Raw genomic sequence first — 56,305 nt, 5'->3', positions numbered from 1 at the left:
CTTGCAGCGACGGACCTCGGGACGCTCTTACACCACGTCTGCGCGCGCCACCTCGGATTGGATATAATCAACCCTCTAAACATGGCGATTCGGGACTTTATGACGCTCGGAATTGGCGGAAGATGGCAAATTCAGCCAGATTTCGCTGTTACTAAACTGGTAACAGTACTCATATTTGCCATTTTTTGCCCAGAGGGTATCGCAAGGGGGTTGGATAAAGCATCGATCGCCTGCAATGGCTCAATTGGGTAGTTGGGCGGCAATTGGGTTGCGGCGTAATGGGGAGCTATTCGCGGTCTTTCGACTAAAACGGCCCCTTTACCGCCGCCATTCCTAAAGAGATGCCGGCGCGTCTTGAGTTGGGGCGCGCCGGCGTGATGGCTTTACTGTGACTGGGTGCACCTCGGTTGTTCGACTGTCCCGGCATGTCCTACCTAGCCAGGCAGACCTTTCTTAGCGTTTAACGTTTGCCCAGATAAAACCTGCCAAAATAAACCTGTCCCTAATTGGCAGGTTGGTAGCGGGGGCAGTAGCTGATGGCGATGGCATCGACGCCTACGTGGGTGGCGATGGTGCAGCCGATGGGGCCAGTGCCGGCGTCTACGTAGTCCTGGCCTGCGAGTGCCTGGTTGACGAGCTCTTGCTCCTCGGCGGCGCCGGTCGTGAGCACGCGCACGCTTGAGCCCGGGTGCTCGTCCAAAAACGCGAGGCAATCTGCCATGGTGTTGGCGACGATGCGCTTGGCGCCGCGGCCCTTTTTGATTGCCTTGATCTCGCCCGATTTCCACTCCGGCGAAACGGCCAGGCGAATGTTGAGCATCTGCGTCAGCTGGCCGGCGAGCTTGGGGGCGCGGCCGTTTTTGACCAGGTTCTCGAGCGTGCGGGGAATCAGCAGCAGGTGGGCTTCGGGCAGCGTCGCGCGGATCTGCGCCTCGGTCTCGTCCAAGCTGCGGCCGTCCTCGCGCATGGCAAGCGCGTACTCCACCAGCAGGCCCTCGGCGCCCGAGCCGGTGCGCGAATCGATGCAGCGCACGTCGAGCTCGTGGGTCTCGGCGACCAGGCATGCGTTGGAATAGCAGGCGGACCACTCGCTGCACAGCGAGATAAAGATCGCGCTGTCGTGGCCATCGGCGCGTACGCGGTCAAACAGCGCCTTGAACTCGCCGGCGCTCGGCTGCGAGGTGTGCGGCAGCTGCTCGGAGCCGGCCATGCGGGCGACGTATTCCTCGGCGGTAATCTGCACCTGGTCGAGCAGGTCCTCGCCCTCGATAATCACATGCAGCGGAATCACGTAAATGCCGAGCTCTTGGGCACGGGCGGGGGAGATGTCCGACGTGGAGTCGGTTATGATGGCAAAAGACATAATTGCACCTTTCGTTGGGGCGCGGCAGCGCCGCCTTCTGAAAGCAAAGTGCGACAAGTATAGTGGAGTTGCTCTACATTGCTAGGTTCAATCGTTGAATAGTCAACAGTTTGAAGCGGTGGTGTGGAAATCATCAACTGGGGAAGAAGGGTGCCGATGGCGGCATTGCAACTTTGCGAGCGGCCGGTTGTGCTGTTCGATTTTGACGGCACGGTGGCCGATACGGGTCGGGCAGTGATGACCTCGACGCGCAAGACGCTGGCTGCGCGCGGGTTTTCGGAGACGCAGATGGGTGATCTGCGCCGCATGATCGGGCCGCCCCTGTGGAAGAGCTTTCACGACTTTTATGGCTTCTCCCGCGAGGAGTCGCTTGTGGTGGCCGACGAGTACCGTGCCTTTTTTGATGAGCTGGGACCGGAAGAGTATCCCGTGTTCGACGGAATCCCCGAGCTGCTCGATGGCCTTGTCGCGCAGGGGCATCGCTTGGCCGTGGCAACGTCACGCATGGAGGCAAAGTGCATTGACATGGTGGGCGAGCTGGGGCTTTCTCAGTTTGAGGCGGTGGTTGGCATGAATCCGCCGCAGGGGCGCGAGACCAAGGCCGATTCGGTCCGCGATGCCCTGGCAGAGCTCGGTGCGACGGCGGGCGATGCCGTGATGATCGGCGATCGCTTTAACGATGTGGAGGGCGCGCACGCGATGGGCGTGCCGTGCATTGGTATCTATTCGGGCGCGGCGGCGCCGGGCGAGCACGAGGCGGCGGGTGCCGATGCAGTGGTGCACTCGGTGGCCGAGCTTGCTAAACTTTTCGCTATATAAGTATGTGACGTGAGGGACGGGCGTACCCGTCGCTCATTGGTAAGGAGGCCGTCCATGAATCAGGTGGAGCAGAGCGTCGCTGAGTATGTCGACGAGGTCTGGGAAGATGTCGTCGCCGATATCGAGCAGCTGGTGAGTTATCCGTCCGTGGCAGTTTCTGCCGATGCGGAGCCCGGCGCGCCGTTTGGCCACCCGGTCCGTGACGCGCTCGATTGCGCGCTCGGCATTGCGCAAAAGCTCGGCTACCAGACGAGCGACGACGAGGGCTATGTGGGCATTGCCGATATCCCGGGCCGCGGCGACAAGCAGCTCGCGACCATTTGCCATGTGGACGTGGTTCCCGCCGGTCCCGGTTGGAACACCGATCCGTTTGCGATGGAGCGCCGCGAGGGCTGGCTGCTCGGTCGCGGCGTGATCGACGACAAGGGTCCGGCGGTGCTGTCGCTCTACGCCGGCGCCTATCTGCTCAAGCACGGCATCACCCCGCGCTACACCTTCCGCGCGCTGCTGGGCTGCGATGAGGAAGTGGGCATGTCCGACGTTCACCATTATCTGGAGAACCACGCGAACCCCGACTTTCTGTTTACGCCCGATGCCGAGTTCCCGGTCTGTAATGCCGAGAAGGGTCAGTTTGGGGCGACGTTTGTGAGCTCCAAGATCGACGGCGGGCGCATTGTGTCCTGGAGCGGTGCCGAGGCGAGCAACGCTATTCCGTCGCAGTCTATCTGCGAGCTTGCGATTGCCGTCGATGAGCTGCCGGCGCCCGTTGAGAACGCCGATCGCCTGGAGGTCACGGCACTCGATAACGGGCATGCGCAGATTTTCGCCCACGGCATTGGCGGTCATGCTTCGATGCCCGAGGGGACAATCAACGCCGTCGGCCTGATCGTGACGTACCTGCGCGAGGCCGAGGACGCGTTTGGTGCGCGCGACGAGCGCCTGCTGACGCCTGCCGAGCACGAGTTCGTCAAGTTCCTGGCCTTTGTGCATGCGGACGCCTATGGTCGCGGCCTGGGTATCGATGCGACGAGTCCGGCGTTTGGCCCGCTTACCTGCAACGCTGGCGTCATCCGCGTGGCGGATGGCCATATTGAGCAGGTCATCGACGTGCGCTTCCCCGACAGCACGAGTGCCGATACCATCCGCGAGCAGCTCGATCCGCTCGTGGGCCGTTTTGGCGTGACGTGCCGTGTGGGTCGTGCGAAGGTGCCGTTCTCGGTCTCTGCCGACGATCCGGCCGTGAAGGCGCTTATTGATACCTATAACGAGTTTACGGGCAAGCATGCTGAGCCCTTTGCCATGGGCGGCGGCACGTACGCGCGCAACTTTGCCCGCGCCGTCTCGTTTGGCCCCGAGGAGACCGGTCTGGAGCTGCCCGAGTGGGGCGGCCAGATGCACGGTCCCAACGAGTGCGCCAACGAGGAACAGCTCAAGCAGGCGCTCAAGATTTATATCGTGGCGATCTTACGTTTGAACGAGCTTGAGCTTTAAGGCTGCGGCGTTTTAACAACTTAGCACCCCTTTCGTCCGGGCTTTTTAAGTTGCGGTGGAATAGTTCCTAGAATGGGCCATTTGATGGCCAAGCAGGAACTATTTCACCGCAACTTTGTTTTTATTGGTGTAAAAGGCGGGTCATGCTTGGTGGCGGGTTTGTTATTCGTTTGTAAAGCCGAGCCGCGCTTGCGGTAAGGGTCTATCAGATGCCCGTAATAAAGCGCAGCTGACGCGGGCGCTGCCCGATCGAGACCGTATCTTTCCAAACAGCAAAGCGGGCAGGGTGCCCGCGAGTCGCTTGTATGAAAGGAAGATCATGCTCGATCAGGCTTATTCTCGTCGTCAGTTCCTCGGCCTCGCTGGTGGTCTTGCCAGCATCGTCGGTCTCGGTCTCGTTGGTTGCGGCGGCTCCAACGCCGCCAACACCGCTGCTGAGGGTAGCGCCGCTGCTGCCGAGTCCGTCTCCGGCGAGGTGACCTACGACGGCGCCTCCTCGTTCCAGGCTCTCGTCGAGGCTGCTGCCGAGAAGTTTATGGATGCCAATCCCGACGTCTCCGTCTCCGGTTCGGGCAACGGTTCGGGCAAGGGCCTGACCGCTGTTGCCGCCGGCACCGTTACTATCGGTAACTCCGACGTCTTCGCCGAGACCAAGCTCGAGGCCGACCAGGTCAAGAATCTCGCCGATCACGAGGTTGCCGTCGTGGGCATGGGCCCCGTCGTCTCCAAGAACGTGACGGTCGACGACCTGTCCCTCGAGCAGCTCAAGGGCATCTTCTCCGGTCAGATCACCAACTGGAAGGAGGTCGGCGGCGACGACGCCAAGATCGTCGTCCTCAACCGCAAGGCCGGCTCCGGTACCCGCGCCACCTTCGAGGCTGCCGTCTTTGGCGACGAGGCCGTCGACTTTAAGGGCGACGCCGAGCTTGACAAGTCCGGCGACGTCCAGACTCAGATGGGCAGCACCGACAATGCCATCTCCTACCTCGACTTCTCGCACTTCGACGACTCCAAGTTCAACGCCATCAAGGTCGAGGGCGTGGAGCCCAAGAGCGCAAACGTCACCGACGACTCCTTCAAGATCTGGGCTACCGAGCACATGTACTGCGCGAAGGACGCCGACGAGGCCACCAAGGCCTTCCTGGAGTTCATGCTTTCCGACGACGTCCAGGGCAAGCTCGTCGAGGAGCAGGGCTTTATCCCCGTCTCTGCCATGAAGGTCGTCAAGGACGCCAGCGGCAAGGTATCCGCTAAATAAGTAATCGCCCCGGAAAGGTTTGCAATGGCAAAACAGCTGCCAAAGCGCGACCTTGAGAACGTGGGCCTGGGCGTCACGGGCGCGTGCGTAGCGCTCGTGACGCTTGTCGTTGCCGCGCTCATCTTTATGGTCGCCCAAAAGGGCCTCTCGGCATTTGTTAAGGACGGCGTTTCGGTCGTCGAGTTCTTCACCGGCACCAAGTGGGACCTGGCCAACACGGCCGAAAACGGCCTGCCCTATACCGGCGCCCTGCCTCTGATCATCACCTCGTTTGCGGTCATGGTGCTCTCCACACTCATCGCGCTGCCCATCGCCATCGGCTCTGCCATCTTTGCGGTCGAGATTAGCCCTAAGTTTGGCTCCAAGGTCTTTCAGCCGCTTATTGAGCTTTTGACCGGCATTCCCTCGGTCGTCTTTGGCCTGATCGGCTTTCACGTGGTCGTCGGCCTTATGAAGAACGTTTTCCACGTGAGCACGGGCCTGGGTATCCTGCCCGGCGCCATCGTGCTGGCCGTCATGATTCTGCCGACGATGACTACGCTTTCGGTCGATGGCCTGCGCGCCGTGCCCGACAGCTACCGCCAGGGTTCGCTCGCGCTGGGCTACACCCGCTGGCAGACCATCTGGCACGTGGTGCTCAAGAGCGCTATGCCCTCGCTCATGACCGCGGTCATCCTGGGCATGACCCGCGCCTTTGGCGAAACGCTCGCCGTGCGCATGGTTATCGGCGGCATCGAGGCCATGCCGACGTCGCTGCTGTCGCCTGCGTCCACCATCACCACCACGCTTGCCACGTCCATGGCGGTCTATGCCGAGGGTTCGGCCCAGGACGACGTCTTGTGGGCGCTCGGCCTGCTGCTGATGGGCATGAGTCTCATCTTTATCCTGATCATCCATCTCATTGGCCGCAAGGGGGCGAAGGCTCGTGGCTAGCACGCGCATCCTTATCGACGAGGCGAGACTCGGGCGTGTCCAAAAGCAGGACCGCATCGCCACGGGCGTGCTGACGGCAATCGTCGCCATCGTCATGCTCATCGTCGTCTCCATGGTGGCCTATATTCTGTTCGAGGGCATCTCGACGCTGTTCCAGCCGGGATTTCTCACGCAGCCCGCACGCGCCAACGGAACGCAGGGCGGCGTGCTCTACCAGCTGTTCGACTCGTTCTACCTACTGCTGATCACCTTAGGTATCTCGGTGCCCATCAGCCTGGGCGGCGCGGTCTTCCTGGTCGAGTACGCGCCGGACGGCCCCATCCGCGACATCGCCTCCACCGCCATCGAGACGCTGTCCTCGCTGCCCTCCATTGTCGTAGGCATGTTCGGCTTTCTGGTGTTCTCGGTGCAGCTGGGCTGGAAGTACTCCATCATCTCCGGCGCCGTCGCGCTCACCATGTTCAACATCCCCATCCTGGTGCGCGTGATTCAGCAGGCGCTCGAGGACGTGCCGCATGCCCAGCGCGATGCGTGCCTGGCCATGGGCCTCACTCGCTGGGAGGCCACACTGCACATCCTGATTCCCGAGGCCATGCCCGCCATCGTGACCGGCATCGTGCTTTCGGCCGGCCGCGTGTTTGGCGAGGCCGCGGCGCTGCTCTTTACCTCGGGCATGAGCTCGCCGGTTCGCCTGAACTTCTTGAGCTTTAACCTGTCGAGCCCCACCTGCGCCTGGAACGTGTTCCGTCCCGGCGAGTCGCTGGCCGTGCACATCTACAAGATCTATGGCGAGGGCAGCCCCGAGGCCCAGCAGATCGTCTGGGGCACCGCGGCACTGCTGATGATTTGCGTGCTGCTGTTTAACGTAGTCGCCCGTATCGTAGGCAAGCAACTGGCAAGGAGGATGACGGCCGAATGAGCGAGATGAATGCGACGCCCGCAACCGAGGCGGCATCGTCCGACACCCAGGACTTTTTGTCGAGCGTGGGGGAGAGCGAGAAACGTGTTCGCGTGAGCGGCAAGGCCGTGAGCGACGAGGTCGTGGTCTCCACCAAGGACGTCAATGTGTACTATGGCGACCACCATGCGCTGCACAATACGTCGCTCGACTTCCACAAGGGTGAGATCACGGCGCTCATCGGGCCTTCGGGCTGTGGCAAGTCGACCTTTTTGCGTAGCCTCAACCTAATGAATCGCGAGATTCGCGGTTGCCGCGTGGAGGGTGAGATCAACTACCGCGGGCGCAACGTGAACACCAAGACCGAGAACACCTACGAGCTGCGTCGGTCTATTGGCATGGTGTTCCAGCAGCCCAATCCGTTCCGCAAGTCCATTCGCGACAACATCACGTTTGCGCCCAAGCGCCACGGCATCACCGACCGTGACGAGCTCGGCCGCATGGTCGAGGAGAGTCTGCGCGGCGCGGCGCTGTGGGACGAGGTCAAGGACAAGCTCGACAAGAGCGCCTACGCGCTTTCGGGCGGCCAGCAACAGCGTCTGTGCATTGCGCGCACGCTCGCGCTCAACCCCGATGTGATCCTGTTTGACGAGCCCTGCTCGGCGCTCGACCCCATCTCGACGCTGGCGATCGAGGACCTGATGTCGTCGATCGTGGCCGACCGCGCCATCGTCATCGTGACGCACAACATGGAGCAGGCGTCGCGTGTGTCCAACCGCACGGCGTTCTTCTACATGGGCGATATGGTCGAGTACGACGAGACCGACGAGATTTTCCAGCGGCCCAAGGATAAGCGGCTGAATGATTACCTCACCGGCATGTTCTCCTAGTCCGGAACATGCTTGAGGCCCGCGGCGGCCACGGTCGCCACGGGACTGATTGGAGAGGCGGGTCATCTCTTGCGGGAGATGGTCCGCCTTTTTGTGTCGTGTGCGCCCCGCCTTTTCGCTGCTATCATGGACAACGTTGAATTTCTACGAAGGAGCAGGGCATATGGCGATTCTTTTGGGATGCGATTCCATCAGCCTAGAGTTTCCCACCAAGCATATTTTCGATAGCGTGACGCTCGGCGTGGGCGAGGGCGACCGCATTGGCATTGTCGGTAAAAACGGCGACGGCAAGTCGACGCTGCTGAGCGTGCTCGCCGGCACGCTGGAGCCCGATGACGGACGCGTGACGCATCGCCGCGGCACGACGATCGGATTGCTCGGCCAAAAGGACCAGCTTGTCGACACCGATACTGTGCATCATGCCGTCGTGGGCGACGCGCCCGAGTATGAGTGGGCGTCGAGCCCGCGTACACGTCAGATCCTGGCCGGCCTTATTAGCGACGTGCCCTGGGAGGGCACGGTGGGCGAGCTTTCGGGCGGCCAGCGCCGTCGCGTGGACCTCGCGCGCCTGCTGATCGGCGACTACGACGTGCTCATGCTCGATGAGCCCACCAACCACCTGGACATGCGCACCATCAACTGGCTCGCGCGTCACTTAAAGGCCCGCTGGCAGCGCGGTCAGGGCGCGATGCTCGTGGTCACGCACGACCGCTGGTTCTTGGACGAGGTCTGCACCAGCATGTGGGAGGTCCACGACGGCCAGGTCGATCCCTTTGAGGGCGGCTACTCGGCATACATCCTGCAGCGCGTGGAGCGCGACCGCATGGCCGCTGTCACCGAGGAGCGCCGCCGCAACATGGCGCGCAAGGAGCTCGCGTGGCTGAGCCGCGGCGCCCAGGCCCGTTCCACCAAGCCCAAGTTTCGCGTTGAGGCTGCTCGCGAGCTGATCGCCGACGTGCCGCCCGTGCGTGACGAGCTGGAGCTCAAGCGCCTGGCCGTGAGCCGCCTGGGCAAGCAGGTTATCGATGTGGTCGACGTGGACGCCGGCTATGCGGATACCGATGGCGCGCCCAAGCAGGTGCTCAACGACGTGACCTGGCTCATTGGTGCGGGCGACCGCTATGGTCTTTTGGGCGAGAACGGCGCCGGCAAGTCGACTTTGCTCGACGTGATCCAGGGCAAGATCGCGCCCCTGCGCGGCCGCGTGAAGATCGGCCAGACGGTGCGCTTTGGCGTGCTGTCGCAGCAGCTCGAGGAGCTCGAACCCTACATGGGCGACACGATCCGCGAGGTGCTCAGCCACTATAAGAAGTACTACGTCATTGACGGCAAGGAGACTTCACCTGAGAAGCTCTGCGAGCGTCTGGGCTTTACGACGCAGCAGCTCTGGAGCCGCATCGGCGATCTTTCGGGCGGCCAGCGCCGTCGCCTGTCGCTGCTGCTGACGATCCTGGACGAGCCCAACGTGCTCATCCTGGACGAGCCCGGCAACGACCTGGATACCGACATGCTGGCGATTGTCGAGGACTTGCTGGACGGCTGGCCCGGCACGCTGATTCTGGTGACGCACGACCGCTTTTTGATGGAGCGCGTGACCGACCAGCAGTGGGCGCTGCTCGACGGCCACCTGACGCATATGCCCGGCGGCGTCGACCAGTACCTGCGCCTGTGCAACGCCACCGCCGAGGGCGAGCCCGTGGGTGCACCGAGCGCCAAGACCGGTACGTTCGACACCGGTGCCGCGGCGGCTGCGGCCGAAAAGCCCAAGTCGAGCGGTCAGCCCAACGGCCTTTCCAATGCCGAGCGCCAAAAGCTCCGTCGTGAGGTGAGCTCGCTCGAGCGCAAGATGGAAACGCAGCGCGCTCGCGTGGAGGAGGCCGAGGCCGCCATGGCCCAGGTCGATCCCACCAACTACACGGCGCTGGGCGAGCAGCAGGCAAAGATCGACGAGGCCCACGCCGCCATGGACGAGCTGGAGATGGCGTGGCTCGAGGCGAGTGAAAAGCTCGAGGGCGAGGAGTAGGCGAGGATGATCAAGGCCGCGTTTTTTGATATCGACGGCACGCTGCTGAGCTTTGAGACGCACCGGATTCCGGCGTCGGCGCAGCAGGTGCTCGACAGCTTTCACGAGCAGGGGATTGCGTGCGTCATTGCCACGGGTCGCCCGACCTACCAGATGCCCGATTGGCTGTTCGATCTTGGTTGGGATGCGTACATTACGCTTTCGGGCCAGCACTGTTTTGATGCCGAGGGCGTTTACCGTAGCTGCCCGATCGATCCGGACGACGTTGCGGTGATTGTGGACCAGGTGGCCGAGGGGCGCTACGACTCGCTGTGCATGCAGGGCGAGAACTCGTTTGTGAACCGCCTGTCCGAGCGCGTGGTGACGGCCGGCAGCAACGCGGGAATTGTCTACCACGAGGAGCCGTTTGAGCATGCCTTCGATGCGCCGGTCTACCAGTTCTGCGCCTTTGTGGACCCTGCCGACGAACATATCGTGACCGACGCGGTGTCGCATTCTCTCACTACGCGCTGGTGTGATTTGTTCTGCGACATTATCCCTGCCAACGGCGGTAAGGACCTGGGTGTCGCGGCGACGCTGGAACGCCTGGGTGTCGACGCGAGCGAGGCGATTGCCTTTGGCGACGGCGAGAACGACCTGTCGATGTTCTCGGCCGTGGGCACAAGTGTGGCCATGGGCAACGCGCAGGAGACCGTGAAAGCTGCAGCGACCTATGTGACGACCGCCGTGGATGACGACGGCATCTACAACGCCGCCAAGCACTTTGGCCTGCTATAGCTACGGATTCGGCACTTGGGGACGTTCCTTTTGCGCCGGCAGTCGGGGGCACTCCTTGCGGGGCGTGTCCCCGCTTTGTTTTCGTCCCGTGCGTTTTGTGAAACACGGTTAACTTTTTAGACAACGTAGTAAGACATAGGCAACTTTTGCGGTAAAGTAAATCAAGCAAAAGTATCCAAAGGCTAACTAGAAGCCATCGCGAAAGGCGGCCCATGGCCCTGCGTGAATCCGGAGAAGACTATCTCGAATCGATCTACGTTCTGTCGGAACGTCAGGGCACCGTGCGCTCGATCGACGTTGCGGAGTACCTCGGCGTAACCAAGGCGAGCGTTTCCAAGGCCATGGCGACGCTGGAAAGCAACGGCTATGTCGAAATGGGCAAACGCGACGTGCATCTGACGGAACGCGGTCTTGAGGTTGCCCGTCAAATGTGGGAGCGCCACTGCTTTTTTGTAGGTCTGCTAGAGGACGCAGGCGTAACGCCCGAGGTTGCCTCGCAAGAGGGCTGTCACATGGAGCACTGCCTGAGCGAGGAGAGTTTCGAGAAGCTAAGGTCGATGCTGAGGCGGGAAGATGTAGCGGGTCCAAAAACAGAAGCCTAACTGACCCACAGTAGCGCGGAGTTCACGCAAAGCGCGAACCAGCGACCGGGACCAGCGGCCCTTTCGGCCAAGTCCATTTCAGCAAAGGAACCCCGCCAGCAAGCGATGCCCAAGAACCGCCAGCTGTGTCAATGCAGGCCGGGGCCGGGCTTGGTTTTGAAAACACTCCGCAGCGCGAGGCCCGCCTTTCCGTTGCTCCGCAGGAGCAGGAAAGACGGGCCTCATGCGCGAGGACGTTTTCAAAACCAAGCCCGGCCCCGGCCGGAGGGACCACGAGCGCTACAGGTTCTTGACACCCATCGCGCGCATGGCGTTCAGGATGGCGATGATCGCCACGCCTACGTCGCCAAAGACGGCAAGCCACATATTGGCGATACCCAGCGCTGCCAGCACAAGGATCAGCAGCTTAATGCCCAGCGCAAAGATTATGTTCTGCCAAACAATCGACATGGTCTTGCGCGCCACGCGGATCGCGCGGGAAATGTTGGACGGCTTGTCGTCCATCAGCACCACGTCGGCGGCCTCGATCGCGGCGTCGGAGCCCATGGCGCCCATGGCAATGCCCACATCGGCGCGCGTAAGCACAGGCGCGTCGTTGATACCGTCGCCGACAAAGGCGAGCTTGCCCTTGCCACTTTCGGCCGCGAGTAGCGCCTCAACGCGCTCGACCTTGTCGCCCGGCAGGAGCTGCGCGTGGAACTCGTCGAGACCGAGTTGCTTGGCCACAGACGCTGCAACCTCCTCGCGGTCGCCCGTGAGCATGACGGTGCGGTTGATACCGGCGGCATGCAGGTCGCGAATCGTTTGCTCCGCATCGGCCTTAACGGTGTCTGCAATCACGATGTGGCCGGCGTACACGCCGTCAACGAGCACGTGGAGGATCGTGCCGACAACCTCACAGTCCGGTGCTTCAACGCCGGCCGCGGCGAGCATCTTGGCGTTGCCAACGACGACGTGCTTGCCGTCGATGGTTGCCGTCACGCCGTGGCCCGCGTCGTTGGCGGAGTCGCTCACGCGCTTGGGGTCGACCTCGCCCTGGTAGGCGTTGCGCACGGACTGCGCGATGGGGTGATCGGAGAACGATTCAGCAAGGGCTGCGACTTCAAGCAACGATTGTTCGGTATGGCCAGCCTCGGGGTGCACCGCGACGACTGAGAACGTGCCGTTGGTGAGGGTGCCCGTTTTGTCGAAGACGACGGTGTCCACGTCGGCGAGCGTCTCGAGGTAGTTGGAGCCCTTGATGAGAACGCCCAGCTTGGACGCGCCGCCGATGCCGCCAAAGAAACTCAACGGTACGCTGATCACGAGGGCGCATGGGCAGCTGACGACCAGGAAGGTCAGGCCGCGCAGGATCCAATCGGACCAAGCGCCAGTCACCAGGCCGCCGCCAAGCGCGAGCACCGCGGCAGCGCCAGTGACGGCGGGCGTGTAGACGCGGGCAAAGCGCGTGATGAAGTTCTCGGTGCGCGCCTTCTTTTCGCTGGCATTCTCCACGAGCTCCAGAACACGCGCGACGGTTGACTCGCCAAAGGGCTTGGTGGTGCGCACGTGGATGAGGCCCGTCATGTTGATGCAACCGCTGATGATATCGTCGCCGGTCTTGGCCGGGCGGGGGACCGACTCGCCCGTGAGTGCGGCGGTGTCGAGCTGGGTTTCGCCCTCGACGATGACGCCGTCGATAGGCACGCGCTCGCCGGGCTTGACCACGATCACGGTGCCGACGGCGATGTCATCGGGAAAGACCTGTTCGAGTGTGCCGTCGGCTTGCTCGACGTTAGCGTAGTCGGGCGCGATGTTCATCATGGCACTGATCGACTTGCGGCTCTTGCCCACGGCGTATGCCTGGAACAACTCGCCGACCTGGTAGAACAGCATGACAGCGGCGCCTTCGGCCATGTGCGGGTCGGTGTCGGGGAAGAGCACCATGGCAAACGCGCCGATGGTCGCGACGGCCATGAGGAAGCTCTCGTCGAAGGCCTTGCCGCGGCGGATGTTATTGAATGCCTTTTGCAGTACGTCGTAGCCGGCAATCAAAAACGGCACGAGGAACAGCACAAAGCTGGCGTAGATGTTGCCGGGCTCCCCAAATGCGATAGTGAGGGCGCCGAGCTCGTCGAGGGCATAAACAACGGCAAAAATGCCCAGTGCTACCAGGATGCGGTTGCGCTTATGCTCAAGGGACTCTTTCTTCTTGCGCTTCTTCTTTTTCTTTTTGGGATCGGCGGCTGTCATGATTCAAACCTCTCATTTGAGTTTATGAACACTCGCTCATATAATTTCGCGAGCAAAGGCCGCGGCAAGCGCGGCCTCGCAGGTCAACGTATGCGCGGGTTAGAGAATGATCTCGCAGTCCGGCTCGGCGTCGGCGGTGAACTCAACGACGCGGTCCAGGACCTCGTCGAACTTGGCGTCGTCGGCCTCGAGCGTCAGCTTCTGGGTCATAAAGTTGACCGAAACGGACTTGACGCCCTCGAGCTTGGCAAGTTCGTCCTGAAGCTCGCGCGCGCAGTTGGCGCAATCGATCTCGTCGAGCTTGAACTGCTTTTTCATGGTGGGTTCCTTTCCCTGTGTTAGCGGTCTGGGTGCCGGCCGCGCTGATACCGTGGTTGATTGCTATTCGCAGATATGGCTCATGCCCTGGTTAAGCATGGTGTAGACGTGATCGTCGGCGAGCGAGTAGAGAATGTTGCGGCCGTCGCGGCGGAACTTGACCAGGTGCGACTGCTTAAGCGTGCGCAGCTGGTGCGATACTGCCGACTGCGAGGTTGCGGTCGCTTCGGCGATGTCAGCCACGCAGAGCTCGCGGCCCATGAGGGCATAGAGGATCTTGATGCGTGTGGTGTCGCTGAAGACCTTGAACAGGTCGGCCAGGTCGTACAACAGCTCCTCGTCGGGAAGGTCCTCGGGCGAGCAGGTGGTGGGGACGATCGGCTCGGTGGCCTCGATGCCAGTCTTTGTTTCATCAGCGTGGCTGCTCATTGTAACATCCTTTCATATGAACATGCGCTCATATAACTTACTTCCGATTATATGAGCGCATGTTCATATGTCAATACAATTTACGTTAATTTCGATGACTGCTTGCCGCCTCTGCGATTTTCTGCGGGTTGGGAGACATCGACGCAATGCTCGCCAACATATTTCGAGATGTTCGGCCAGCATGCTAAGAAAGCCACCTTGAGAAGCATTAGAACTGTTCATATTTGTACTTTATCGTGTTAAATACCGCGAGAATCAGTTCTTCCTCTACGGGAGCTCCTGCAGAATCAGTTTTATCTAAAGTTATATTGAGCATTGCTGCAGCCAATCTGGCACATCGGTGGCCGAATAAGTCGAAAAATGTAGGTGGACATCCGCAGAGATCGCCTTTAGAAGAGCGAATTCTCAATTAGATCAATAATCGTGTCGTCTTCCGTGCGGTTTTCATCGATTTTTGCGAACATGTCGCATTCCCAAGGCCCATTGATTTCCTCAGCAAGGGCCCCGACGTGTTGCATGTCGTCGGGTTCTGGCACATCGTTGATGCTCGGGTCATCAGCTTGCGGATATTGGCTTGCAATTTCGCGCTTGGCGGCCTCTTCTTCTTTGAGTGTCTCCAGGACGCGGCGACCGTATTCGAAGTAGCGCCGCAAGACAAATTGACGAAGAGTTTCTTGCAGGATGGCGAAGTTATCCGGGAGTCGACCGGGCCATATCTTCTCGCGAATGCGAATCGCTTCCATGACCCGCCTAAAAGCGGACTGCTTGAAAAACGAATGACGACTAACTGTGATAACGGCATATCCCATGTTTCGCAGCGTGTTTCGGCGTTCCTCGTCAATTGATTGCTGTTCGGGCTCATCGTGGTAAAAGCCGTTGTATTCGATATCGGTCATCGAATTTTCGAGCAGCGCGTCGAGGTAGAAAACCGTCCGTCGCGTTAGGGCGGCGTATCTTTTGGGGACTGGGATCGGATAGTCTGTTTTGATAGCGCGTATGGCTAAGCCACCCATTGACTTGGGCATTGTCAGCATCATGACAAACGCCGTTTCGAGTGGGGAGCGACAGCCTTCGCGTACATAAGAAAGTGCCTTAAGTGCTTTATTAGATCCACGATACCCCGATGCCTCTGAAAAGAAGGCTCTGAGCTCTTCAACGCTGGTTAGGGCTGGGCGCTCGCGATATTGAGTTTCGTCGGACGTTCCAAGCGCGTAGGAGCCGCAGATTTCAAAGTAATACTCAACGAGCTCCGAAAGGTTGAGGTCGGCTGTTGCTTCTAACGCGCACAGCTTGATGTCGACGATGTAGACGTTCGGCTCGAGTTCTAGGTAGCTTTCTGCATCAAACGTATAGCGCGTGCAGTGGCAGATGCAGCCCTTGCGGTGCCTTTTGGCATTATTGGAAAACGTCAGCACATGGATGCTTTCAGAATCGACATTCTTTCTGTTGAGCCATGCTCGCGCCGCTTCCAGGTTGGACGTGGTCGGCGCAGACACCTTGATCTTTTCCATAGATATGGGATCGGTCGCGTGGCTTGCGAGCGAGTTGACTGTTTGGTATACAGCGCGTGCCGTGGTATGTGACAGAACGATTCCCATACGCGCATGATGGCATAGCGGACGCCATATACGCTCGAAACTTCGGGCAACGGTATTGGGGCGCGGCTTATCTTCTGCGAACGGTGGGTTTTTGAGCTGTCGTATTGAGGGGGGGCAGCTTCGGCTGGGGAGGTTTCTGTCGGCTGCCCCATTTTGGTGAACTTTAGTTGCGGATTCGTAGCTTCTAAGCGTTTTTGCCGACCGCTCAGATGCCTCACCAACATAATTTGAGTTATTCGGCCTTATCCTATACGAATGGTGTGATCGCAACGTCTTATTCGAATTGATTCAGGTAGATTTATAGGGCTTGGTTGCGAAATTGGGGCGACTATAGCGCTCGATTGCGGTTCAAGGGGCCTCGACTAGTGGTTCAGCTGGCCGAACAACTCGAAAAAAGTAGGTGGGCCAATCTGCCGACTATGTGAAGCATGCGTATTTGCTCGTTTTGATTAAAACTAGGGTGCAGCCATAAGACTGCGCCCTAGTTTACTGCGTGCCGGTGCGTCCAGACGGATTGCACTGTGCCTGGCAGGCGCTCCCGCAGATGGATTGGTTATTTCGCAAACAGGTTCTTGAGGTTGAACTCGGCCTGTACCGTGCGGAGCATGAGGTCGGTGTCGTCCAGACCCAGATGCTGCTCGTTGGCGTCGGGCGCGAGGGTGCCGCGACGGCGTGCCCAGTTCTCGAGCGCGGCGGGGGCGGACTCGCGGGGGAGCGAGCGGACGTCGGTATCCAGGCTGCGGCAAATCTGCCGCGAATCGATGACGATAATCTTGCCGGCACGGCGTGCCTCGGCATAACCGTCCAGGTGAATTTTGAACCAGCTGTCCTCGAAGGCGGCATTGTGCGCCATATAGGGGTACTTCTTCATGAGCTTGAGCAGCTGCTTCTGCAGCTCCTTGTTCTCGCGGAACGGCTTTTTGCCGTCGATGTCGTCCCAGGTGATGTGATGGATGTTCGATAGCGGCACATCCTCGCCGCGGTAGATGTCGGGCAGGCCGCAGTAGTGTGCCTCGGCGTCATGCGGCACGGCGTCGCTGGTGAGATCCATGATCTCCCAGCCCACGTTGATGATGTAGCCGCGCTCGGGCGCGCGACCGGTGGTCTCGATGTCGATACCGAGCACGGTGCCCTGGATGGGCTTGCGGGCGTAGGCCACGCCGAGCGCGTCGCGGTCGCCGCGGATTTCGCGCATAACGGACGCGGCGGTGCGCTTTTGCATCTTGCCGATGGCGGCGCAGGTGTCGGCATCGGACAGGCCGCGCGAGAGCGTCGCGGGCGTCACGTTGCGCAGACGCGCCTCGCCAATCTGGTCGCACAGGTCGCGGTTGCGGTCGGCTAGGTCGCGCACGGTGGCAAAGTCGAAGCCGGGGTCGCCCTCGGCGGTAAAGTACTCGGTCTCGAGCACCTTGAGGGCCTCCTCGCCCTTCTGGCGCTCGGACTCCATGGCGCCGTGGTCGCCGTAGATAAACATGGGGATAAACGGCTGGCGCTCGTATTCGAGTGCTTGCGATACGTTCATATGCTACTCCTTGGACGGGCCGCGTTGTGCGGCTCGAGGTTACTGAGTTATGGCGAGATGATAGTTTACCATAGGCAACTATTGGCACCGCGCCCGGGACAACTACAATACCCTAGTTGACCGCTAGGACTTTTACAATGCTGCCGAAAGACACGAAAGGTTCCATCCGTCATGGATTTACTGATTGATATTCTGCTCGACGCCGGCAAGGACACGCTGTCGCTGGTGCCGTTTTTGTTGGTGACGTATCTTGCTCTCGAGACACTTGAGCACGTTGCGGGCGACCGCGTCAACGGCGCTATCAAGCGCGCCGGCGCTGCGGGTCCCGTGGTTGGCTCGCTGCTGGGCATGGTGCCGCAGTGCGGATTTTCGGCCATGGCAGCAACGCTGTACGCCGGCCGTGTCGTGACCTTGGGCACGTTGGTGGCGGTGTTCCTTTCGACCTCCGATGAGATGCTGCCGCTGTTGCTTGCCGAGCAGGTTCCCGTGCAGACTATGGCGATGCTTTTGGCTTCGAAAGCGCTGATCGCACTGGTCACGGGTTTTATCGTGGACGCTGCCATTCGCGGCCTGCGCCGTAACGCCCGCGCGCACGCGGCGATTCGCCGTACCGTGCTGGGAACCGCGGCCAACCCGGCCCACGTGAACTGCGCGCACGACGACCACAGCGGCGGTGACATCATCGACGAGGTGGCCGAGGCAGGCGTGAGCGCCGACCACATCCACGAGCTGTGCGAGCGCGACCATTGCGGTTGTGATGAAGACGAGGACGAGCACGAACACGGACATGGCCACGATCACGGTCATGAGGGCGAACATGAACACCATGATGGTCACGGTCACTCTCACTCCCACGAAGGGACGCCTGTCCTGTCGATCATCCGCAGTGCGATCTCGCACACCGTGCAGGTCTCGGTATTCATTTTTCTGGTGACGCTGATTCTGGTCGCCGTGCTCGAGACGTTCGGCGAGTCCGCGATCGAGCAGTTCCTGCGCGGCAACGAGACACTCGCTGTCCTGGGTTCGGCGCTTGTCGGGCTGATTCCCAATTGCTCGGCGAGCGTGGTCATTACACAGCTGTATCTGGAAGGCGCGCTGCAACTGGCGCCGATGCTCGCCGGCACGCTCATTTCCGCCGGCGTGGGTTATCTGGTGCTGTTCCGCACCAACCGCAGCGCCCGCGAAAATGCCGTGTTCCTGATCATGATGTACGTCATCGGCGCTGGCTGGGGCCTCATCCTCTCCGCCGTTGGCCTCTAAGTAGGCCTAAAAAATGGGCTTCAAATAGCCATGCTCAGCGCCTGCGCAATGCGGCGACGCATGGCATTTTGAAGCCCGTTTTTTGTTGAGCCATGGATTCCGAGCGCTCACACCGCTCAAAACAAAAAGGTAGATTTTAGGCATGTCTCAAAAATCTACCTTGGTTAGTGCAGCAACTCGGTGAGGTTGCGTTTAAAGCGGGCGCGGTCTTCGCTGGTAAATGCTGCCGGACCGCGAGTGCGTCCGCCGGCGCGGCGTACCTTCTTTTCCTCGTGGCGAATAAACAGCTGCATGTCGATGGTTGCTTTGTCGTAGACGCGCCCGCGCACACCGATAGCGGCGGCATCGCGCCCGAGCACCATGCTCGCCAAGCCAATGTCCTGCGTCACGACCACGTCGCCCGCCTGCAGGCGTTCGACAATGGCAAAGTCGGCGCTGTCGGCGCCCACGCTCACGTCGAGCGTCGTGACCCAAAAGCCGCGTCGCGCGTGCTCGGCATCGCGCGGGTCGTCGCGGCGAATGTGCCGTTCCAGGTTTTGCGTGCTGTTGCCGGCGATAACAACGGCGACGCCCGCCCGCCGCGCGCAGTCAATCGACTCGCGCGTGACCGGGCAGGCGTCGGCATCAATAAAGAGCGTCTTTGGCATCTAGCGCACCAGTTTGCCAAACTGAATGGCGCGAACAATGAGCGTCACGCCAAACACCAGCAGCGCGGCACCGCTAAAGATGACGAGCATCTTGGCCGACCACAGCGGATAGATAAACACGAACATGCCCGCGATGATGGAGAGCGCGCCGCTCAGGATGGCGAGGGCGCGGTTGGCGGAAAGCTCGGATTCCAGAATCGTCATGACGCCCTCGACGATCCAGCCAAAGCCGGCGACGACCACCACGAGCGTGGTGAGCGTCGCGGTCGAGAAGGCCTGGTTGCGCAGGATTATGACGCCGCCCAGAATGATGAGCAGGTTGGAGATGATGCTCGTAACGCGCCAGCCGGTGGGCAGCAGCGGCTCGAAAACAGCGGTAAACAGCCTGATCGCGGCCGTGATCACAAAGTAGATGCCCAAGACGGTCGTCAGGAAGACGAGGGATTTGGCGGGCGCAAACAGCAGTGCGATGCCGGCGACGAGCGCCAAGACGCCCGTGATGGCGTAAATCCAGCGCACGGCCTTGACGGCCTTGCCTGCCATGCTTTTCTCGTCAAATCCAAACGCGCTCGATTGCTTGTCATCGTTCTTAAAGATGCCCATGATGTCTCCTTTCCGTGCGGCGTAAGCCGTAGCTCTTGCAACCAGTATCGCCCAAGGGCGCTGACGTATGGGTCGGGGAGGGCGAAACGTAACCCAAAGGCCCCGAATTGTTTCCGTTGTTCCCCACGTCGCGATTTTCTATTCAACAGGTGTAGAACATTGCAGCCCTGTTCGTTATTGCCTACGTTTTAGGTTAGATTTTCCTAAGGACAATTGGCTTGTATTGGGGGTCCCTATGAACGAAGCAGTTCCCGAGGCACCGTCGAGTGTCGAATCGATGGCAAAGCAAGGTTGCGAAAAGCTCGGTCTGGACACGTTTGACGCGCTGGTCCGCCGCGCCCGTACGTGCCGCCGTTTTGACGAGTCCATGCGCGTGCCGCGCGAGTTTTTGCTCGAGCTGGCGGAACTGGCGCACCTGGCTCCCTGCGGCGCCAATGCTCAGCGTCTGCGTTTTCATGTGGTGAGCGGTGCCGAGGATTGCGCGCGTGTATTTGATGAGCTTGCATGGGCCGGCGCGCTTAAGGATTGGTCGGGTCCTGCCGAGGGCGAGCGTCCGACCGGCTACATCGCGATTCTTGCCGAGCGCGCTGTTCCGGGTAAGCCCGCCGCGCCCATCACCGAGGTCGACACGGGCATTGCCGCGCAGACGATGATGCTCGCCGCTCGCAGCGCCACGCCCGAGGTGGCAGCCTGCATGTTCAAGGCCTTTACGCCCCACGCGATCGATGCTATGGGGCTCGATAACGACAAGTATGAGCTCAAGCTGATCATGGCTTTTGGCGTGCCGGCCGAGACGCAGATGATCGATGCGATCGATTCCAACCCCGACGGCTCAATTAATTACTGGCGTGACGATGCGCAGGTGCACCACGTACCCAAGCGCCCGCTCGCCGACGTGCTGGTGTAGCTGAGCGTCACCGCGGCGTGATCAGACGGTAAACCACCACAAAGGTGCCTGTCCCCTTTGTGGTGGTACGAGGGGAGGGCGTGTGGCAGATCTGTATTTGGTGCGGCATGGGCAGACTGAGCTCAATGTGCAGAGCATTTTGCAGGGCTGGCACGATTCGCCGCTTACGGCGCGCGGGCGCGAGCAGGCGCTGACGGCGCGTACGGCGTTTGCGGCGCGTGGCGTGGCCTTTGATCATGTGTATTCCTCGCCGTTGGGCCGGGCGCGGCATACGGCCGAGCTTATCGTTGGCGAGGGCCGTTCCATTGAGCTGGTCGATGACCTGCGTGAGTGGCATTTTGGCTCGCTGGAGGGCACATCAAATCGCGAGATGCCGCCGCAGCCCTGGGGCGATTATCCGGTGGCCTTTGGCGGCGAGTCGGAAGTGCAGCTTCAGTCGCGCATGGTCGCGGCGCTGTCCCGTATTATGGCCCGGCCGCAGCACGACTGCGTGCTGGCGGTTTCCCACGGCTCAGCCTGCCAGGAGTTTCTTGAGTATGTGACTGGCGGGGGAGAGCTACCCGACAACGGTGCCGTGCTTCATTTTGGCTATTGCGACGGGGCGTTTTCGCTCTTGGGTTGGTAACGAACGAAAGGACCCCTATGAATAAAGATCTGTATCTGGTCCGTCATGGACAGACGATATTCAACCTTAAGCGTATCATTCAGGGGTGGAGTGACTCGCCGCTTACGCAGTTGGGTTGCGACCAGGCGGCGCGCGCCGGCATGTTTTTACGTGCGCGCGGCATTGAGCCCGATCATGCCTACACCTCTACGCTTCATCGCACCGAGCAGACTATCGCCAACTTGTGGCCGGGCTTGGCGTACGAGCGCCTGGACGGCCTGCGTGAGTGGTTCTTTGGCGACTTTGAGGCCGAGCGCGTGATGCTTATGCCCGAGCGCCCGTGGCGCGACTTCTATCGGCAGTTTGGCGGCGAGGGCCAGATCCAGGTGCGCACGCGCATGGTGGCGACGCTGACCGATCTTATGCAGCGTCCGGACCATACGTGCGTGCTCGCGGTAAGTCATGGCTCAGCTATCAAGGAGTTTTTGGACCACGTGCGGGGCGCGGCGGCCGACGAGCGCGAACGCGTGCCGGGCAACTGCTCAGTGCTGCATTTTGCGTTTGACGATGCGGCCGATACGTTTGAACTGGTCGAAGTCTTTACGCAGGAAGACTACGCGCGCGAGCTGGGGCTAGAGCCGCTCGTGGCGGCGGCAGGTCCGCAGCGTGGATAACGCTGACGTTGCGGCCCGGTTTACCGGCGTAATTGTTTGATGCGAAAAGGGCGGAGGTGCATGCGTTTGCTGCATCTCCGCCCCTTGTTTGTTTGGATGCTGGGTTTTCCAGCTTAGCGTTTGAGTTCGCTAGAACCGTGAGACCTGGTGAGTGAGCAGACCCGTCGGAACCTGCGGCGCGCTGCCGCTGACCTGCGCGGCGGGGAACAGCACGGCTACAGCAAAGTTGAACGGCTCTTTGCCAGAGTAGGCGCCGGCAGCGCGGGCCTCGTCGGCCAGAATCTGCGATGCCCCAGCCAGTGCGGCGACATAGGCGGAGTCACCGGCGAACACCGGGTCGGGCGCCTGATCGAGCATGGCACGGATGGCGGCAACGGCGTCCTCGCGCTTGACCTCCCACACGCGATGTGTGACGCCCGCGGGATCGGTGACGGCGTAGAGCGATGCGCCCTCTTTGGCAGCGCTCAAAATGATATCCATGACGGGCGACGCCTCGTAGGCGAGCGACACGGGGCGCGGCTGCACCTTGAGCTCGGCGATCGCGCGCGCGGTGGCGAGTGCGTCGATGCTCTCGGCGGCAGCCTCGTCGCCGCCCGTCAGCACGTTAACCGGGCAAATCGCCACGACACCCGTCACGCGTCCCGGCTCACCCGAGCATTCGTACACGTAATACGCCGCGCCTGGATCCTTGAGCATCAGACCATCGGCAATGGCTCCGCGCAGAGCATCGTTGCCGCTCAGGATGCTGCCCATTGCAGGCAGTGCCTCGAGCACGCGGTCCTGAGCCGGGCGGATGCAGGGAAACGGAAGTGCTTTCATGGGGCGGTCCTAACGCACGAGTCGGTTTGTTCGCGGCTTATTATGCCCCAACTTGGCCGCTCGCGTCCCAGAGCACGTTATCGGCGAGCGCGATTAGCACCTGCTGACAACGAACGATGTCGGCGTGGGGCACATATTCGTTGGGCTTGTGGGCGAGCGCGAGCGAGCCTGGGCCATAGCTCATGCAGTTACGGTTACCCGTCTTGCCGGCAATGACGGCAGTGTCGGTGTAGCCGGTAAAGAAGCCGACGGTCGTATCCGTGCCCGTTACATCGTCTGCTGCGCACTTGAGTGCAGCTAGAAGGGGAGAGACCGGATCGCGCTCGATGGCGGGGCGGTCGCCCGTCACGGTGTAGCTGCCATGGCAACCGGGAACGGTGGCTTCGGCGACGGCGATGGCATGCTCGACCATATTGATTGCGGCGGCCGTATCGGTCGGCGGGGTCAGGCGCATGTCGACCCAAACTTTGGCGCGGTCGGGTACGACGTAGGGGCGATATCCGCCCTCGATTTGGCCAAACGTGATGGTCGAAGGCCCCAGCTCATCGTGCGCGGGCAGCGCCGCAAACGCGCGACGAAGCGAACACACGACCTCGGCCATGGCGGCGACGGCATCCGCGCCCTTCCAAGGCTGGCTCGCATGCGCCGTCACGCCAGCCATTTCAATCTCGAACCACGTGCGACCCTTGTGCGCCACCTGGATCTGTCCGTCGGTGGGTTCGGTGTCCAGCACCCATTCGCGCGAGCCGACCCAGCCAGCATCGATCGCGGCCTCTGAGCCGCGCATGAAGTCTTCCTCGTCGACCGAGCAGATGAGCGAAAAGCCGCGGCGTGGCAGCGCGCCATCCGCCGCCACGCGTTCGAGCGTATGGACCAGTGCGGCAATGGCGCAGGCCAGGCCACCCTTCATATCGCAGGCACCGCGGCCATAGAGTTTATCGTCGCGCACAACCGCCCCAAGCGGTGCGATGTCTGCGTCCCAGCCATCGCCCAAGGTGACGGTATCCATGTGGCAGATATAGATCAGCCGCGGCTCGTCGCTTTGGCCCGGCACGGTGACTTTAAGGTTGCGGCGCCCGGGCAGCACTTCGAGCTCCTCAATCTGCACGGCATCGAGCGCAGAACTATCAAGTTGTGCCAGCTGCTGCTCAATGAGCCTCTTAATGAAGCGCTCGATCTCGTCCTCATACGCGCCCGGGTCTGAGCTTTCGATCCGCACAAGCTCCTGCGCAAGCCGCCAGGCAAAGTCCTCATCAACCATATGCAACCTCACAATCAGTTTGCTTTCCAAACCGATTGTAAGCCTCCTGAGAGATCCGCGACGTGGGCGTGGCAGTATTTACCGTTCGCAGGCCGAGCCAGTGCGTTTGCCGTCCGAGCGGGTTCACAAGCGACGCAGCGGGTACGTACCCTTCATGGACGACATGCTGTGCGACATATCTGCCTTTCGGTATCACCGGATACCCCCACAGGTCTTGGCAATAATGCCGGACCTGCCCGATTCTGCGGACGATCCGCGCAGGGAGCACCTATGTGAGCATCCGCTCGTCACGCATTTCCTGGGCACCCCGTTACACGTGTTGGCGCAGGGCAGCTGCGGACGTAAGGGCGATCGCATTGTCAGGCATGTTTGGAACGGGGAGAGGCCGTTTGATTCCATGCGACAGACAGAGTTTGGCCTCGATGTCGCGTCCCCGCTCTTTACCCTGCTGACCCTGGCTTCCTCGGTCTCAAACGAGCGTTTAATCATGTGCATGTATGAGATGTGCGGCACCTTTGCCGTGTGCAAGATTGCGCCTCAGGTAAAGTCGGCACTTGTGCAGGCATATGGGGACCGGTGGGGTGACGCACGGTTGGGTTGGGAAAATGTAAAGGATGTCTCGGGGAATCCAACGGACCTGTGGAAACGACCGCCCTTGATCGAGTTCTCTGAACTTACAGAGTTCGCCGATAAGATCCGGGGGCTCCGCGGCGCTAAATCGTTCACACGTGCCGCGAAATGCATTACGGGGGTGGCGGCATCGCCGCTTGAGGTCCAGGCTTCGATGCTGTTTGGCCTTACGAGGTTGCGCGGCGGCGAAGGGCTGCGCCTTACCAATAACGTTGAGATTCGTATGACGCGCAGCGCCCGCCTGATTTCGGGGCTTGATAGGCGCTATGCCGATATCCTGCTGGCAAATAAGGACGGCAGTCGAGAGTGTCTGGTTGAATGCCAAGGTAAAGCCATTCACGGATCCATTGAATCCAAGATTTCGGACTCCGATCGAACGACGGCGCTGCAAGCGATGGGATATCCCGTCATTCTGATGACCTATGGTCAGCTGGCCGACTCCGATGCCTTCCGCGTGGTGATGGAGCTCATCATGTCCTATCTCGATGTGCCGCTGAAAGACAAGACGCCGCGACAGCAGGAGCTCGAACGGCGGCTTCGTGAGGAGATTTTTATCGATTGGGCAGGAATGTAGCCGCGCGGGTGGAAAACGGTCGCGCGGACTAGAGTTTTGGTCACAAAAAGACTTATATTTCGCCTTGGAGGGGCCTTAAAAATGCTATCTAGAATAAGTTGTTTCGGAAAATGGACAGTCAACTTACATTCGGCACATAGAGATCGATTTTTACCTACTAAAGTCCCTGATAAAGCTGTTTATCAAAGCGGGTGTGCTTAGCGACTTGAGCCTCACTATCGATTATCTGAAAAAACTTGTTCTGGGTATCATTTTAAAGTCGTCCGGAGCAACAAAATCGGCCCCCGTTTCGTGAAAACGGGGGCCGAATGGGCTTCGTGGTCTGTCTGGCAGGATTGGCGCCGGCGCTATTTAATCACGCGCACACGATACATCGACGGAATTTGCTTAAGTGCCTCGATCGTGCTGCCGTCCAGGTGCTCATCGGTGTCGAACATGGTGTAGGCGTTCTCGCCAGCGGACTCGTTGGTCATGCGCTGCACGTTGGCGTTGTCCTTGGCGAGAATGGCCGTGATCTGGCCGATCATGTTGGGCACGTTGGCATGCAGGCAGGCAATGCGGCTTGCGGCGCGCGCCTTGCCCATGCTGCAGGCGGGGTAGTTGACGCTGTGCGCGATGTTGCCGTTTTCCAGGTAATCCTTGAGCTCGCTGATGGCCATGTCGGCGCAGTTGGCCTCGGCCTCGCCGGTGCCGGCGCCCGAATGCGTGGTGATAAACGTGTTGGGCATCTTGACGGTCTTGGGCGTGGCAAAGTCGCAGCTAAACCAGCTGAGCTTTCCAGCGCGCAGGGCGGCGTCGACGGCGTCCTCGTCAATGATGGTCTCGCGCGCGTAGTTGATGAGCACGGCGTCCGGGGCCAGCAGGTCGATCTGCTCGGTGCTGATCATGCCGATGGTATCGGCCTTGCTGGGCACGTGCACGGTGAGGTAGTCGCAGCCGCGGCAGAGGTCCTCGAGCGTGCCCACGCGCTGCACCTCGCGACTCAGCACCCATGCGTGCTCGACGGAAATGAACGGGTCGTAGCCGTAGACGTCCATGCCCAGGTCGACACAGGCGTTGGCGACCTTGGAGCCTACGTTGCCCAGGCCGATGACGCCGATGCGCTTGCCCTTGAGCTCGCGGCCCACAAAGGCCTTCTTGGCCTTCTCGGCATCGACCTGGATCTCGGGGTCGTCGGCGTTGTTGCGCACCCAGTTCATCGACTGCACGACGCCGCGGCTCGAAAGCACCAGCATGCCCAGGACGAGCTCCTTGACGGCGTTGCTGTTGGCACCGGGGGAGTTAAAGACGACGACGCCCTTTCTGGCGTACTCCTCGACGGGGATGTTGTTGACGCCGGCGCCGCAGCGGGCGATGGCGCGGATGCCCTCGGGCAGCTCATAGCCGTGCAGGTCGGTCGAGCGCATCAGTATGGCGTCGGCCTCCTCGGCGGTGCCCACAAACTCGTAGCCCTCGCCAAACTCGACCTTGCCGTCCTTGGTGATGTCGTCGATGGTCTTAATCTTGCGCATGGAAAACTCCTTAGCAGGTTTTGATCTAAACAGGGTGGTTTGAAGTGGCTGGTCGGCCCGCGCGTTGCGGGCTAGTTAGATCGCGGGCTCAAACTATGCTGCGCTTCGAAGTCCTTCATGTACGTGGCCAGCGCCTGCACGTCCTCCATGGTGACGGCGTTGTACACGCTGGCGCGCATGCCGCCCACCAGGCGATGGCCCTTGACGTTTTGAATCTGGTGCTCGGCCGCGCCTGCGACAAAGGCGGCGTCGAGGTCGGCATCGCCGGTGCGGAACGTGACGTTGGCGATGGAGCGGCTGTCGGCCTGCGTGGTGCCATGGAACAGTTCGCTTTGCTCGAGCAAGTCATAGAGCAGGTTGGCTTTGGCCCAGTTGCGCTCGGCCATGGCGGCAAGTCCGCCGGTCTGCTCAACCCAACGGAACACCTTGCCGCACACGTAGATGCCAAAGGTGTTGGGCGTGTTGAGCATGGAGCCCTTGGCGGCCTCGGTCTTAAGGTCCATGTACTGCGGCGTCTGCGCAAAGGCGGGGCCTTTGGCGATGAGGTCGTCGCGCACGATGACCACGGTCACGCCCGCGGCACCGGCGTTTTTCTGCGCGCCGGCGTAGATGAGCCCGTAGCGCTCAACGTCGAGCGGCTGCGACAGAAAGCAGCTCGAGACATCGGCGACCAGCGGCACGTCGCCGCAATCGGGCAGCTCGTGGAACATGGTGCCGAAGATGGTGTTGTTCTGGCAGATGTAGACGTAGTCGAGCCCGTCGCCCGTGGCCTCGGCGGCAATGCGCGCGTTGACGTCGGCCATGGTGGGAATGCGGTCGAAATTGGTTTCCTCGGAGCTCGCGAGCAGCACCGCCTCGCCGTACTTGGCGGCCTCCTGGTACGCCTTGCTGGCGAAGTTGCCGGTCACGACGTAGCCGGCGCGGCCGCAGCGCATAAGGTTCATGGGGATGCCCGCAAACTGCAGCGTGGCGCCGCCCTGCAAAAACAGGACACGGTAGTTGTCGGGGATGCTCAGCAGGCGACGCAGGGTTGCCTCGGCGTCGTCGATGATCTGCTGGTACATACTAGATCGATGGCTCATCTCGAGCACGGACATGCCGCAGCCGCGGTAGTCCATCATCTCGTCGGCGATCTCGGCGAGCACGCTTGTGGGCAGTGCGGCCGGGCCAGCTGAGAAGTTGTGCACACGTGCCATCTTCTAGTTCCCCTCGTAGTCGTTTGAACGTTCGGGATACTTTAGCACAGTGGAGCGCCAGGCGCGACCGCATCACGGTAAAACTCGACTACGCCGCTATGATTTACAAGATGGTTACATGGGGGAGGGCTTATCTCGAGGCTCGCATCCGATCCGCCTCGGCCTTCGCTTGTTTCCAGGGACGCACACGACCGTTGGTGAGGTCGTCATAACCATGAGCGATGGTACGTTGAATGTGATCTTCGCGTTCCTGAATGGTAGTTAGCGCGCGCGTCTGATCAGAAATAGGCTTTATGACAGGCATATGAAACTCCTTATATAGAACCATGCGTAGAACTCTATGTTGAGTGTAGCGGAGGGTGGGGACAGATTCGCAAGGGCGGTTGTCTAGTAAGTGTGATTTGGGGCAATCTCGTCAAAGCTTCTGAGCTGCGAAAATAACCGTTAACCGGATTTAATTTTGTTGCTCAACATTTGACACTCTGGGCGTGGTAACTTTTTTACCAACAGGTATGATTATTGTCATGTGCGCCGCGCCTGCCTGCCGGGTTGCGGCGCACTTGTGACAGCCTTTGACACCCTTGGAGCGTGTACTGTGGATGTAACCACAAAAAGCGTTCGGGGGGGGTGCTCACCCGCGAGCAATTCCTCCCGCATGAGATGCGCATCGTCGCTGCCCTGCGTATACAGGGCGCAAGCGACGAGCAGGTCATTGTACGCGTAAAGAGCGAGAACCTCTTTCAATATCCCACGGAGCGCATGGTCGCCAACCGCGCAACCGTGTGCCTTCGCCGCCTCGACGCCATGGTGCCCACGGACGCCGCATGCGCCGCGCGCGGCATCGACCCCAATACCGCCGTCGAGGCCGCGTCATCCCTAACCAGCCTTATGGCATCTGGCACTCCCACGCAGGCGGACCAGGCCATCTTCTACAGCATGATCTGCCGCTACGACATCGTGCGCGAGCTCGTGCTCGTCGAGGTAGGGGAGCGCCTGCAAAACTTTGATTATGCCTTTACGGCGGTTGACCTCAACGCCTTTATGACGCGCTTTACCACGGAGTATCCGGACGCCGCCCGCTGGACCGAGTCCACGGTCACGCGCATCAAAGGCTCGCTGCGCCAGACGCTCCGCCATGCCGGTCTTATCGGCGAGGGTCAGGGCCCGGAGTCCGAGCGCCTGTCACCACTCTTCCTCGATTCCGATGTCGAGCGAGCCTTGATTCAGCTGGGTGAGCAGTCGCTTATCGCGGCCCTTACCGGCAGGGCGGTGATGTAGCGTGGCTCCCGTCAACAGCGCCATCGACCCTGCTATCACCCCGGCGACGGACATCACCACCAATATCGGCATCCATTCCCGCCAGAGCGTCGTGGCGGCGCATGCCCGCTCCGAGCGCGCCCGCCAAGAATTTGAGCGCCGCGCGCAGCTCCTGCGTGAGTGCCTGTGCAGCGAGGACTTTTTGGCCAACAAGGGCATAGGTAACGAGATCGGCTTCCATACCTTCTGCTACGACCCTGCGCTGGAGTTTGAGGCGCGCGCGTTGTTTGACACCCTTTCACGCGATGCCGAGGCCGGAAAGCTCCCGTGCACGCTCAAGGTCGTAAACCTCTACGACGCCGTGCTGGCGATCCTCGAAAAGCGCCGCGTCCTCAAGACCATCCCGCGCCAAGAGGAGCGTCGCGGTACCCAGCGCGTGCTCGAGGACGTGGCCAAGTTCGCCTCGCCCGAGAAAGTCGCCGCGTGCATCCTTGAACAAACCGAGCCGCACGTGCCCAGAGACGTCATCCTCCTCACCGGTGCAGGTGAGGTCTTCCCGTTCTTTCGCATGCACACGCTTCTCCACTGCATGCTCGCGGATTTTGATGATGTGCCGGTGATCGCCGCCTATCCGGGCAGCTTCAACGGCTCTTCCTTCCAGCTCTTTAACCGTCTGCCGGCCGATAACTACTACCGCGCCATCGATATCTCGTAAGCACGGCTCCCCGCAGGCAAGTCCCTGCCGCCGGTAACAACCCTTTGCCATAACGTTCCCAAACTCAAAGGAGCACCCATGGACAACACGATCATTCGCGACCTCTTTGCAAAAGACATCAACCGCTCCATCAACGGCGTGGTCAAGGTCCAGGATTCAAAAGATGGGTCCATCCGCCAAGAGCTTGACGAGTACGTGGTGACGCGCGAGTTGCAGAGGCACTTTGCCACGTTCTTCAAGGCCTACGGCGATGCCATCAATGTGCGCACCGACAAGATCGGCGTGTGGATCAGCGGTTTCTTCGGTTCCGGTAAATCGCACTTCCTCAAGATGCTGAGCTACCTGCTCGAGAATCGCCAGATCGGCGGTAAGAGCGCCATCCGCTACTTTGACGGCAAGATCGTCGACCCCATGGTCGCGGCTGCCATGGAGCGTGCCTGTTCGGTGCCCACGCAGGCCATCCTCTTTAACATCGATAGTAAGGCGGGCCAGTGGAAGCAGGGCGATACGGCTCCCACGGCGCTGCTTCGCGGCTTTGAGCGCATGTTCTACGAGGCGCGCGGCTTCTACGGCGAGGACCTCAAGCTTGCAAAGCTCGAGGACTACATCGATTCCCTGGGCAAGACCCAGGAGTTCCGCGAGGCCTTTGAGCGCGTCAACGGCGAGTCCTGGCTCCAGACCCGCGACACCTACAGCTACTTTGAGGACGACGTGGTCGAGGTGCTGCAGAGCGTGCTCGGCATGAGCGAAAAGGCCGCATGGAACTGGCTCGAGGGTTCTGAGGACGAGGTTTTGGCCCCCGATGTTTTTGCCAAAAAGGTCAAGGACTACGTAGACGCTCGGGCAGCGGCCCACGGCGGCAACTTCCGTTTGCTCTTTATGGTCGACGAGGTGGGTCAGTTTATTACAAACGACAAGGACCCAAGCCTTATGCTGAGCCTTCAGACAATCGTCGAGGAGCTGGGTGCCGCCTGCGGTGGCCGCGTGTGGGTGATGGTCACGAGCCAGGAGGCCATCGACAACCTGAGCCTGCCCGTGGGCAACGACTTTTCAAAGATCCAGGGCCGCTTCAATACCCGCCTTTCGCTCTCCAGCTCCAGCGTGGACGAGGTCATCCAGCGCCGTGTGCTCGAGAAGACCGCGCCGGTGGCCGATATGCTTGCACGGGTCTACGAGCAAGACGCCGCCGTGCTCAAAAACAACTTTACCTTTGAGGGTGGCTCGCGCTCCGACCTTGCCGGCTACGCCAACTCCAAGGATTTTGTGGCTAGCTACCCGTTTGTGGGCTACCAGTTTAAGCTCTTGCCCGACGTCATGACCGAGGTGCGCAAGCACGGTGTCAAGGCCAAGCACATGTCAACGGGCGAGCGCTCCATGCTGAGCGCGTTCCAGGAGAGCGCTCAGGCCATCCAGCATGACCAGGCCGGTGCGCTCGTGCCGTTCTGGCGCTTCTTCGATACCATCTCCAAGGACCTGGAGCACGGCATCAACCAGGTGGTCGACCGCGCGATCCGTGCGGCCGAGGACGCAAAGGGCCTTGAGGCCTATGACGTACAGGTGCTCAAGCTCCTGTACCTGATTCGTTACATCGGCTACGTCAAGGCCACGGTCGAGAACATCTCCATCCTTATGATCGACGGCCTCGATGTGGATAAGCGTGCCCTCAAGGACCGCGTCAAGGAGTCCCTTGCCCGCCTGGAGCGCGAGAACTACGTGGCGCGCCAGGGCGATACCTATAGCTTCCTCACCGACGAGGAGCAGGAGATTGCGCAGGAAATCGCGCACACCCCGATTGACAACGCGCAGGTGATCGAGTCCATCAAGAAGCGCCTGTTCGACAGCATCTACACCGCGCGCAAGCTCAACCGCGGGGCCAACGACTTCCCGTTTGACCGCTATGTGGACGGCTCAATCCACGGTACCAGCATGGGCGGCATGGAGCTTTACGTGGCGACTATGGCGAGCGACCTGGGCCGTGCGGACGATACCGAGCTGGCCTTGGCTTCTTCGGGCAAAGCCATCGTGGCCTTGAGTGACGAGGCGGATTATTGGGAGACGCTCGTCAGCGCCGCCAAGATCCGCAAGTACGCCAAGACGCGAAATCTCCAGGAGCTTCAGCTGAGTACCCGCCAGATCGTCGAGGCCAAAATGCGCGAGAAGGACTTTAACGAGAAAGAGGCTGACGCCCTTTTGGCTGAGGCGGTGCTCCATGCACGATGCGCCGTCAACGGGCGCATGATTGAGATCCGTGCTGCCAAGCCCGCCCAGGTCTTTGAGCAGGTGCTGGCGCAGCTGTGCGATGTGGTCTTTGAAAAGGCCGGCTATATCGGCGCGCCGGTCACGAGCGATTCCGATATCCGCTCCACTCTGGCGGGCAACGTTCAAGCGGGGCTCGCTGACATGAACGCGGGTAACACGCGTGCGCTCAAGGAGGTCGAGGACTACCTCAAAGTGCAGCACCAGCGCCATCTGGATACCGCTATGGGCGATATCCAGCGCCAGTACCAGCAAAGGCCCTTTGGCTGGCGCGAGGTCGACATCGCAAATGTGGTGGCGCAGCTTGTGGTGGAGCAGCGCGCGCAGGTGCTGTTTGGCGGCCAGACGGTTCAAGCTAACGATAGCCGCATGGTAGCGCTCCTGCGCAAGGATGCCGATAAGGCCCAGGTGCGCTTGCGCGTGCGCATGAGCGACCGGTTGCTGCGCGCCACGGGCGAGCTCATGCGTGATCTGTTTGATCTCAAGACCGTGCCCTCCAACGAGGATAAGCTCGTGGCCGAGCTCAAAGAGCGCCTTGAGGGCTTGCGCGAGGCGTGCCTCGCCATGGCACGCGACTACTACACGGGCATCAAGCCGGCCTACCCGTATCCCGGTGAGGACGAGTGCGAGAAGATGCGCTCGGAGGTGGTCGACGTCCTTAAGGACCAGAACGAGGCCGAGGCGTTCTTGACCACGTTCACCAAGCATGAGGAGCGTTTGCTCGATGCCAAGGAAGACTTTGATAAGGTGGTTGAGTTCTTCGGGTCCAACCAACGAACAGCGTTTGACCACGCCAAGGATTTCTTGAGTCGCACCGAGGGTATCGAGTATGCCTCCGATGACATTCCCGGCGCGGTGAAGAGCGTGGCAAAGGTGCGCGAGATCCTCAAAGATCCCAAGCCCTACGGCCATATTAAAGACCTGCAGCCGCTTATGGATCCCGTCGAGGACGACATGAAAAAGCTGTTGGGCATCCGCCGCAATGAGTTTTTGTGTCGCATCGAGAGCGATCTGCAAGACCTGCGGGCGCAGGCCGAGAGCCAAAAGGGCTTTGTCAATCAGGCTAAGGATGCCATAGCAGGCGCCGGCACCAAATACGAGTCGTTCAAAAACCGTGCCCACAGCGCTCAAAGTCTCAACGAACTGAGCGTTGTTGCAACTAACTGGGGCGACTGGCTCAGTGCGGCGGCCAACGAGATGTACGACGCTGTGGATGAGGCCCGCGTGCGTATGGACAACGAGCGCCGCGCCACTGAGGTCACGAGTACGGGTGAGGTGGTCAAGATGGTCTCCAACAAGGGCGCCGCATCGTCTGCTCCCGTGCCTGCACCCGTGCCCCAGCGCAAGATCAAGACCGTGCGCCGCGCCGATCTGGCCAAGCCGAGCCGCCTCACAACCGCAGAGGACGTGGAGCGCTATGTGGATGACTTGCGCTCCCGCCTTATGCAGACACTCGCTGCAAACGACGAGATTCGTATCAACTAACCCGCGGAGCAACCGGCGCCAAAGCGTGCGCCGGTTGCTTATGGCGTTTAGAAAGGCTCATCAACCATGAACGATTCTGCTCTTAAGAGCTTCTGCACCTGGGCCCGTACGGAGCTCATCAAAGGCGTGGAGGCGCAGATGGTGCGCTACGGCATCACCGAACCTGCACCCGTGCCCGTTGGGTCCGAGACCGTCAACGGCCTGCCTCTAAGTCCGGCTGAGATTGAGCAGCGCGACGAACTGCTGCGCATGCAGGCAGAGGTGGGTCACGAGGCGCTGCGCGACCGTGCGGCCTACACCTGGTTCAACCGCATCGTGGCCATTCGCTTTATGGATGCACGTGGATGGCTCCCCAGCCGTATGCGCTTGCTAAGTCGTGCGGACGGCAGCCATGGCAGCGAGGCCGTGGAGAACGCACTGGACGTGGAGATAGCGACGGTCGATACCGATCACATAGCCGAGCTCAAGATGGCGGGCTTGGATGAACCGCTGTGGCGCTACCTGTTTGTGGCTCAGTGCGAGGAGCTTGCCGATTGCCTGCCGGGCGTCTTTGAACGCGTAGGCGGAGCCATGGAGCTGCTGTTGCCCCAGGGTCTCATGATGGCCGACAGTGTGGTGGGCAAACTCAATGCCGTCCTCACTGACGAGGACTGGCGCGAGGGCGTGACCGTTCTGGGCTGGATGTATCAGTACTACAACGCTGACGTTAAAGACGAGTTCTTCAAATCCAAGCGCAAGGCAGCGGCGGCGGACATCGCTCCCGCCACGCAGCTCTTCACGCCCGAGTGGATTGTGCGCTATATGGTCGAGAACTCGCTCGGCCGTCTGTGGATGCTCAACAACCCGGGGAGTTCTCTACGCGAGCACATGAAATATTACATCGAGCCCGATGCTGAGCACGAGGACTTCATCCGCATCTCGAGCCCCGAGGAGATTTCGCTCTGCGACCCAGCGTGCGGCTCGGGCCATATCCTGGTTTATGCGTTTGAGCTGCTCTTTGCCATGTACGAGGAGCGCGGCTACCGCGAGCGCGAGATCCCGGAGCTCATCCTGACCAAAAACCTCGCTGGCATGGAGATCGATTCCCGTGCGGCTCAGATCGCCGAGCTGGCGCTTGCCATGTGCGCCCGCGAGCACGATCGTCGCTTTTTCAAGCGCGCCGTGCGCGCCGACGTTACCGTGCTCTCGAGCATCCCGCTGGGAGAGGACGAGCTCCCGGGCAACAAGAAGCTCGCCGAGGAGCTGAGCCATTTGGGCGAGATCGGTTCGCTGCTCAATCCTTCAGAGGACGAGATCGACGAGCTCAAGGCTGCCGCCGCGAGTTGTTCCGATGACCTTTTTGCCGCTACGGCCAAAACTAAGCTCGAAAGCGCTGCCGCCATCTGCGAGAAGCTGCCCCGTCGTTTTACCTGCACCGTTGCGAATCCTCCGTATATGGGCAGCAGCAGCTTTAATCCATTCATGAGCAAGTGGGTCAAGAGAAATTATCCCGACGTGAAGAGTGACCTGTTCTCTTCGTTCATCGTGCGCATTATGGACTTTGCTGGCGAGCACGGCGAAGTCGGAATGATGACTCCATTTGTTTGGATGTTTATCGGTAGCTACGAGAAGCTTCGAAATAGGCTTATCGATGACAAGACCCTAACCACGCTCATTCAGCTCGAGTATTCTGGCTTTGCAGGGGCAACCGTGCCCATCTGCACGTTTACCTATCACAATTCGCATATCGATGGTTATAAAGGCGGATACGTTCGTCTTGCCGATTTTACTGGCCCCGCGGTTCAGGCTCCCAAGGCGCTGGAGGCCATCCAAAACCCCGACTGTGGCTGGTTCTACCGCCGCAACGCCGACACCTTCAAACAAATCCCCGGCACCCCCATAGCCTACTGGGCCAGCGATGCTCTTGTTGAATCGTTCACAAAAGGAAAGAGGCTCGATGCCATTGCTACTCCGCGACAGGGCTTGGCGACGAGCGATAATGGCCGCTTTTTGAGGAAATGGTGGGAAGTGGTGCCTTCCAACACATCGCGAGATTGCAGTGGCAGGCCCGAGGCAAAGCAAAGTGGTTCCCGTTGGTTTCCGATTATTCGGGGCGGCTCCTATCGAAAGTGGTGGGGTGACTACGATGAGGTGGTTAATTGGTTTGATGACGGTCGGGAGATGAAGGAAGCAATTCTGTCCAAGTATACCTATCTCTCTACACCTGATTTTGTGATCAAGAACCAGAACGACTATTTCAAGCCCGCAGTTTCCTGGTCTAAAATTTCTTCCAGCCTCGCCTCCTTTAGGTTTGCACCTCGAGGGATGCTTTTTGAGGTAGCTGGAGCATGTCTTTTTGCGGAGCCGAACGAGCTTCGATTCATCCAGGCTTTCTGCAACTGTTCCATTGCCGAAATTGATTTGGCGTTTATGTCGCCGACTCTAAACTTTGAGGTGGGCCAAATCGGCCAGTTGCCGATTATCCAAGATGAGGATGCCGAACCGACTGTCTGTTCACTCGTCGAAGACTCTCGCTCAATTTCCAAGGCGGACTGCGATTCGTTTGAAACCTCCTGGGATTTTAAACGTAATCCTCTTGTCTAGGTGATCGTCATGGCTGAAAAGAAGAGGCGCAAGCCTGTTGATAAGACTAAAATCGAATATGTCGAACCTAAGCCAAGCTGGATAAAGGCTGTTAAGGTTGATGACCATAACGACGTTATGGATTCTATTATTCAGTTTTTTCTGGTTGAATCCCCTTGTAAAGGTGTGAGTAGCAGAGGGCTATCGCTTCTTGATTATGGATGGGCCGATAGCACTCCTCCTAAATCCGGGTATCTTCACCGAAGATTATTGGAAGTGGCCAATCTCTGCGATGGGTCGACGCTATTTACGGCCACACGAAAAGAAGAGATGAAAAATAGGTTTGTTGATGCTGGTATGCCTGGAAATTTTGCTTCAACTTGTACCTCAAATCGCGTTGCGGCGCTCATCAGCAGCAATTTTGTGCTTGATTTATTTCGGATTATTAGAAATTCGTTGGCACATTGTCGCTTTCAAATGGTCGATAAGAACGGTGTAGATTTCATTGCTTTTGAAAACGGTATGCCAGGAAAAGATCTCATTGGAGTGGATTCATTTGAGGTGAGTTCTCGTTTATTTCTTAAATGCAGCACTCTAATTGATTGGATTGCTGTGGTTAAGTCCGAGGCTATATACGAGGCGGAAGAAATTGCCCACAAGAAAGAGGCCACAGAACGGGAGTGGGAAAACAAACGCCAATTGGTTTTGTCTCGAATATCGAAGGGGTCTTACTCAAATAAAGATGATCTCGGGAAGGACTGTGAGCTATCTAAGCGTAATTTAGATAAATTACTTGGTGAGCTGAAGGCCCAAGGGCTTATTGCTTATTCACGTTCTAATCGAAAATGGGAACTTACTGGTGACGCAAATCAGTGAGTAAGAGATGTTTCATCTTTGATTGCGAAGAACGGTGTGTCGAATGAGCTTCCAACGTTTTTTATCGCAAAGAGGCTCGCTGTCTCTCGAAAGTGACCTTTTTAATGAAATTAGTCGGCGTTTTTAAATGAGAGGGCGGTCAAATATGGCCACTTTACTTCAAGATAAATACGAGGCCCGCAAGGCCGAGGTCAATGCTCGCTTTGAGCAGCTTCGCGCTAACGAGGAAGAGCTCAACCGAATCTTTGCCAAGATTTACAACATGGAGGGGGAGGTGCCCATCGAGGTCGAGGATAAGTACGTTTCGGTGGCACGCGTCTTCGACACCGCCGACGAGATTCCCGAGAGCTATAAGGGCAACAAATACGTGCGTACCAAGCGCGACGAGGTCACCTCGCTCATAAGCTATGCCGTCGGCTGCATGTTTGGCCGCTATTCGCTGGATGTGGACGGGCTGGTTCTGGCCGATCAAGGCGCCATGGTCGACGACTATCTGGCCAAGATGCCCGATCCCGATCACGTGACCTTTATGCCAGATGGCGACAACGTGCTGCCCATTACCGACGACGAGTACTTTGACGACGACATCGTGCGCTATTTTATTGACTTTGTGCGCACCGTGTACGGCGAGGAGACGCTCGAGCAGAACCTGGCCTTTATTGCCGAGGCGCTCGGCGGCAAGGGCACCTCGCGCGAGGTCATCCGCACCTACTTTTTGAAGGACTTCTTTAAGGACCACTGCCAGACCTACAAGAAGCGTCCCATCTACTGGCTGTTCGACAGCGGCAAGAAGAATGGCTTCAAGTGTCTTGTTTACATGCATCGCTACCAGCCCGACCTGTTGGCTCGCATTCGCACCGACTATGTGCATGAGCAACAGGAGCGCTATCGTTCCCAGATCGGCTATGCCAACGATGCCCTTGCCGGTGCCGAGCGCGGCGAGCGCGTGCGTTTGGATAAGCGCGTCAAAAAGCTCAACGACCAGCTCAAAGAGACTATTGCCTTCGAGGAGAAGCTGCACCACTTGGCAGACCAGATGATTAAGATCGACCTGGATGACGGCGTCAAGGCCAACTACGCCAAGTTTCAGGATGTGCTGGCAAAGATCAAGTAACTGCAGATACGGTAAGGATATTCATGCCCAAGATCGATGTAGAAGAACAGCTCAAGCTGCGGTTTTTGCAACCGTTGCCCGCATGCGTGCCGCGTCGTGTGGTGGTTTGGCACGATGCGGACGGCGAGTTTGCCTCTGAGTTTGAGCGATTGGCTGCCGAGGGTTTCGACGGCGTGGGGGCCGATGCCGGCGTAATGCCTGCTCACGGTGACTTTGAGCGTCCGGTGCGCTTTGTTGAGGCCTGCGAGGGCCGCATGTTTGCCGTCAAGAAGCTCATCAACCGCGATGACCTTGCGAACGATATCTTGCTGTATCGCCGTTGCCCGCGCGGCAGGCTTGTGGGTGATTGGCTTGCCGATGTTGAGCTGTATGCCGATCAGTTCCAGGCTGACTATCTTTCGCTTTTGGCCGATCAGCTGGGCATCGAGAATATCGACGCCGTGCGCGAGAGCCTGCGCGAGCACAAGACCTTCTTTGATGCCAAGACCCGCTGTGCTAAGTTTGCCGCGTGCGTTCCGCACGCCGCGGGCGCATCCGATATCGAGCTTGGAATCCTTACGGTGATATTTGGCGGTAAAGAGCTTGGCGACGCGCGACCCGCGTTTGTGCTGCGCGGCTGTATGACCACGCTGCTGCACGAGGGTCCCGAGGCGCTGGCCGAGTTGATGGACAAGTACTGCGTGCGCGATGTGCTCTCTGCCTTTATGCTTCGCTGCTATGGGTTTGAGGTGCCGCTGTATGAGCGCGACTCATTGCTTATGCTTTCATCCCATGTGCTCCTTACAGCGGCGTCTACCGCGCTTCCCGAGGGAGCGCTCAAGGGACTCGAAAGCTATGTGGCTCCCGCCTACGGCCCCTATTGCCTTGAGGCGGTGCGCACGTGGGACCAGGCCGCCGATGCCCAGGCATCGAGCGAGGACCTATTTGAGATCTGCCGTTTGGTAGAGGATGCCCGTGGACTCTTTGCGCGGTTCGAGACCTTGCCGATCGATGTGCTGACCTCGCTTGATGTGTTTCCGTGCGTCAATGAGGCCGTGCTCTCGCAGCTGTTCTGCTCGTTTGCCCAGGGCGCGGACCGTGTTGAGGATGCGCGCACATTTGCTGCGCGCCGTTGCGACCTAAGCTGGTACCGTCGTGTCGAGAGCTACTTTGACTTGCTTGCTGCCGTGGCCGATATGTGCGCGTTTAGGCAGGCACACGCGGGCGGGTTCCATCTGGCGCAGCCCCAGCAGGTGTGGGATGCCTACACGTCCGATTGGTATGCCATGGATGCCGCCTATCGTCATATGTGCAACGCGTATCTGCGGGCGCGCTCCGTCGAGTGCGATGTACTCGAGGAGCCTGCCCGAGCCGTGGTGGACTGGGCGGAGAATCTCTACAGCAACTGGTTTTTGGCCGATGCCAATGCCTGCTGGACATCAGCTGCGCAAGGGGAGTGGGCCGATTGCGGCTACATCGATGGCCCTGCACGGCAGGATGAATTCTACTGGCATGTGCTGCCCACCTTTGTGGGGTCTGCCAAAACGACGGTCGTTATCGTAAGCGACGCGCTGCGCTATGAGGTGGCCCGTGATGTCGCGGCGCTTCTCGAGCGCGAGCGCGGCGGCAACGTCAGGGTTTCTAGCATGCAGGCGGTCTTTCCCTCCATCACCGAGGTGGGCATGCCCGCGCTGCTGCCGCACCAAGCGCTTGAACTTGCAGCGGATGGCTCGCTTGTGTTGGCTGACGGCATGCCCACTGCGACGACTCCGCAGCGCGAGGCCGTACTTACCCACGTTGAGCCCACGGCCCGCGCTTTGCGCTCGAGCGCATACCTCAACATGGCGGGAACCGAGCGCAAGGCGCTGCTCAAGGACTCTAAGCTCGTTTATCTCTACCACAACAAGATCGATGTTACGGGCGAGAAGGCCGCTACGCAGGATGACGTCTTCGATGCCTGTGCGGACACCGTGGAGGAACTTGCTGCGTTGGCGCGTCGCGTGTGCACCGACGCCCTGGGTGCGCGTGTTGTTATAACGGCGGACCACGGCTTTATCTACACGCGTCGGGAGCTCAGCGAGTGCCAGATGCTCGGCAAGCCGGACCTTCCCGTCCTTGACGCTCCCGTCATGTACGGCAAGCGTCATCTGGTGGTGCCCAACGAGGCCGTGGGCGAGCTTTCGGACGAGGTGCGTGGGGTGTTTGTTAATGTTAACATGGGACGTTTGTGCGCCGGCTTTGAGGGGTTTGCCCCGCGCGAGAACGTGCACTTTAGGCGTCCCGGCGGTACTAACAACTACGTCCATGGCGGCATGAGCCTGCAGGAGCTTTGCGTGCCCGTTATCGGATTTTGGCGTGCGCGCTCGGGTTCCAAGGACTTTGTCGATACGCGCGCAGCGACGCTGCGCGTACTGAGCGAGGGACGTCGAGTGACCAACTCGATCTTCTCGGTCAACTTGATCCAGGAAGAACCTGCCCAAGGCAAGGTCTTGCCGTGCGAGTACGAGCTGGTGTTTACCGATGCAAGCGGCAACGAGGTGAGTGATACGGTCAAGGCGCATGCCAACAAGACTTCTGTTAACTCGCAGGAGCGCGTGGTGCATGCCAAGTTTGCGTTGCATGCAGCGGATGGATTCTCGGCCAAGGGTCCGTACTATCTGGTCTGCCGCGAGCGCGAGACGGGCAAGATCGTTTGGCGCGAGACGTACACCATTGCTGTTTCGTTTGCCCCTGTTGCTGACTTTGGTTTTTAGGAGTGTGCCCTATGTTTGATAGCCATGACGACGATCTGTGGGAAGTTCCCTCGATTGATGTGAATGCGCCGGTGCAGGCTGCGGTGCCTGTAGGGGAGGTTGTGCCTGCCCCGGAGGCTGAGACTGCCGAGCCTGCTCCGGAGGCCGTGCCTGTCCCGGAGCCGACGGAGACCGCTGCGCCCGCCGAGGCCGAGGTGCCCGCTGAGGCCGAGGCGCCCGCCGAGGACGAGTCCTCGACCGATGGCTATGCCCAAGCCGTGGCCGAGGCTCCCGAGGACGACGGCTACGACATGGATGGACTGGACGGCAAGCTGCTCGAGCACTTTGGCGGCAAGATCGTGCGAAAGGACCTGACGGCCCTTATGAAGCGCGGCGCCAACGTGCCCACCTTTGTGCTGGAGTACCTGCTGGGCATGTACTGCTCAACCGACGACGAGGACGCCGTGGCGGAGGGCCTGGGGCGCATCCGCAAGATCCTCACCGATAACTACGTGCGTCCCGACGAGTCCGAGCGCATTAAGTCCAAGATTCGCGAGCTGGGTCGCTTTACCATCATCGATAAGGTGACGGCCAAGCTCGACGAGTACAAAGACATCTACGTGGCGTCGTTTGCCAACCTGACCATTGAGCCGTTTGTGATGCCGGCCGAGTACGTGCGCGACTATTCCAAGATTCTCCAGGGTGGTATTTGGTGCATTATGAGCATCGAGTATCGTCGTCCCATGGAAGAGGAAGACGAGTTTGGCATGGAAGTCTTTGGCGACGATGCGCCGCGCCGCTCCAAGGCCAAGCGCAAAAAGCGCGGACCCGAGGACTCTCCGTTTAGTGTGGCGTCGCTCACGCCCATCCAGATGCCCAACCTGGACCTGGACGCCATGATCGAGGAGCGTCAGTATTTCTCGCGCGACGAGTGGCTCAACATGCTGCTGCGCTCTGCCGGCTATGAGCCCAGCGAGCTTTCGGAGAAGGAGCGCCTGCACTTTATCGAGCGTATGGTGCCGCTCATCGAGCGCAACTACAATCTGTGCGAGCTTGGTCCCCGCGGCACCGGCAAGAGCCACATCTACAAAGAGGTTTCGCCCTACGCCATTTTGCTTTCGGGCGGGCAGACCACCACGGCCAACCTGTTCGGCCGCATGAACTCCATGCGCGCCGATCGCGTGGGCTTGGTGGGCCATTGGGATTGCGTGACGTTCGACGAGGTCGCCGGCATGCGCTTTAAGGACACCAACGCCGTACAGATCATGAAGGACTATATGGCGAGTGGCAGCTACGCGCGCGGCCGCGACCAGATTAACGCCGATGCCTCCATGGTCTTTGAGGGCAACATCAACGACACCGTGCAAAACGTCCTTAAGACCACGCACCTGTTTGATCCGTTCCCGCCGGAGTTTAACAACGACTCGGCCTTCTTCGACCGTATCCACTATTACCTGCCGGGCTGGGAGATTCCCAAGATGCGCTCGAGCCTGCTGACCGGGCATTACGGCTTAATCACCGACTGTCTATCGGAGTTTTGCAAGGAGATGCGCCGCAAGGACTTTACGCATCATATCGACCGCTACTTCCGCTTTAACAGCGACTTTAACAAGCGTGACGAGATTGCCGTGCGCAAGTCCTTTAGCGGCCTGGCCAAGCTGTTGTTCCCCGACGAGGCTATGGACAAGGACGACGTTCGTTGGCTGCTGGACTACGCTATCGAGGGCCGTCGCCGCGTAAAGGAGCAGCTCAAGATTATGGCGGGCGTCGAGTTTATCGATGTCAACCTGGGCTATATGGATGCCGACAATCCGCAGGACGTGCACGTGGTGCGCGTGCCCGAGCAGTCCGAGGATACGTTGATTCCCGATGGCCCGCTGCTGTCCGGTCACGTGTTTGGCGTGGGCAGGTCGCAGGGCGGCGAGGTTGCCGTGTACAAGCTGGAGAACAAGGCTGTCGCCGGAGAGTGCAAGTTTAAGCACGAGGGCGTTGCCTTTAACAAGCCGGTGCGCGATACGCTGGAGGCCGCGTTCGACAACTTTGTGAACCTGGCGAACCGTGTGGCGCCGGGCATGCACATTGGCTCAAAGGACTACCTGCTGTTCTATAACGACCTGCAGAGCAAGGGCCTGTCCGAAGAAGTCTCGCTTGCCGAGTTTGTGGGCCTGTGCTCCGCGGCGTGCAACCGCTCGGTGATGTCCGCGCTGGCGGTTCCGGGAATCTTGCGCATGTCGGGCTCTATGGATGAGATCCGCGGGCTCGAGGACATCATGCGCGTGGCCAAAAACGCCGGCGCCAAGCGCGTGATATTGCCGCTGAGCGCCATCGCGGGCCTGCAGAGCGTTTCGTCCGAGATTATCTCGGGGTTGAGCCCGGTGTTCTACATGGATGGCGACCCGGTCGATGCTGCGAAGAAGGCGCTGGATCTATAGGGATGCGAGCGCGCGGGCTTGCGTGCGCGAGGCGTTTGATGCGCACGTGAGCCCGCGAGCATGTTGGCGTGCTGCGCGTGAGGAGGCCTTGCCATGGCGGAAGAACGTTCTGTTGGCGAGCTGCTCGATGAGCTCTTTGGCTTTGAGTCGGTAGCCAAGCGTCAGACGGCGCTTGAGCAGTACGATCGCGGGGAGTTATTGCGCAAGGCGCGCTCCCGCGAGCTGCTGGCCGTGATCGGGGGTGTCGAGGCTGCCGAGCGTGTTGCGCGTGAGTCTGCCGTGCGGGCCGTTGACGGGTATGTGCGCCGCGTTGAATCTGAATCGCTTGCGCGCGCTCGCAAGCAGGTAGGCGTTGTGGGCACGTTGCAGATGGAGCGGCGCTACGCTGCCTTTTTGCGTATGGAGGACAAGGCCGAGCTGTTGGCCCGCTTGGAGCAGACGCTTGCGTTTATCGAGGTAAAGCTGCGTGCCAATACGGCGGACAGGGTTCGTGCGGCATACGATGCTGCGGGGGCTTTGGTGTTGCAGGGCGCGGCGCGTCTGAGTGACGTGCGCGTTGTGGATGCCGCACCCTTGGATGCCGATCTGCTATGCACGCAGCTGGAGCAGCTGCGTTGCGCCGCCGATACAACGGACCTTGCCGGCATGATCACAGCGACGTTTGAGTCCGAGCTGAGTGCGACCGGCCCGCAGGGTGCTGACGCGTTTGCGAGCGATGTGGCTGGCGATGTGGCGCTGGAGTGCGAGCTTACTAATGTGCGCGGCGCTGCGCAGCGAGCGCGCTTGGCAGCCCAAGCGTATCGGGCCGAGCGCGCTGCCCGTGTTGCAGGGAGCACGGTGAAGCCGGTATCGTTGCCGGAGTCTGCTCGCGTTGCGTGCGGGACGGGGTACGATGCCGGGGAGCTTTCCGAGTTGCTCGCTCAGGTAAAGAAGTCGTTTGAGACCTATAGGCGCGTTGTTGCCGGCGGCGGGTTGTTCTGTGCCTTTGGTGCCGGTTCGCTGCATGGGATTTGCTGCGGCAGTAGTTATTTCGACTACGATGATCGACTTGACGAAGACGTATTGGTGGGCGAGTACGACGGTGCTACCAGGCACAATGTTCGGCGCGAAGTTGCGATTCCCGAGCTTGTGGACGAGGCTTCGGCCGACGGCGGCGACTCGCTCGAGGTTGCCGTGGCGCGCATGCGTGAGTTTAACGGACGGCGCTACGATGGTGTGCTGGACGAGGATCCTGCGCGCCATGTGAATGCGTTTTGGTATGGACTCAAAAAGCTCAGCCAATATTGCGAGGCCGCTGTGCGTGTGGATGAGCGTGCCTGGGATTGCTTTATCGATAAAGTACAGTTTGCCTACGATGAGCCCGTGGGCCGTTTGGCCATGCAGATGGACGACAAGCAGGTGGCGGCTTTTGTTGCTGCTGTGGAAGTGCTTGACGCTGGTGAGTAGGGGTCTGATCCGGTAGGGGGTTTCACCATGAAGATCGATGTTGATGTTGACCAGCTGCGCGAGGGTTTGCTCGACCGTGCGGGGAGTGCAGCCGGCGTGGGCTTTCCGGCCGCCATGCTCGACGTAGTGGATATCGAGGACGAGTCGCCCCAAGAGCTGCTAGCCCGAGCCGAGCGCGAAGGCCTCGACCTCCGCGACTTTGCCGTCGACGATGACTAGGGTAGCTAATTTGAGACGAGGCGTCTGCACCCGCGGCTGCGCGAAGATGAACGATAAACCGTCGCAATGGAGTCTAATGAGCTCGCGACCGTTCTATTTTGACTGCCTGCTGGCTAAGTGAGTAGGCTTTATTGGAAATCCTGAGCACACGACAAATTTGCTTTAACAAACTCGCAGGTCACAGACTTGTGCTTTGGTGACGTGGTCGGCGATTCGGTAAAAGTCTACTCACTTAGTTTTGCGAGACGCAAATTGCCCGCAATGTAGCTAATTTGGGACGGGGGTCTTTTAGCTACCTGTACCTCCCCTAGAGGCTAGGTAGGAATTGCGGCAACGTTACGCATAAAAAATGCCGGGGGGATCCCCCGGCCCTTGACTGCCCTCCATAAAGGAACGCAATCCATTTATACCATGGTTGCGATAAGAACGGCTGGCTCACTCGATTCTCTTTTTCCTCAGCTTCTTGACGAAGTTCTTTTTGAATGGGGCAATCGAGCCGAAGAATTCCGTGTCTGTTTTGGTCGCTGTCCCATTCTGGAATTTAAGGAGCGTGAGCTCAATTCCGCAAATATAGTCGGCGACCTGGGAGAGTCGGTATGTCTTGGGCGAAGCGTCGCGATATACCGTGGCCTTTTGGGAAATGGCCTTCTCGATGGCACCATGAAGTGCTCGCGTTACAACGCTTTGGCCTCCGTCGTAGTAGATCTTAACGTGGTCAAAGCTCTGTATATACGCCAAGTGATCTCTGAGAAATATTGTTACGTCGCGCTCGATCTTTGCGGAGAGCTTTTGCGGTTCGTAAAGGCCCTGTTTCTTATCGTAGATGAAGGGCTGATAGGTGATGGGGGAGCGGTCTACAAACTGGCGGAATAGGCTGAGCCGTTTCTTTCTGTTGCGAATGTTGACCCATTGATAATCATCGTGACCAGTGAGAAGAGGCCCAAAATGAAATGGCATAATATCGAGCTCGCAGTCTTTAACGTTGCGCTCGTATGCGGCGATATTTGCATTTAGCTCTATTGCCTGCTCATGAAAAACAAGGGTAACGATGTAGTAGCGAGATACGGGACCCGCGTCACCAGATTCGTCGATAAAGATCGACAGTTCCGTCATGAGGTGACCTCCAATTACGCAAAAAAAATGCCGGGGGGAAGCCCCCGGCTCTTGGAGGTCCCTCTATTCGAGGGTACCAACCCTTTTATACCACGAGACGAGGAGTCTATTCAAGTAGAAATTGTAATAAGCAAACACATGTTCGTCAATCTACCTGCGGGTATAGGAATACAAGGAGGGGCTGGGGTAGCTGTGCCTCTGGCCCCTATGACGCCAGCGTGGCGATGACGGCTTCGTCGCCGGCGTATATTAGGGTGTTGCCATCGGGAATGATCGTTTGGCCGTCGCGCTTGAGCATCACTACAATAAACGGATGCTTGCCTTGCGGCACATCGCGCAGGCGCTGACCGGCCAGGCGACCGTGGGGCGTCACGGTGACCTCGCGCAGCGTAACCTCGGCACGCTCTTCGAACGTTGGGGCGGCCATCACCAGCAGATCGCCTTCCTGGATCACGGTGTCGCCATTGGGCAGTACCGGATGCGCCCCGTCGCGCAGCACCAGGACCACGAGCATGTCCGTCGCGCTGCCAATGTCCGCGAGCGAGCGTCCGGCAAACGGATGGCCAGCGCCCACCTTGAGCTTTACAAACGACATGCCGTCCTCGTCGCGGTGGTCGTTAAAGGTGCGGCGCACGTCGCCGGTCGCATCGATCATATCGAGCTTCTTCGCCACCGCCGGCAGCAGCGAGCCCTGCACCACGATGCTCGACGCGGCAATCACAAACACCAGGTCAAATAGGTCGTGTCCGCCGGGAACGCCGGCCACCACGGCAAAGAGACTAAAGACGACCGAAGCTGCTCCGCGCAGGCCCGCCCAGCTTACGAGCGCGACCTGGCTGGGATTCGTCTTAAAGGGCGCTAGGAGCACGCCGACGGCGATGGGGCGGCTCACGAAGAGCATGAACGCCATGAGCGCCAGGCCCGGCAGCAGCATCTGCGGCAGGCGTGCGGGCGTTACGAGCAGGCCGAGCAAGAAGAAGATGGTCATCTCTGCCATCTCGGTGAGGGTGTCGAAGAAGTGCGCCATCTCGACCTTACCGGTGATGTCGCTTGCGCCCAGCACAATGCCTGCAAGGTATACGGCCAAAAAGCCGTTGCCGCCCAGGTAGCTCGGCAGCGCGTAGGCGACGATGGCCACGGCGAACAAGAAGATGGTCTGCGCGCCTTCGGCCGTTGCGTGTGCGCGCTCAATCAGACGGCTGGATGTCCAGCCGATGGCAAGGCCCAACCCCACGCCCAGGATGATCTGCTTGGTCAGCAGCACGGGAATGTCGATATTGCCGCCCGCCGCGAGGGTCGCGAGCACGGCGGTGAGCATGTAGGCGACGGGGTCGTTGGAGCCCGATTCGACCTCGAGCAGCGAGTCGGTGCCGCCCCTCAGCGAAAGGCTGTGCTCGCGCAGAACGCTAAAGACGCTGGCCGCGTCGGTGGACGCCACGACCGATCCCAGCAGCAGGCCGCCGATCCAGTCGAAGCCCAGCACAAAGTGGGCGAACACGCCGGTGATGCCTGCGGTGATGACGACGCCGAGCGTGCTCAGCAGCACCGCCGGCGCGGCGACGGGCTTGGCGCGGTCTATGTTGGTGTTAAAGCCGCCGTAGAACATGATGAACAATAGCGCCGTGCTACAGACGGTTTCGGTGAGTGCGTAGTCGCTAAAGTCGATATGCGCCGGGCCGTTGACGCCCAACAGCATGCCGAGCGCGATAAAGATAAGCAGGGTGGGGAAGGGGAGCTTTTTGCCGACGGGTTTGATGGTCAGGCACAAAATGATGACGAGGCCGATAAAAAGAAGGATCTGGTTCATGGATGGTGTCCGCTCCTGGGTGGTTGGCGTGGCACGGTTAGTTGTCTGCGGTTATTTGTACCCAAAGGTGGTGGGTTTATGGGGTTGGATTGCGGGCGTGCGCGATATCGTCATAGACGGCTGCCGTCTTTGCCTCTGCTCGGAAACCCTTTCCAGCTTTATTGCAACGGAGTACAATGGGTAACGTTTAAGTTCAACTTGAAGTTTTAGTTGCGGTTCCGGGCTTCGGTCGCAAGGTAGGGAAAGGCGTTCCATGGCGATCTATGTGACATCTGATGCTCACGGACACGTGCATGCGCTTGACGAGGCCCTGTCTAAGATCTCGTTGACGTCCGACGACACGCTGTACGTGCTGGGCGACATGATCGATCGCGGGCCCGATCCGGTCGGCGTTATTAAGCTCGTGCGCTCGCTGCCTAACGCCCGCGTTCTCAAGGGCAATCACGAGCAGATCATGCTCGATGCCATCATTGGCCAGGATCCGCTCGATGCCGAGACCTGGGATATCAACGGTGGCTGGACGACGCGCGAGCAGCTCAACGACATGGAATTTGAGGCATACGAGGAGCTCGTGCGATGGATGGCCGCGCTGCCGCTCTACGCGGTGGCCGAGACCGAGGAGCGCCCGTATCTGCTGGTACATGCTGGAATCGAGATGAAGGCGGCGCGCGCGTTTTTGCTTGAGCATGGCGTCGATTGTGCCGATGGCGTTGGAGCGGTGGGTGCCGATCGCGAGCTGCTGCAGCAGATGCTCGCGGTGCAGTCGGCCGATGACCTGCTGTGGATTCGTCACGGCTATTGGGATGCGCCGACCGGGCTGCTTTCTGCCGAGGGCAAGGGTCCGGTCGTGGTGAGCGGTCACACGCCAACGGTGTCGCTCGGGCGTTATTGCGAGGTCGGTGGTCTTGCGGGGCTCGATGAGGAGTCGGGCCGCGGGCAGATCGTGCGCCTGGGCGGCGAGGATGCCGCCGGTGTGCCCGATCGCATCGACATCGACTGCGCTGCCGCCACCGGCTCCGAGTTCGGTCGCGTGGGCATCCTGCGGCTCGATGATGGGGCGGAGTTCTACGCGAATATTCGCCCCGGGGAATAACGGCGCAAGAGGTTGGCGCCAAAACATCGACGTTTCTTTCCCCAATGTACCAAGGTGGGCGTTATACGCCGTACGGGTTGCGGTCGCGTTCTATGCGCTGGCGAATGTGGGCGTATTCGACAATCAACAGCACCAGGAGTAGGGCCATGATGGCTAGGTAGCTCACCACAGCGCCCATCAGACCCAGTAGCTTAATCAGGATCACCGGCAGCACCACGCTTACGGCGAAGCAGATCAGGTAGATTTTGGTGACGTCGCCGGCATGGCGCAGCACCGTGATAATGGCGTAGATAAAATCGATGGCCGCGGTTACGCCGCCGGCGACGACCATCAGCAGCGCCAGCGTACGGTAGCGTTCAAAGCTTAGGCCGTACATAAAGCTCATGAGGGGAATACCGGGACCTGCCATAAATGCGGCGCACACGCCGGTGATGACCACGATCAGCGCCATAACGGCAACAATAATCAGGTCAAAGCGACGACGCTTGCGAGGATTAGCCCAAATGCTCGACAAGCGCAGGAGCTGCGGTTTATAGATAAATCCAATGCTCAGCAAAATAGCCTGCGCCGGAAAGAACAGGGCATTAAAGTACAGCTGATATTTGTATGCCAGCGTGCCTTCCATCACAAACTTGGGCATGCTCTCAATAAGGTTGAACAGGAACAGTGCACCAAAGAGCGGGGCGCACTGGACAAACAGGTGGCCGACCTCGCGCAGGCTCACGTGGCGCGATTTTTCGGTCTCGAGCAGGGCAAGCGGCGCGGTGACCAGCACGAGCGAGGCGATGGCGGTGACACCCATGGCCATGGCCGCGATGGGCATGCTGCGCGTGAGGAACAGTGCCACGCTAAAGACCGCGATGACGCCGGCGGAACGCAGCGTTTGGCTCATGCCGGCCAAATAGAGCTTGTCGGCCTGCTGCAGGCGGCCCTCGTACACGTCGGCGATGCCGTCGATCACCTTATAGAGGTAGACGCCCAGGCCGATCGTGGCCATCTGCGCATCGTAGCCGCGGGCGCTGCTGTATACCAGGCCGCATGCCAGCGCGAGCGCTCCGCAGAGCCAGCGGTTGAGCTGGTAAGAGGCAAAGGACGTCTTTTCGTCGATGTCCGAGACCTGGAAATTGCGCACGCCGTAGTTGCACGCGATCATGATGAGCGTGCCGGTGACAAAGGCGATGGAGAATTTGCCAGCCTCCTCGGCGCCCGCGAGCTGTGTGGACACGATGGTGAGCAACGGAAACGCCATGCCCCACACGGCGGTGCCCAGGGTATTCCAAAGGTAGTCGCGACGGGTGGCGTGATCTTCGTACTCGGCTTCTTGCGTGGAGAAGCCGCCGCCGTAGACGGCTCCGAGCAGGCGGTTCCACCAGGCATTGACCATGCGGTGGATGGGGCCGGGCTGGCGATTGCGCTCGCGGCGACGGCGTGTGACCTGGCTGCTGTCGGGACCGCCGGCGTTACGCTGGCTTAGCTCTTGGATTCGTGCGAGCTCCTCGGCGGTGTGCGATGCGGGGAACAGGCCGTTCTCGATGCGTCCGCCCTGCCCGTGCGCCCCGTCCGATACGGTGGGGTCGGCGACGCCATTGCGGCGGGCGATGGCGCGGCGAATGCTATCGATGGGCGTGATGCTCAAAGCGGAGTCCTTTCTATTGCTGCGCTCTAGTATAGACGCGACGGTGTTCGTTCGTGTTTTTGAACAGGTTGTTCGATAATTTCGGCGGCGCCATTCAGTAGACGGCATTTGGGGACGTTCCTTATGTGCCGGCACTTTGGGAACGTCCCTAAGTGCCGGCATCCGGGGTCGCTCCTTGGTTGTTGCCTGTTCAAGAGTGTCCCTAACGACTAGGCCGCTTGCGTGCGATTTTTGACCGTTGGGCGGGCGCTTCGCCGTTGCCGCAAAAACGTTTTTGCATATCGGGTACAACGGGCTTTACGTGAGTAAAGTGCGCGCCTCGTCCACGTGTCGCGCTTTTAAAGGAGGCCCCATGCCAGGTATTACCCCTGCAGAAGTTCTGTCCAACTTTGGCATTACGCTGGTCGAAGATCCTGCCGAGAACCAGCCCCGCCTGCTGGTCGACCTGCCGGCAGCCGAGCTCGTCGAGCACGCCATCCGTCGCAACGAAGGTCGTATGGCCTCCAACGGCGCGCTGGTGATCGAGACGGGGGAGCGCACTGGCCGCTCGCCTAATGACCGCTTTATCGTTGACACCCCCGATGTTCACGACAAGATTGCCTGGGGTGCCGTCAACCGCCCGCTGTCTGTCGAGAGCTACGAGGCCATCAAGGCCGGCATCGTCGACTATCTCAACGAGCGCGACGTGTTCGTCACTCGCGGTATGGCCGGTGCCGACCGCAACCATACGCGTCGTCTGCTTGTCGCCTGCGAGCGTGCCAGCCAGGCGCTCTTTATTAAGCAGATGCTCGCCCGCCCGCTTGCCCGTGAAATCGCACGCACCGGCGAGCCGGACTTCTGCGTGCTCGCCGCTCCCGGCTACCAGTGCGATCCCGCCATCAAGGGCCTCAACTCCAGCGCCGCCGTGGTCATCAACTTCCAGGAGCGCGTGATTTTGGTTGCCGGCACCGGTTACTCCGGCGAAATCAAAAAGTCCATCTTCAGCGTCATGAATTACCTGCTGCCCGTCGAGGACGACGTGCTACCCATGCACTGCTCGGCCAGCATGGATCCCGTCACGCACGAGACCGCCGTGTTCTTTGGCCTTTCGGGCACGGGCAAGACCACGCTTTCGGCCAACCCCACGCGGCTGCTGATCGGCGACGACGAGCACGGTTGGTCCGACATGGGCATCTTCAACATCGAAGGTGGCTGCTACGCCAAATGCGAGGGCCTGGACGCGTTCCACGAGCCCGAGATCTTCAACGCTGTCCGCTTTGGCGCGATCTGCGAAAACGTGGTGCTCGACGAGAACCGCAAGCCCAACTACGACGACATCTCGATCACGCACAACACGCGCGTGGCATACCCTGTGGAGCACATTCCCAACGCGTGGACCAAGGGCATGGGCACCACTCCAAGCGTCGTGCTCTTCCTGACCTGCGATGCCTTTGGCGTGCTGCCGCCCATCTCGCGCCTGACGGCCGACTCCGCCATGTATCACTTTGTGACGGGCTTTACGGCCAAGATCCCCGGCACCGAGGTCGGCGTCACCGAGCCCACGCCCACGTTCTCTTCGCTGTTTGGCGAGCCGTTTATGCCGCTCGACCCCATGGTCTATGCCAAGATGCTCGGTGAGCGCATCGCCGACGGCCGCACGCGTGTGTACCTGGTCAACACCGGCTGGATCGGCGGCGGCTACGGCGTGGGTCATCGCATCGAGCTTGCCTACACGCGCGCCCTGGTGGCCCGCGCCCTCGACGGTACCATCGAGGACAGCGAGTTCGTGCACGACGACATCTTTAACGTCGACATTCCCACCACGTGCCACGGCGTACCCGACGGCATCCTGGTGCCGCGCCAGTATTGGCAGAGCACCGCTCGCTACGACGAGGCCGCGCACAACTTGGCCGTGATGTTCGAGGAGAACTTCGAGAAGAAGTACTCGCACCTGCCCGAATCCGTCAAGGCCGCCGGTCCGCACGCTCAGGTGCACGCCGACGCCCGTCATCGCGGCCACGGCCTGCTGGGACTTCGCCACTAGCGTCGCCTCAGACCCAAAACCACCATAAAGGGGACAGGCGCCTTTGTGGTGGTTTTACTCGCGCGGATGACTCGGGTTACAATACGCCTAACATATCGCTCCCTTCTCCGGATGGGGGCAGCGTAAGCGCTCTTGTGGCGGCACCGTAGGACTTTGAAGGTGGCCGTCGTAAGGGCACTTTTTGTTTAGGCACCCGGGCTCGGGCGCATGCTATGAAGGGAGAGCACATGAAGAGTTTCGTTGCCGAGGATTCGTTTTGGGAGCTATTTCCGCAGGCGGCTGTCGGTGTTGTGGTCGTAAAGGGCATGAAGCCCGCGGCTCAGATTCCTCAAGAGGACGTGGACGCGATTGCGGCGTTGCTCGACCGCGCCAATATCGACGCGGAGCGTCATCTGACCAGCGATACTATCAGCGAGAATGCGCCGGTTAAGGCATGGCGCGAGGCATATCGCCTATTCAAGACCAAGAAGGGCGCGCGTTGCTCAATTGAGAACCTGCTCAAGCGCGTGCTCAAGGGCAAACCGGTGGGCCACATTACGCCCGCGGTGGACATCTACAACACGGTGTCGCTGACCTACGCGCTGCCCGTTGGCGGCGAGGATCTACATGCTATCGAGGGCGATCTGCGGTTGGCGGTGACCGACGGTGGCGATTCATTTCTGCCGCTTGGCGAGGAGACAGATGACCCGACGCTTCCCGGCGAGCTCGCCTACATCGATGATGCGGGCGCCGTGTGCCGCTGCTGGAACTGGCGCGACGGCGTTCGCACGGCGCTGTCCGACGATTCGGCCGATGCGTTCCTGGCGATTGAGTGTGTGGAGCCCGAGCGGATGGGGGATTGCCAGGCCGCGATCGATCGCTTGGCTGAGTTGCTCGAGCGCTATCTGGGAGCGACGGTTGTCGTTAAGACGCTTGTGACCCGCGACAATCCTTGCGTGGAGCTGTAGCGAAGTCTGCGGATCAAACTCGATGCCCCAAACCACCACAAAGGTGCCTGTCCCCTTTGTGGTGGTTTTTATGTTGATGGGTTAACAAATGGGATATTTGGGTATGGGTGTTGCCTTGTGCGGCTAAGATGTTTACCCGTAAGCATTATGCAAGCGAAAGGCGGTCGTCTCCCATGCAGCAGAACGACGAGACACGTTTCGAGGACTTTGTCGGACTGATCAGCGGGCTCTACAAGGAGATCCAGCGCATTAAGACATCCGAGGGCGCAAGGCTGGGCCTCAAGGGCTCCGACGTTATGTGCCTGTACTATCTTGAGCGCAGCAAGGACGGCCTGACTGGTGCTGACCTGGCTCGCATGGCAGGCGTGACCCGTGCCGCCGTCTCGCGCACGCTCGCGCATCTGGAGGAGGGCGGTTACGTTGAGGTCGATGATTCGGGCGATGCCGCCGTTAAGTATCGTGCTCCGGTGCGCCTGACCGCTCTAGGCGGCGAGAGCATGAGCGAGGCGGACCGCATCATTCGCGAGGTGCTCGATACCACCGGTAAGGCTATGGGTGTGGAGCAGCGCGAGCAGATGTATGCGTCGCTGCGCACGATTCTCAACACCTTGCGCGAGATCTAGAGCCGCGCTGGAGCTAGCTTTCAGCCAAGAACTGCATCGTCCCGTTTGAGCGCGTACGCCGTGCCGGGACATTGCTGTCAAAATTCCCTGCGCGAGACCTGCGCAAGAAAGGATTCGTTATGTCCGTCCGCATTATTACCGATTCCGCAAGCGATATGTCGCCGGCGGAGCACCCCGCTCTGCGCGTTCTGCCGCTGTCCGTCACCTTTGGCACCGATGTGTATATGGATGGCGTCGACATCGATCACCAGCGCTTTTACGAGATGCTCGTGGAGCGCGATGAGCTGCCCAAGACCGGCCAGGTCAACCCGTACGCGTTTTCGCAGGCGATTGCCGAGGCGCGTGAGGCCGGCGATGAGGCTGTGATTATTACCGTGGGCGCTAAGCTTTCGGGCACCAATCAGAGTGCCCGCACCGCACTTGCCGAGGCGCCGGGCGGCGACATGTTCGTCGTGGACAGCAATAACGTGACCTTGGGCGAGCGCGTGCTGGTCGAGTATGCGCTGCGCCTGGTGGACGAGGGCCAGGGCGCGGCTCAGGTTGCGGCGGCTGTCGAGGCCGTGCGCGACCGCGTGGTCGTCATCGGCCTGCTCGAGACGTTGGAGTACCTGGTGCGCGGCGGTCGCCTGTCTGCTGCGGCCGGTGCCGTGGGTACGCTGCTCAACGTAAAGCCCGTGGTGGCTGCCGAGGACGGTCTGATCGTGCAGCTGGGCAAGGCGCGCGGTTCCAAGAACGGACGTAACCTGCTCAACCAGAAGGTCGAAAAGGCGGGCGGCATCGACTTTTCCATGCCGCTGGCGCTCGGCTATACGGGCCTTTCGGATGCGGTGCTCAAGAAGTATATCGAGGACAGCGCGGCACTGTGGGCTGGCCACACCGAGGGCGAACTGCCCGTTCACACCATCGGCGCCACCATCGGCACCCATGTAGGCCCCGGCGCCGTAGCCGTAGCCTTCTTCCAGCCCGTTAACTAGCCCACCTGCCAAAACCACCACAAAGGGCGGGCACCTTTGTGGTGGTTTATGCTATTCCGGGTGGAAGGGAGCGAGCAATGGCGTCTGAGGGCTTTTTTGATCGGGTGTACGAGGTGGTCGAGCAGATTCCCGAGGGGATGGTCGCCACGTATGGTCAGGTGGCGCTGCTTGCTGGACGTCCACGAAGTGCGCGGTACGTGGGGTATGCCCTGCATGGCAATCCGCGCCCCGGCGAGATTCCCTGTCACCGCGTGGTGTTTGCCGATGGCCGCATATGCGATGGTTTTGCTTTTGGCGGTCCCGATGCTCAACGTGAGCTTTTGCTAGGGGAGGGTGTGGCGTTTAAGGACGACATGCACGTCGACTTGGCCGCCTGTCGCTGGGCTGCAGGGCTCTAGCGGCTCTGCCGTGGCTTAAACCACCACAAAGGTGCCTATCCCCTTTGTGGTGGTTTTGGCAGGTTTACCGAGGTTAACTTATGGAGAAGGTATGTCGGCGCGGTTTGTCGCAGCAAAGTAAACCACGGTGAACTATATTGTTTTCAGCAACGGAGCAGGCAATAGGCGATGAAAAAGCCTGCCCTGTTGAGTTTGATTCGCATTCCTCCCCTCTGTGCGATTCAACGGTGTACTTCGGGAACAGGCCCGCTGGCAACTATCTGCCAGCGGGCCTGTTCCTGTTTCGGTGAGGATTCAGCCTCACCGTCTATGTTGTGCGAAGGCGCTTTGCCTAGTACACCATGCCCATGGCGTCCTGAACCTCGGCAAGGGTCTGCTCGGCGATCTCATTGGCGCGACGGTTGCCCTCGTGCAGCACGTCCTTCACGTAATCCAGATCGTTCTCATAGCGCTGGCGACGCTCGCGGATCGGCGCGAAGTACTCGTTGACGGCCTCGGTCACGTACTTCTTGAGCTGGCCGGAGCCACCCATGCCAATCTCCTCGGCAATCTCGACTTCGGAACGGCCGGTGCAGATGGCGGCCGTCGAAAGCAGACCGGACACGCCGGGGCGGTTCTCGGGATCGAACGTGATCATGCGCTCGGAGTCGGTCTGGCTCTTCTTGATGCGCTTGGCCGTCTCCTCGGCGGTCATCGAGATGTTGATGGCGTTACCGTAGCTCTTGCTCATCTTGCGACCGTCCAGGCCCGGCAGCAGCGGGGTCTCGGACAGCAGTGCG

Annotated in this window: 48 protein-coding genes; 31 read left to right on the top strand and 17 right to left on the bottom strand. The window is 60.0% G+C overall.

The genetic code is table 11. The annotated features are described in order from the left end of the window. Positions 1-252, top strand: a 252-nt coding sequence (locus tag DW796_RS10645; protein ID WP_222847476.1) for a hypothetical protein, incomplete at its 5' end; no start/stop codon positions are given. Positions 253-502: 250 nt separating this feature from the next. Here DW796_RS10645 and DW796_RS06775 read toward each other — a convergent pair. Beyond that, a complete protein-coding gene (locus tag DW796_RS06775) occupies positions 503-1,363 on the bottom strand; it encodes a DegV family protein (protein ID WP_118094656.1) in 861 nt (286 codons plus the stop codon). Between the two features lie 156 nt (positions 1,364-1,519). Between DW796_RS06775 and DW796_RS06770 the strand changes: the two genes are divergently transcribed. The 9 genes from DW796_RS06770 to DW796_RS06730 all read left to right on the top strand — a co-directional run bounded on the left by DW796_RS06770 (position 1,520) and on the right by DW796_RS06730 (position 11,054). Further along, the gene (locus tag DW796_RS06770) at positions 1,520-2,182 is read left to right on the top strand and encodes an HAD hydrolase-like protein (RefSeq protein ID WP_118094655.1); all 663 of its coding nucleotides are present in this window, start codon (positions 1,520-1,522) and stop codon (positions 2,180-2,182) included. Positions 2,183-2,236: 54 nt separating this feature from the next. Next, positions 2,237-3,673: a M20 family metallopeptidase gene (locus tag DW796_RS06765; RefSeq protein WP_118094654.1), complete on the top strand. Its 1,437-nt coding sequence runs from the start codon at positions 2,237-2,239 to the stop codon at positions 3,671-3,673. Positions 3,674-3,992: 319 nt separating this feature from the next. Further along, entirely contained in the window at positions 3,993-4,931 is a 939-nt protein-coding gene (locus tag DW796_RS06760) for a phosphate ABC transporter substrate-binding protein (protein ID WP_118094653.1), read from the top strand. Between the two features lie 24 nt (positions 4,932-4,955). Then, complete coding sequence (pstC, locus tag DW796_RS06755; protein WP_118094652.1) at positions 4,956-5,864, top strand: phosphate ABC transporter permease subunit PstC; 909 nt, start codon at positions 4,956-4,958, stop codon at positions 5,862-5,864. Continuing rightward, positions 5,857-6,783: a phosphate ABC transporter permease PstA gene (gene pstA / locus DW796_RS06750; protein WP_187362384.1), complete on the top strand. Its 927-nt coding sequence runs from the start codon at positions 5,857-5,859 to the stop codon at positions 6,781-6,783. Before pstC ends, pstA begins: the two co-directional genes overlap by 8 nt. Further along, complete coding sequence (pstB, locus tag DW796_RS06745; RefSeq protein ID WP_118094650.1) at positions 6,780-7,652, top strand: phosphate ABC transporter ATP-binding protein PstB; 873 nt, start codon at positions 6,780-6,782, stop codon at positions 7,650-7,652. The genes pstA and pstB overlap by 4 nt, the downstream gene beginning before the upstream one ends. A 163-nt stretch (positions 7,653-7,815) precedes the next feature. Then, positions 7,816-9,675 (top strand): ABC-F family ATP-binding cassette domain-containing protein, encoded by a 1,860-nt coding sequence (locus tag DW796_RS06740; protein ID WP_118094649.1) that lies wholly within the window; start codon positions 7,816-7,818, stop codon positions 9,673-9,675. A 6-nt stretch (positions 9,676-9,681) separates the two neighbouring features. After that, the gene (locus tag DW796_RS06735) at positions 9,682-10,452 is read left to right on the top strand and encodes a Cof-type HAD-IIB family hydrolase (protein WP_118094648.1); all 771 of its coding nucleotides are present in this window, start codon (positions 9,682-9,684) and stop codon (positions 10,450-10,452) included. 212 nt (positions 10,453-10,664) lie between these two features. Then, complete coding sequence (locus DW796_RS06730; RefSeq protein ID WP_117637290.1) at positions 10,665-11,054, top strand: metal-dependent transcriptional regulator; 390 nt, start codon at positions 10,665-10,667, stop codon at positions 11,052-11,054. A 279-nt stretch (positions 11,055-11,333) separates the two neighbouring features. On the opposite strand, the gene DW796_RS06725 is transcribed toward DW796_RS06730, so the two are convergent. The 5 genes from DW796_RS06725 to DW796_RS06705 all read right to left on the bottom strand — a co-directional run bounded on the left by DW796_RS06725 (position 11,334) and on the right by DW796_RS06705 (position 17,153). Then, positions 11,334-13,286: a heavy metal translocating P-type ATPase gene (locus DW796_RS06725; protein WP_187362383.1), complete on the bottom strand. Its 1,953-nt coding sequence runs from the start codon at positions 13,284-13,286 to the stop codon at positions 11,334-11,336. A 99-nt stretch (positions 13,287-13,385) separates the two neighbouring features. After that, positions 13,386-13,604, bottom strand: coding sequence for a cation transporter (locus tag DW796_RS06720; protein WP_089572082.1), 219 nt, complete (start codon positions 13,602-13,604; stop codon positions 13,386-13,388). 63 nt (positions 13,605-13,667) lie between these two features. Next, positions 13,668-14,033: a helix-turn-helix transcriptional regulator gene (locus DW796_RS06715; RefSeq protein ID WP_055252065.1), complete on the bottom strand. Its 366-nt coding sequence runs from the start codon at positions 14,031-14,033 to the stop codon at positions 13,668-13,670. Positions 14,034-14,422: 389 nt separating this feature from the next. Then, positions 14,423-15,544, bottom strand: coding sequence for a hypothetical protein (locus DW796_RS06710; protein ID WP_118094647.1), 1,122 nt, complete (start codon positions 15,542-15,544; stop codon positions 14,423-14,425). Positions 15,545-16,184: 640 nt separating this feature from the next. Continuing rightward, complete coding sequence (locus DW796_RS06705; RefSeq protein ID WP_118094646.1) at positions 16,185-17,153, bottom strand: 3'-5' exonuclease; 969 nt, start codon at positions 17,151-17,153, stop codon at positions 16,185-16,187. 171 nt (positions 17,154-17,324) lie between these two features. On the opposite strand from DW796_RS06705, the gene DW796_RS06700 reads away from it, so the two are divergent. Beyond that, positions 17,325-18,413, top strand: coding sequence for a putative manganese transporter (locus tag DW796_RS06700; protein WP_055252059.1), 1,089 nt, complete (start codon positions 17,325-17,327; stop codon positions 18,411-18,413). Positions 18,414-18,577: 164 nt separating this feature from the next. Here the strand turns inward: DW796_RS06700 and DW796_RS06695 are convergent, their stop codons facing one another. Both DW796_RS06695 and DW796_RS06690 read right to left on the bottom strand, forming a co-directional pair. After that, positions 18,578-19,060 carry a DUF188 domain-containing protein gene (locus tag DW796_RS06695; RefSeq protein ID WP_117563982.1) on the bottom strand — a complete coding sequence of 161 codons (483 nt, stop codon included), beginning with the start codon at positions 19,058-19,060 and terminating at the stop codon, positions 18,578-18,580. Further along, a complete protein-coding gene (locus tag DW796_RS06690) occupies positions 19,061-19,663 on the bottom strand; it encodes an HdeD family acid-resistance protein (protein WP_118094645.1) in 603 nt (200 codons plus the stop codon). A gap of 235 nt (positions 19,664-19,898) precedes the next feature. On the opposite strand from DW796_RS06690, the gene DW796_RS06685 reads away from it, so the two are divergent. The 3 genes from DW796_RS06685 to DW796_RS06675 all read left to right on the top strand — a co-directional run bounded on the left by DW796_RS06685 (position 19,899) and on the right by DW796_RS06675 (position 21,848). Then, complete coding sequence (locus DW796_RS06685; RefSeq protein WP_158563751.1) at positions 19,899-20,570, top strand: nitroreductase family protein; 672 nt, start codon at positions 19,899-19,901, stop codon at positions 20,568-20,570. 82 nt (positions 20,571-20,652) lie between these two features. Further along, positions 20,653-21,195: a histidine phosphatase family protein gene (locus tag DW796_RS06680; protein ID WP_055252053.1), complete on the top strand. Its 543-nt coding sequence runs from the start codon at positions 20,653-20,655 to the stop codon at positions 21,193-21,195. A 17-nt stretch (positions 21,196-21,212) separates the two neighbouring features. Then, positions 21,213-21,848: a histidine phosphatase family protein gene (locus DW796_RS06675; protein WP_117563979.1), complete on the top strand. Its 636-nt coding sequence runs from the start codon at positions 21,213-21,215 to the stop codon at positions 21,846-21,848. A gap of 129 nt (positions 21,849-21,977) precedes the next feature. Here DW796_RS06675 and DW796_RS06670 read toward each other — a convergent pair whose 3' ends face one another. Together DW796_RS06670 and DW796_RS06665 are read right to left on the bottom strand one after the other, a co-directional pair. Further along, positions 21,978-22,667, bottom strand: a complete 690-nt coding sequence (locus tag DW796_RS06670) for a DUF1015 family protein (RefSeq protein ID WP_117637782.1) — start codon at positions 22,665-22,667, stop codon at positions 21,978-21,980. 40 nt (positions 22,668-22,707) lie between these two features. Continuing rightward, positions 22,708-23,928, bottom strand: coding sequence for a M20 family metallopeptidase (locus tag DW796_RS06665; RefSeq protein WP_117854916.1), 1,221 nt, complete (start codon positions 23,926-23,928; stop codon positions 22,708-22,710). A gap of 154 nt (positions 23,929-24,082) precedes the next feature. Here DW796_RS06665 and DW796_RS06660 point away from each other — a divergent pair, with 154 nt between their 5' ends. Beyond that, positions 24,083-25,132, top strand: a complete 1,050-nt coding sequence (locus DW796_RS06660) for a hypothetical protein (RefSeq protein ID WP_118094644.1) — start codon at positions 24,083-24,085, stop codon at positions 25,130-25,132. Between the two features lie 347 nt (positions 25,133-25,479). Here DW796_RS06660 and DW796_RS06655 read toward each other — a convergent pair whose 3' ends face one another. The 3 genes from DW796_RS06655 to DW796_RS10425 all read right to left on the bottom strand — a co-directional run bounded on the left by DW796_RS06655 (position 25,480) and on the right by DW796_RS10425 (position 28,143). Beyond that, positions 25,480-26,643 carry a phosphoglycerate dehydrogenase gene (locus DW796_RS06655; RefSeq protein ID WP_117634994.1) on the bottom strand — a complete coding sequence of 388 codons (1,164 nt, stop codon included), beginning with the start codon at positions 26,641-26,643 and terminating at the stop codon, positions 25,480-25,482. A gap of 71 nt (positions 26,644-26,714) precedes the next feature. Continuing rightward, positions 26,715-27,839 carry a 3-phosphoserine/phosphohydroxythreonine transaminase gene (gene serC / locus DW796_RS06650; RefSeq protein ID WP_118094643.1) on the bottom strand — a complete coding sequence of 375 codons (1,125 nt, stop codon included), beginning with the start codon at positions 27,837-27,839 and terminating at the stop codon, positions 26,715-26,717. Between the two features lie 130 nt (positions 27,840-27,969). Beyond that, positions 27,970-28,143, bottom strand: a complete 174-nt coding sequence (locus DW796_RS10425) for a hypothetical protein (RefSeq protein ID WP_158567706.1) — start codon at positions 28,141-28,143, stop codon at positions 27,970-27,972. A gap of 323 nt (positions 28,144-28,466) precedes the next feature. Between DW796_RS10425 and DW796_RS06645 the strand changes: the two genes are divergently transcribed. The 10 genes from DW796_RS06645 to DW796_RS06600 all read left to right on the top strand — a co-directional run bounded on the left by DW796_RS06645 (position 28,467) and on the right by DW796_RS06600 (position 44,912). Further along, complete coding sequence (locus DW796_RS06645) at positions 28,467-29,117, top strand: DUF1819 family protein (protein ID WP_117763121.1); 651 nt, start codon at positions 28,467-28,469, stop codon at positions 29,115-29,117. Position 29,118: 1 nt separating this feature from the next. Continuing rightward, positions 29,119-29,811, top strand: coding sequence for a DUF1788 domain-containing protein (locus tag DW796_RS06640; RefSeq protein ID WP_118094642.1), 693 nt, complete (start codon positions 29,119-29,121; stop codon positions 29,809-29,811). A gap of 78 nt (positions 29,812-29,889) precedes the next feature. Further along, entirely contained in the window at positions 29,890-33,552 is a 3,663-nt protein-coding gene (gene brxC, locus DW796_RS06635) for a BREX system P-loop protein BrxC (RefSeq protein ID WP_118094641.1), read from the top strand. Positions 33,553-33,618: 66 nt separating this feature from the next. After that, a complete protein-coding gene (gene pglX, locus DW796_RS06630; RefSeq protein ID WP_118094640.1) occupies positions 33,619-36,135 on the top strand; it encodes a BREX-1 system adenine-specific DNA-methyltransferase PglX in 2,517 nt (838 codons plus the stop codon). A 9-nt stretch (positions 36,136-36,144) separates the two neighbouring features. Further along, a complete protein-coding gene (locus DW796_RS06625) occupies positions 36,145-36,990 on the top strand; it encodes a hypothetical protein (RefSeq protein WP_118094639.1) in 846 nt (281 codons plus the stop codon). Positions 36,991-37,135: 145 nt separating this feature from the next. Continuing rightward, positions 37,136-38,104: a hypothetical protein gene (locus DW796_RS06620; RefSeq protein ID WP_118094638.1), complete on the top strand. Its 969-nt coding sequence runs from the start codon at positions 37,136-37,138 to the stop codon at positions 38,102-38,104. Between the two features lie 23 nt (positions 38,105-38,127). Further along, the gene (gene pglZ / locus DW796_RS06615) at positions 38,128-40,836 is read left to right on the top strand and encodes a BREX-1 system phosphatase PglZ type A (protein ID WP_118094637.1); all 2,709 of its coding nucleotides are present in this window, start codon (positions 38,128-38,130) and stop codon (positions 40,834-40,836) included. Positions 40,837-40,847: 11 nt separating this feature from the next. Next, positions 40,848-43,247, top strand: a complete 2,400-nt coding sequence (gene brxL / locus DW796_RS06610; protein ID WP_187362382.1) for a protease Lon-related BREX system protein BrxL — start codon at positions 40,848-40,850, stop codon at positions 43,245-43,247. Positions 43,248-43,340: 93 nt separating this feature from the next. Continuing rightward, positions 43,341-44,693 (top strand): hypothetical protein, encoded by a 1,353-nt coding sequence (locus DW796_RS06605; RefSeq protein WP_118094636.1) that lies wholly within the window; start codon positions 43,341-43,343, stop codon positions 44,691-44,693. 27 nt (positions 44,694-44,720) lie between these two features. Then, the gene (locus tag DW796_RS06600) at positions 44,721-44,912 is read left to right on the top strand and encodes a hypothetical protein (RefSeq protein WP_055252024.1); all 192 of its coding nucleotides are present in this window, start codon (positions 44,721-44,723) and stop codon (positions 44,910-44,912) included. 435 nt (positions 44,913-45,347) lie between these two features. Here the strand turns inward: DW796_RS06600 and DW796_RS06595 are convergent, their stop codons facing one another. Both DW796_RS06595 and DW796_RS06590 read right to left on the bottom strand, forming a co-directional pair. Then, positions 45,348-46,025, bottom strand: coding sequence for a DUF3800 domain-containing protein (locus DW796_RS06595; protein ID WP_118094635.1), 678 nt, complete (start codon positions 46,023-46,025; stop codon positions 45,348-45,350). A 205-nt stretch (positions 46,026-46,230) separates the two neighbouring features. Next, on the bottom strand, positions 46,231-47,832 hold the full coding sequence (locus tag DW796_RS06590) for a potassium/proton antiporter (protein ID WP_118094634.1): 1,602 nt from the start codon (positions 47,830-47,832) through the stop codon (positions 46,231-46,233). A gap of 253 nt (positions 47,833-48,085) precedes the next feature. Here DW796_RS06590 and DW796_RS06580 point away from each other — a divergent pair, with 253 nt between their 5' ends. Next, the gene (locus DW796_RS06580) at positions 48,086-48,925 is read left to right on the top strand and encodes a metallophosphoesterase family protein (RefSeq protein WP_118094632.1); all 840 of its coding nucleotides are present in this window, start codon (positions 48,086-48,088) and stop codon (positions 48,923-48,925) included. 61 nt (positions 48,926-48,986) lie between these two features. Here DW796_RS06580 and DW796_RS06575 read toward each other — a convergent pair whose 3' ends face one another. Next, positions 48,987-50,561, bottom strand: a complete 1,575-nt coding sequence (locus tag DW796_RS06575; protein WP_233539696.1) for a lipopolysaccharide biosynthesis protein — start codon at positions 50,559-50,561, stop codon at positions 48,987-48,989. Between the two features lie 352 nt (positions 50,562-50,913). Between DW796_RS06575 and pckA the strand changes: the two genes are divergently transcribed. The 5 genes from pckA (at position 50,914) to DW796_RS06550 (ending at position 55,526) form a co-directional block, all read left to right on the top strand. Continuing rightward, a complete protein-coding gene (gene pckA, locus DW796_RS06570; RefSeq protein ID WP_187362381.1) occupies positions 50,914-52,584 on the top strand; it encodes a phosphoenolpyruvate carboxykinase (ATP) in 1,671 nt (556 codons plus the stop codon). Positions 52,585-52,811: 227 nt separating this feature from the next. After that, on the top strand, positions 52,812-53,531 hold the full coding sequence (locus DW796_RS06565) for a B3/4 domain-containing protein (protein WP_118094631.1): 720 nt from the start codon (positions 52,812-52,814) through the stop codon (positions 53,529-53,531). A gap of 173 nt (positions 53,532-53,704) precedes the next feature. Next, entirely contained in the window at positions 53,705-54,154 is a 450-nt protein-coding gene (locus DW796_RS06560; protein ID WP_022093866.1) for a MarR family winged helix-turn-helix transcriptional regulator, read from the top strand. Between the two features lie 119 nt (positions 54,155-54,273). After that, a complete protein-coding gene (locus DW796_RS06555; RefSeq protein WP_117641033.1) occupies positions 54,274-55,128 on the top strand; it encodes a DegV family protein in 855 nt (284 codons plus the stop codon). Between the two features lie 77 nt (positions 55,129-55,205). Next, the gene (locus DW796_RS06550; RefSeq protein WP_118094630.1) at positions 55,206-55,526 is read left to right on the top strand and encodes an MGMT family protein; all 321 of its coding nucleotides are present in this window, start codon (positions 55,206-55,208) and stop codon (positions 55,524-55,526) included. A gap of 331 nt (positions 55,527-55,857) precedes the next feature. Here the strand turns inward: DW796_RS06550 and DW796_RS06545 are convergent. Then, a partial coding sequence (locus tag DW796_RS06545; RefSeq protein WP_369832172.1) for a tryptophan--tRNA ligase occupies positions 55,858-56,305 on the bottom strand: 448 nt, incomplete at its 5' end.

It is taken from the genome of Collinsella sp. AM31-2AC (assembly GCF_003469285.1).
Lineage (GTDB): Bacteria > Actinomycetota > Coriobacteriia > Coriobacteriales > Coriobacteriaceae > Collinsella > Collinsella aerofaciens_AT.
Note: the sequence above shows the minus strand (reverse complement) of the source record. Positions and strands in the feature narration are given on the sequence as shown.

What these genes read in the sequence shown, in the direction of transcription:
- DW796_RS06775 (WP_118094656.1), bottom strand. Translation starts at nt 1,363, where the DNA reads ATGTCTTTTGCCATCATAACCGACTCCACGTCGGACATCTCCCCCGCC.
- DW796_RS06770 (WP_118094655.1), top strand. Translation starts at nt 1,520, where the DNA reads ATGGCGGCATTGCAACTTTGCGAGCGGCCGGTTGTGCTGTTCGATTTT.
- DW796_RS06765 (WP_118094654.1), top strand. Translation starts at nt 2,237, where the DNA reads ATGAATCAGGTGGAGCAGAGCGTCGCTGAGTATGTCGACGAGGTCTGG.
- DW796_RS06760 (WP_118094653.1), top strand. Translation starts at nt 3,993, where the DNA reads ATGCTCGATCAGGCTTATTCTCGTCGTCAGTTCCTCGGCCTCGCTGGT.
- pstC (WP_118094652.1), top strand. Translation starts at nt 4,956, where the DNA reads ATGGCAAAACAGCTGCCAAAGCGCGACCTTGAGAACGTGGGCCTGGGC.
- pstB (WP_118094650.1), top strand. Translation starts at nt 6,780, where the DNA reads ATGAGCGAGATGAATGCGACGCCCGCAACCGAGGCGGCATCGTCCGAC.
- DW796_RS06740 (WP_118094649.1), top strand. Translation starts at nt 7,816, where the DNA reads ATGGCGATTCTTTTGGGATGCGATTCCATCAGCCTAGAGTTTCCCACC.
- DW796_RS06735 (WP_118094648.1), top strand. Translation starts at nt 9,682, where the DNA reads ATGATCAAGGCCGCGTTTTTTGATATCGACGGCACGCTGCTGAGCTTT.
- DW796_RS06730 (WP_117637290.1), top strand. Translation starts at nt 10,665, where the DNA reads ATGGCCCTGCGTGAATCCGGAGAAGACTATCTCGAATCGATCTACGTT.
- DW796_RS06725 (WP_187362383.1), bottom strand. Translation starts at nt 13,286, where the DNA reads ATGACAGCCGCCGATCCCAAAAAGAAAAAGAAGAAGCGCAAGAAGAAA.
- DW796_RS06720 (WP_089572082.1), bottom strand. Translation starts at nt 13,604, where the DNA reads ATGAAAAAGCAGTTCAAGCTCGACGAGATCGATTGCGCCAACTGCGCG.
- DW796_RS06715 (WP_055252065.1), bottom strand. Translation starts at nt 14,033, where the DNA reads ATGAGCAGCCACGCTGATGAAACAAAGACTGGCATCGAGGCCACCGAG.
- DW796_RS06710 (WP_118094647.1), bottom strand. Translation starts at nt 15,544, where the DNA reads ATGGAAAAGATCAAGGTGTCTGCGCCGACCACGTCCAACCTGGAAGCG.
- DW796_RS06705 (WP_118094646.1), bottom strand. Translation starts at nt 17,153, where the DNA reads ATGAACGTATCGCAAGCACTCGAATACGAGCGCCAGCCGTTTATCCCC.
- DW796_RS06700 (WP_055252059.1), top strand. Translation starts at nt 17,325, where the DNA reads ATGGATTTACTGATTGATATTCTGCTCGACGCCGGCAAGGACACGCTG.
- DW796_RS06695 (WP_117563982.1), bottom strand. Translation starts at nt 19,060, where the DNA reads ATGCCAAAGACGCTCTTTATTGATGCCGACGCCTGCCCGGTCACGCGC.
- DW796_RS06690 (WP_118094645.1), bottom strand. Translation starts at nt 19,663, where the DNA reads ATGGGCATCTTTAAGAACGATGACAAGCAATCGAGCGCGTTTGGATTT.
- DW796_RS06685 (WP_158563751.1), top strand. Translation starts at nt 19,899, where the DNA reads ATGAACGAAGCAGTTCCCGAGGCACCGTCGAGTGTCGAATCGATGGCA.
- DW796_RS06675 (WP_117563979.1), top strand. Translation starts at nt 21,213, where the DNA reads ATGAATAAAGATCTGTATCTGGTCCGTCATGGACAGACGATATTCAAC.
- DW796_RS06670 (WP_117637782.1), bottom strand. Translation starts at nt 22,667, where the DNA reads ATGAAAGCACTTCCGTTTCCCTGCATCCGCCCGGCTCAGGACCGCGTG.
- DW796_RS06665 (WP_117854916.1), bottom strand. Translation starts at nt 23,928, where the DNA reads ATGGTTGATGAGGACTTTGCCTGGCGGCTTGCGCAGGAGCTTGTGCGG.
- DW796_RS06660 (WP_118094644.1), top strand. Translation starts at nt 24,083, where the DNA reads ATGGACGACATGCTGTGCGACATATCTGCCTTTCGGTATCACCGGATA.
- DW796_RS06655 (WP_117634994.1), bottom strand. Translation starts at nt 26,643, where the DNA reads ATGCGCAAGATTAAGACCATCGACGACATCACCAAGGACGGCAAGGTC.
- serC (WP_118094643.1), bottom strand. Translation starts at nt 27,839, where the DNA reads ATGGCACGTGTGCACAACTTCTCAGCTGGCCCGGCCGCACTGCCCACA.
- DW796_RS10425 (WP_158567706.1), bottom strand. Translation starts at nt 28,143, where the DNA reads ATGCCTGTCATAAAGCCTATTTCTGATCAGACGCGCGCGCTAACTACC.
- brxC (WP_118094641.1), top strand. Translation starts at nt 29,890, where the DNA reads ATGGACAACACGATCATTCGCGACCTCTTTGCAAAAGACATCAACCGC.
- pglX (WP_118094640.1), top strand. Translation starts at nt 33,619, where the DNA reads ATGAACGATTCTGCTCTTAAGAGCTTCTGCACCTGGGCCCGTACGGAG.
- DW796_RS06625 (WP_118094639.1), top strand. Translation starts at nt 36,145, where the DNA reads ATGGCTGAAAAGAAGAGGCGCAAGCCTGTTGATAAGACTAAAATCGAA.
- DW796_RS06620 (WP_118094638.1), top strand. Translation starts at nt 37,136, where the DNA reads ATGGCCACTTTACTTCAAGATAAATACGAGGCCCGCAAGGCCGAGGTC.
- pglZ (WP_118094637.1), top strand. Translation starts at nt 38,128, where the DNA reads ATGCCCAAGATCGATGTAGAAGAACAGCTCAAGCTGCGGTTTTTGCAA.
- brxL (WP_187362382.1), top strand. Translation starts at nt 40,848, where the DNA reads ATGTTTGATAGCCATGACGACGATCTGTGGGAAGTTCCCTCGATTGAT.
- DW796_RS06605 (WP_118094636.1), top strand. Translation starts at nt 43,341, where the DNA reads ATGGCGGAAGAACGTTCTGTTGGCGAGCTGCTCGATGAGCTCTTTGGC.
- DW796_RS06600 (WP_055252024.1), top strand. Translation starts at nt 44,721, where the DNA reads ATGAAGATCGATGTTGATGTTGACCAGCTGCGCGAGGGTTTGCTCGAC.
- DW796_RS06595 (WP_118094635.1), bottom strand. Translation starts at nt 46,025, where the DNA reads ATGACGGAACTGTCGATCTTTATCGACGAATCTGGTGACGCGGGTCCC.
- DW796_RS06590 (WP_118094634.1), bottom strand. Translation starts at nt 47,832, where the DNA reads ATGAACCAGATCCTTCTTTTTATCGGCCTCGTCATCATTTTGTGCCTG.
- DW796_RS06580 (WP_118094632.1), top strand. Translation starts at nt 48,086, where the DNA reads ATGGCGATCTATGTGACATCTGATGCTCACGGACACGTGCATGCGCTT.
- pckA (WP_187362381.1), top strand. Translation starts at nt 50,914, where the DNA reads ATGCCAGGTATTACCCCTGCAGAAGTTCTGTCCAACTTTGGCATTACG.
- DW796_RS06565 (WP_118094631.1), top strand. Translation starts at nt 52,812, where the DNA reads ATGAAGAGTTTCGTTGCCGAGGATTCGTTTTGGGAGCTATTTCCGCAG.
- DW796_RS06560 (WP_022093866.1), top strand. Translation starts at nt 53,705, where the DNA reads ATGCAGCAGAACGACGAGACACGTTTCGAGGACTTTGTCGGACTGATC.
- DW796_RS06555 (WP_117641033.1), top strand. Translation starts at nt 54,274, where the DNA reads ATGTCCGTCCGCATTATTACCGATTCCGCAAGCGATATGTCGCCGGCG.
- DW796_RS06550 (WP_118094630.1), top strand. Translation starts at nt 55,206, where the DNA reads ATGGCGTCTGAGGGCTTTTTTGATCGGGTGTACGAGGTGGTCGAGCAG.